Raw genomic sequence first — 57,671 nt, forward strand, 5'->3', positions numbered from 1 at the left:
GGTCGGCTGGCCGTCACGACCTCGATGCTCCTGGTCGCGAGCGTCGCCGGTGCCGCGATGGCCTTCGGTGGGCCCGCGACCCAGCCCGAGCAGGTCACCGTCCGGTCGGGGCAGACCCTCGGTCAGATCGCCGCCGCAGAGCTGCCCGAGCTGCCGGTCCAGCAGGGCGTCGCCCGCCTCCAGGTGGCCAACGGGCTGTCGACCTCGTACGTGCACGCGGGGCAGACGCTGACCATCCCGACCCCCTGAGTCGCACCTGATCTCCCGGACCCATCGACCCGGGTCCGGGCCGGCCGAGGGCCACCTCCGCAGCACGTGGAGGTGGCCCTCGTGCCGTTCGTCGACGGGTGTGGATCAGGACTTGCGTCACGCGCTCCGGGGGCGTCTAATGGTCACTACATCTAGTGGTTACACCGTTGTCATTCGTCCACATCTAGTGCACAGGATGAGGTCGGTTCTCCACAGAAATCCGGGGTTCGTCCCCACGCCATCCACCGCACCATCCACAGACCAGCCGTTCTTTCGGCCACGACGAAGGGAGTCCGACGTGCACTGCCCGTTCTGCCGCCACACCGACTCCCGCGTCATCGACAGCCGCACCACGGACGACGGCAGCGCCATCCGGCGTCGCCGCCAGTGCCCGGAGTGCAGCCGCCGCTTCACCACCCTCGAGAGCGCGAGCCTCACGGTGACCAAGCGGTCTGGTGCGGCCGAGCCCTTCAGCCGGGCCAAGGTCCTGGCCGGTGTCCGCAAGGCCTGCCAGGGCCGACCGGTCACCGAGGACCAGCTCGCCCTCCTCGCCCAGCGCGTCGAGGAGAGCATCCGGGCGCAGGGCAGCGCCGAGATCGACGCGCACGAGGTGGGCATGGCGATCCTCCCGCCGCTGCGCGAGCTCGACGAGGTCGCCTACCTACGTTTTGCGTCCGTCTACCAGTCCTTCGACTCCCTGGACGACTTCGAGGCGGCCATCACCGCCCTTCGCCGCGAGCACACCGCGGCCACCTGACCCAGCACGAACCCACTCGCACCACCCGAGCAGCACAGCCGTCACCACACGGACCAGGAGAGAGAGCATGACCGAGACCGCCGGCAAGCCCAGCGCCCGTCGCGGGTCCCGCACCAAGGGCCTGACGATCAACCGCATCCACACGACCGAGGGCGTCCACCCCTATGACGAGGTCACGTGGGAGAAGCGCGACGTCGTCCAGCAGAACTGGAAGACCGGCGAGACGATCTTCGAGCAGCGCGGGGTCGAGTTCCCCGACTTCTGGTCGGTGAACGCCTCCACGATCGTCACGACGAAGTACTTCCGCGGCGCCGTCGGCTCGCCCGAGCGTGAGGCCGGGCTCAAGCAGCTCATCGACCGGGTCGTGCTCACCTACGTCAAGGCGGGCAAGGACCACGGTTACTTCGCGACCGACGCCGACGCGGAGGTCTTCGAGCACGAGCTGACCTACGCGCTCCTGCACCAGATCTTCAGCTTCAACTCGCCCGTGTGGTTCAACGTCGGCACCAAGAGCCCGCAGCAGGTCAGTGCCTGCTTCATTCTCTCGGTCGACGACTCGATGGACTCGATCCTCAACTGGTACAAGGAGGAGGGCTTCATCTTCAAGGGCGGCTCCGGTGCCGGCCTGAACCTCTCCCGCATCCGCTCCTCCAAGGAGCTGCTCTCCTCCGGCGGCACCGCCTCCGGCCCGGTCTCCTTCATGCGCGGGGCCGACGCCTCCGCGGGCACCATCAAGTCCGGTGGCGCCACCCGTCGCGCGGCGAAGATGGTCGTGCTGGACGTCGACCACCCGGACATCGAGGAGTTCGTCGAGACCAAGGCGCGCGAGGAGCACAAGATCCGCGCGCTGCGCGACGCCGGCTTCGACATGGACCTCGGCGGTGCCGACATCACCTCCGTGCAGTACCAGAACGCCAACAACTCGGTGCGCGTCACCGACGAGTTCATGCGCGCCGTCGAGGAGGGCACGGACTTCGGTCTGACCTCCCGCATGGACGGCTCGGTCATCGAGACCGTCGACGCCCGCGAGCTCATGGGCAAGATCGCCCAGGCCGCGTGGGAGTGCGCCGACCCGGGCATCCAGTACGACGGCACGATCAACGACTGGCACACCAACCCCGAGACCGGTCGCATCACCGCCTCCAACCCGTGCAGCGAGTACATGTCGCTCGACAACTCCTCGTGCAACCTCGCCTCGCTCAACCTGCTGAAGTTCCTCAAGGACGACGACACCTTTGACGCGGCCCGCTTCCAGGCGGTCGCCGAGCTCGTCATCACCGCGATGGACATCTCCATCTGCTTCGCGGACTTCCCGACCGAGTCGATCGGCGAGACGACCCGTGACTACCGCCAGCTGGGCATCGGCTACGCCAACCTCGGCGCGCTGCTCATGGCGACCGGCCACGGCTACGACTCCGACGGTGGCCGTGCGCTCGCCGGCGCGATCACCTCGCTGCTCACCGGTGCGTCCTACAAGCGCTCGGCGGAGCTCGCCGGGATCGTCGGCCCGTACAACGGCTACGCCCGTAACGCGGACGCCCACAAGCGCGTCATGCGCAAGCACCAGGCGGCCAACGACCAGATCCGCACGCTGCACACGATGGACAAGGACATCCACGCCTACGCCACCAAGGCGTGGGACGCGGTCGTCAAGGTCGGCGAGAAGAACGGCTACCGCAACGCCCAGGCGTCGGTGCTCGCCCCGACCGGGACCATCGGCTTCATGATGGACTGCGACACCACCGGCATCGAGCCCGACTTCTCGCTCGTGAAGTTCAAGAAGCTCGTCGGCGGCGGCTCGATGCAGATCGTCAACCTGACGATCCCGCGCGCGCTGAAGAAGCTCGGCTACACCGAGGAGACCATCGAGGCGATCGTCGAGTTCATCGCCGACAAGGGTCACGTCATCGACGCCCCCGGCCTCAAGCTCGAGCACTACGAGATCTTCGACACCGCCATGGGTGCGCGCGCCATCGCCCCGATGGGTCACGTGCGGATGATGGCTGCGGTCCAGCCCTTCCTCTCGGGTGCCATCTCCAAGACGGTCAACCTGCCGGAGACGGCCACGGTCGAGGAGATCGAGGACGTCTACATGCAGGGCTGGAAGCTCGGCCTCAAGGCGCTCGCGGTCTACCGCGACAACTGCAAGGTCGGTCAGCCGCTCTCCGACGGTGGCTCCACCGCCAAGGACGCGAAGGCCTCGGCCGACGCCGCTGCGGCCGCGCCGGTGGAGAAGGTCGTCGAGTACCGCCCGCTGCGTCGCCGCCTGCCCAAGCGCCGCACCTCGCAGACGACGAGCTTCGCCGTCGGTGGGGCCGAGGGCTACCTGACCTCCGGCACGTACGACGACGGTGAGCTCGGCGAGATCTTCCTGAAGTTCGGCAAGCAGGGCTCGACCCTGGCCGGTCTCATGGACGCCTTCTCGATCGCGATCTCCATCGCGCTGCAGCACGGTGTGCCGCTCGAGACCTACGTCGAGAAGTTCACCAACCTGCGCTTCGAGCCGGCCGGCATGACGGACGACCCGGACGTGCGGATGGCGCAGTCGATCATGGACTACGTCTTCCGTCGCCTCGCGCTGGACTACCTGGACTTCGACACGCGGTCCTTCATGGGGATCCACACCGCTGAGGAGCGTGCCCGCCAGCTCGAGACCGGCTCGTACGAGGCCCCGTCCTCGGACGACGAGAGCTACGACGACGACAGCTACTCCCAGGGCGTCCCCACCACCGAGGCCAAGGAGGCCAAGCCGGCCGCCAAGGAAGAGGTGGAGGTCACCGACCAGTCCGGTGCCGGTGCCGCCTCGGCCCGCCAGGTCGACGCGACGATCCACTCCTCGGCCGAGCTCCTGGAGAAGTTCCAGGGCAAGACCGCGGACGCACCGATGTGCATGACCTGTGGGACCAAGATGCGCCCCGCCGGCTCGTGCTACGTCTGCGAAGGGTGTGGCTCGACCAGCGGGTGCAGCTGATCCGCTGAGTAGTTGACGAAGGGGGCCCCGCCGGCTTTGCCGGTGGGGCCCCCTTCGTTAACTGGAGGGCCTTTCGTCTCCATCCGCATCCGAAACTGGCAAGCTCAGCTCATGGCGTGGGACCTGGAGTACGAGAAGGCATTCCGCGGGGCCGCGATGGAGTGGCTGGCCGAATCGACGACTCCTGAGCGCGACTGGCTCCGAAGCAAGATGCTTCAGGAGTTCGAGTTCGACGGGATACGCATCCCACTGATCGATGCGCAGCGAGGAATTCGAAAGCCAGCGGCCGCGAGGGCTGCCCTCTCTGTCCGGACCGTATACCGTCCTGAAGGGATCGAACGGCCCTACGAGGATGCGATCGGCGCGGATGAGCTTCTTCGCTACAAGTGGCGAGGCCATGATCCGAAGCACCCAGAGAATCGCGCTCTGAGAGCGGCTATGCGCGACGCGCTCCCTCTCATCTGGTTCTTTGGGATTGGACCAGGCGAGTACAAGCCGATCTACCCCGTCTACATCGTCGGTGAAGAGCCTGAGAATCATCAGTTCGTGATCGCGGTCGACGAGGTGCAGCGTCAGTCACTTGCGGAAGGCGCCGAAGAGCACGTAAAGCGTTACCTCCGGGTGGAGACGAACCATCGCGTTCACCAGAAGCTCTTCCGGGCCACCGTGATGCGGGCCTACGAGACCCGATGCGCGGTCTGCGCTTTGCGACACGGCGACCTCCTCGATGCCGCCCACATTGTTGATGACAGTGACGAGCGGGGAGTTGCCGCAATAAGGAACGGGATGGCTCTGTGCAAGATCCACCATGTGGCCTTCGACGCCAACATCTTGGGCATCCGACCAGATCTTGTGGTTCAGATCCGACGTGACCTGCTTCTAGAGGTGGACGGTCCCATGCTCAGGTACGGACTGAAGGAGCGGCACGGCGAACGCCTGATGGTGTTGCCTGCGCGGCGTAAGGAGCATCCCGACAGGGAACTGCTCGAGGTTGCCTATGAGCAATTTCGATCCGCGTCCTAGCTGACCGGCCGAGCGGTGACGCCTATGGTGACGGTGAGGGAGGGTCATGGTCCGCAATTCTGACTGGTCTGACGACGAGAACAGCGTGCTGGTGCACGCATACCTTGGGATGCTGCGGCACGAACTCGCGGGCGAGAAGTACGTCAAGGCCGAGGAGAATCGACGTCTGCAGGACGTGCTAGGGCGGGGACGCGGCTCGATCGAGTTCAAGTTGTCGAATGTCAGTGCCGCTCTGCGCGAGATGAGTTTCCCGTTCGTCAACGGGTACAAACCGTACCCGAACATCCAGGCTTCTCTCCGTGACCGGGTACGTGAAGAGATCCTTCGCCAACAGGACTTGACGGACTTGGCCTTCGAACGAATGACCCGGTCGATGCCCGAGGTGGACGATTTGGTCAGGTGGGTGGATGCGGTCCCGCCTGATGTTGGGCTCGGAGGCAACGTCACGCGGCCGGGACAGCACGTCGGGCGATGGAACTTTGTCCTGTTGGAGGCGATGAACCGAGATTTAGGCGCCGCCGGCGAGCGTGCGGTCCTCGCTCGTGAGAAGGCTCGTCTTGTTGCTGCTGGCGAGCACGACCTCGCTGGGCGTGTTGATCACGTCAGTCAGACTGTGGGCGATGGCCTGGGCTTTGACATTCGGTCTTTTGAGACGGACGGCACCGAGAAGTTGATCGAGGTGAAGACGACGAGGCTGGGCGCGCACTGGCCGATGGTCGTGACCCGCAACGAGGTCGAAGTGAGCACGGCGGAGGGCGATAGTTTCCACCTCTATCGCCTGCATGACTTCAAACCGGAGTCGGTCCGTGTCTACGTGCTTCGCGGTGACTTGCGGCAATCGTGCGACTTGGCCCCGGAGACGTACCAGGCCCTCCCAGCCAAGGTCCCGGAGGCTGTTAAGGAACACACCCCAAACCCATGAACGTTGTCACACCTCCCTGAAACCATGGACACATGTTCGACGACGAGCTGGCCATGCTGGGGGAGTCCTTCACGAGACTGGGACATGTGCGGACGGGGGTGACCATGCGAGGCGGCCGTGCCGACGAGCCCACGCTCACAGCGGTGCTCACCGCGACCGAACGACTCAGACGCGCGGCCGACGCGCTCGAGCTCGCGGTCATCGGGCATGCCGTGCGCTGGGGGGAGGAGCGAGGGCCGGACGGCATCTTCAGACCCGTCCACCTCCCGTCCGGCCATGTCGCGGAGTTCGCCGCGGAAGCGGTCGCGCTGGTGACGCGCGACAGCCTCCACGAGACGGACCGCCGGTGCGACCTCGGCGCCCGGGCCCTGACCGATCTGCGCCCCATCGCCGACCTCGTCGCGGCGGGCGAGATCACGACGAACGCGATGGCCATCGTCGCGAAGGAGACGCGCGACGCGTGCCCCGAGGCTGTCGCGGCGGTCATCGAGCACCTGCTCAGCCCCCTTCGCGGCAAGCCCGGCACGCGACGCATCATCGAGTTCGACCACCGTGAGCTGCGCAAGGCCACCCGCCGGATCCTCGAGCGCGTCGAGCCCGAGCTCCTGGACGAGCGCGCCGCCCGCAACCGCCGCGAAAGGCTCGACGTCCGCTTCAGCCCCGGCCCCGTCGGGTGCGCCGACATGTACGCGACCCTCCCCACCGAGTTGGCCGTCGTGCTCAAGGAAGCGATCGAGCAGGCCGCCGCCCGTCGGCGTGAGCTCGACCCCGGGATGACCGTCGGCGCCTCCCGCGCCCACGGTCTCGCCGACCTCGCCCTGCGCGGCGTCGACGTCGTCGCCAACGTCCGCCTGGGTATCCCGATCATCACGTCCGCAGCGTCCCGGCTGACCTTCGCCCCCTTCGGAGGGGGCGAAGGCGGCAGCACCGTCGGGCAGGACCTGCACGGTCCGACGTCCCGGGCCGGCCGCTTCGTCACCGGTGAGGGCGCGGACGCCGTCGACGTCATCCCCGAGGAATGGGCCGGCGATGCGGTCACCTCGCAGGTGCCCACGACCCTGGGCCCCGGTGGGCAGCAGTCGTGGATCAGCGGCTGCGAGATCCCGGGCGTCGGTTTCATCCCCGCGGACGCGGTGGCGGCGATCGTCAGCAACGTCGAGACGAGGGTCTCCCGTGCGCTGATCGACGCCCGCACCGGAGTGCTCGTCGAGACCAGCAACCCGCGGTACGTCGTCCCCGACTCCATGAGGGAGTTCGTCGGTGCCCGCGACGGCACCTGCCGCATGTGGGCATGCAACCGCCGGGTGCTGGGCGGGCGCCCCGAGGGCAACGCGGACCTCGACCACGCCCTCCCGTACCCCGAGGGCGCCTCGTCCCCGAGCAACCTCTCCGGCCTCTGTCGGCACCACCACCGCCTCAAGCACTCCGCCCGGTGGACGCACACCCTCCACCCGGACGGCCGCACCGAGTGGATCAGCCCGAGCGGGGTCTCCGCCGACACCTTCCCCACGATGTGGGTCCACGCCGAGGACGAAGGGGAGGAGAGCTCGCCCCCCGCAGAGGGGGCGAAGAGTCATGACCTCGCAGAAGACCTGGTCATGGCGCCACCGTTCTGATCCCTCTGGCCCCCAGAGGCGCTGCGACCCGCTACCTTGACGGCAAGCAGCCACGTGCGAGGGGAGTCGCAGGAGATGCAGATGGATGGCACACCGGTGCCCAAGACGACAGGGGTGCCCGAGCCCACCTCCCGCGCCGGTGCCTCCGCGCGCCGCGAGTACGAGCGGCGCAGGGCCCGGGACGAGCAGCGTCTGCGGCAGAAGTGGGGACGTCTCGGCCATGTCGCCGTCGCCCTGTCGGACGAGAAGCAGAGCACCAGGGCGTGGGCCACCGGAGCCGTCGGCGAGGAGCGGCTCGGCGCCCGCCTCGACCGGTTGGCGTCACCGTCGCTCGCGGTGCTCCACGACCGTCGCATCCCCGGCAGACGGGCCAACATCGACCACCTCGCCATCACGCCCGGTGGCATCTGGGTGATCGACGCCAAGCGCTACGCCCGCAGCCGCCCCTACCTCAAGATCGAAGGGGGGATCCTGCGCCCCCGCGTCGACACCCTCCTCGTCGGGCGGCGCAACTGCACCAGGCTCGTCGACGGACTCCTCAGGCAGATCGACGTCGTGCGAGGCATCACCGACCAGATCCCCGTGACCGGGGCGATGTGCTTCGTCGACGCCGACTGGCCGCTCGTCGGGGGCTCCTTCACCACCCGCGGCGTCCACGTCCTGTGGCCGCGGCGATTGACCAAGCTGCTCCAACGCGACGGGCCGGCCGCCCTCGACGTCGAGGCGACGCGGGCGGTCCTCGCCGCGCGCCTGCCGCCTGCGTGAGATGGATACGGTGAGCCCATGCCACGCCTGATCCCGGGGGACCCGCGGTTCGTCAACGACTCCGAACGTGCCGTGTGGGAGCGGCTGCGCGACTCCCTTCGTCCGCAGGACACCGTCATCGCCAACTACCGCCTGACCGACACCCGCAAGGACCACGAGGCCGACATCGTCCTCGTCATGCCCGACGTGGGCGTGGTCGTCGTCGAGGTCAAGGGCAGCGGGGTGCGGATCGACGACGGGCAGTGGACGATCAAGCGGCACGGCAAGCGGGTGCCGATCGACCCCGTCGCGCAGGTGCGGGACGCGCGGTACGCGATCCGGCAGTACGTCGAGTCCGACCGGCGGTGGGCCGACTCCTCCCGCGGCAAGGTGCGTTTCGCGCACGCGGTCGTGACTCCCTTCGTCGGTCTCGGCCTGGACTTCGACCTGCCCGACTGCCCGCGCTGGATGGTCCACGACCGTGAGGACATGGCCGACCTCGCCCGGCGCATCGCCGACATCCCGCTCGGCTTCGACACCCACCGCCGGATCCCGACCGAGGACGACTGCGACGTCATCGTCGACATCCTCACCGCGCGCGGCACCGACGCCGTCCCGAGCGTCGTCGACGAGGCCGACGAGCGGCAGGCCCGCGCCGACCGGCTCACCCAGGAGCAGGGTCTCGTCCTCGGCGTCACCCGGCTGCTGCGCCGCGTCGAGATCCGCGGTGGCGCGGGCAGCGGCAAGACCGTCCTCGCCCTCACCCAGGCGCGCCAGCTCTCCGCCGGACGCAGCGGCCAGGCGCCCGAGCGGGTCGCGCTGCTGTGTTACTCGATCGGCCTCGCCACGCACCTCAAGCGGGAGACCGCGACGTGGCCGCACCGGCACCGTCCCGCCTTCGTCGGGACCTTCGAGGAGCTCGGCAACCGCTGGGGCGTGCCCTCGGGCACCCGCGACGACCCGCGCTTCTGGGAGGAGGAGATGCCGCTGCTCATGGCCGAGCGCGCCGCCGAGCTGCCGCCGGGGGAGCGCTACGACAGCTTCGTCGTCGACGAGGCGCAGGACTTCGCCGAGTCGTGGTGGCGACCGCTCCTCGGGGCGCTCACCGACGAGCAGGAGGGCGGCCTGTTCATCTACTCCGACGAGAACCAGCGCCTCTTCAAGCGCTTCGGCCGGCCACCGGTCCCGCTCGTGCCCCTCGTCCTCGACCACAACCTGCGCAACACCAAGCAGATCGCCGAGGTCTTCCGCACGCTCACCCCGATGAAGATGCGGCTGGAGGGCGGCGACGGCCCGGACGTCGCCTTCGTCGCGACGTCGCCCCACGAGGCGCTCGACGTCGCCGACGACCAGGTCGACCTCCTCCTGGACGAAGGGTGGACGCCGGGCCACGTCGCGCTGCTCACCACCGGCCGACGCCACCCCGTGCAGGTCGAACGCCAGGACGAGCTCGGGCAGCCGGGCTACTGGCGGACCTTCTGGGAGGCCGATGACGTGTTCTACGGGCACGTCCTCGGGGCGAAGGGGATGGAACGTCGCGCCGTCGTGCTCTGCGTCAACGAGGACGGGAGCACGCAGCGGTTCCGCGAGCGGCTGTACGTCGGGCTCTCCCGCGCCACCGACCGGCTGGTCGTGGTCGGCGACCCGGGGGCCATCGCGCACGCCGGTGAGGAGGTCGTCCGGGCGCTGTCCCCGGGCTGAGCGACACGCGCAGGCATGGGGAGTCCTCCCCATGCCGGAGGCGACGAATCCGCAGGTAGTCTGACCCGCGACACCGTGCACACGTGCACCACCAGACACCACAAGAGATACGGGGAGGCCTGTCATGAGCAACTGGGCTGCCGGTTGGTACCAGGACCCTGACAACCAGGGACAGATCCGCTACTGGGACGGCAACGGATGGACCGAGCACCGGCAGGGGACCCCGGAGGGCTTTGGCGTGGGCCAGCCCGGCCCGGACTCCTCGGGCACCGGGACGCGACAGGACCACGCGGGCACCACGAGTGAGGTCGACGACGCGACGCGCGTGCGCCCCAGCTCCGACCGCGCCCCGGAGACGGAGGCCATCTCCACCGACAGCACCGGCTACGGCGCCTCGTCGTACGACCAGTCGAGCGCGTACGGCCAGCAGGGTGGCTACGACCAGTCGGGTGCCTACGGGCAGCAGGGGTACGGCCAGCAGGGCTACGGGCAGCAGGGCTACGGGCAGCAGGGCGGCTACGACCAGTCCAACCCGTACGGGCAGCAGGGCTACGGCCAGCAGCCGCAGCAGGGCTACGGCCAGGCGCCCTACGCCACCGGTCAGCCCGGCGGCTCGGGCAAGAGCAAGCTCCCGCTGATCATCGGTCTCGGTGTCGTCGGCCTGCTGCTCATCGGAGCCCTCGGCTTCCTCGGCATCAAGCTCGTCAGCGGTGGCGACGACGAGCCCGTCGCCACCCCGACGACGCCGACCTCCACGCAGCCGACGGACCCTTCGACGAGCACCGACAGCCCGACCACGACGGACACCACCACGTCCGACCCGACCACCTCGTCGCCGACCACGGACGACGGCCCGGGCAAGGACGTCATCGGCCAGAAGGGCAAGGCCGCCGAGTGGGAGCAGAAGTACAAGGGCAGCGGCAAGGGCTACATCGCCGTCCCCCCGGGTGACGGCGCCGGCCTCGTCGAGTTCACCTACACCGGTGACAAGTACCAGACGCTGACGGTCAAGGGTGTCGACGGCCAGGGCAAGAGCGCCGAGTACCTCGTGACCGCGAGCGACGCCAAGAAGGGCATCTTCGCCTACAACCTCACCAACTACAGCTCCTCGACCTCGAAGCTCGAGTTCGACACCGAGGGCGACTGGACCGTGAAGTTCTCGCGCATCAGCAAGGCGCCGGCCTTCGGCACCTCGCAGAAGGGCAACGGCTCGGCCATCTTCACGTGGGACGGCAAGAAGGCCGACCTCGGCGCGAAGTACACCGAGGACAAGGACTCCTTCCTCGGCACCTTCCGCGTCCAGGCCGTCGGCGCCGAGGACTACCCGGACCGCCTGATCTCCGAGTACGACGCGTACGAGGGCACCACGACGGTCCAGGAGGGCACGAAGTACCTCGTCGTCGAGGCCCGTGGCGACTGGGAACTCACCAAGAAGTGACGTCCCGGACGTCGCACTGACGAAGGGGGTCGGACCACGGGTCCGACCCCCTTCGTCATGCCGTGGTGGGGGCGGTCAGCACTCGATGACGTTGACGGCGAGGCCGCCGCGGGCGGTCTCCTTGTACTTGACCTTCATGTCCCGCCCGGTCTCGCGCATCGTCTTGACGACCTTGTCGAGGGAGACGACGTGCGAGCCGTCGCCGCGCAGCGCGGTGCGCGCGGCCGTGATCGCCTTGACCGAGGCGACCGCATTGCGCTCGATGCACGGGATCTGCACGAGCCCCCCGACGGGGTCGCAGGTGAGGCCGAGGTTGTGTTCCATGCCGATCTCGGCGGCGTTCTCGACCTGGGCCGGGCTGCCGCCCATGACCGCGGCCATCGCGCCGGCCGCCATCGAGCAGGCCGAGCCGACCTCGCCCTGGCAGCCGACCTCGGCGCCGGAGATCGAGGCGTTCTCCTTGTAGATCACCCCGATCGCGGCGGCGGTGAGCAGGAACCGGCAGATGCCGTCGTCGTCCGCGCCCGGCACGAAGTCGACGTAGTAGCGCAGGACCGCGGGGATGATGCCGGCGGCGCCGTTGGTCGGCGCGGTGACGACGCGACCACCGGCGGCGTTCTCCTCGTTGACGGCCAGCGCGTAGAGCGTCAGCCAGTCCATGCCGCGAAGGGGGTCGGTGCTCGCCCCCTCGGAGCGCAGCCGCTGGTGCAGCTGCGGGGCGCGACGGCGCACCTTGAGCCCGCCGGGCAGGACGCCCTCGGTGCGCACGCCGTTGTCGATGCACTCGCGCATGACCGACCAGATGTGCAGCAGCTCGCTGCGCACCTCGTCCTCGGAGCGCCACGAGGTCTCGTTGTCGAGCATGACCTGGGAGATCGACAGGCCGGTCTCGGCGCAGATCGCGAGCAGCTGGTCGCCGGTGGTGAAGGGGTGCGCCACGGGGGTGGTGTCGGCGACGATGCGGGTCGAGCCGGACGCGTCCTCCCCGACGACGAAGCCGCCGCCGACGGAGTAGTAGGTGTGCGTGCTGAGCGGCGCCTCGCCCTCGCCCGCTCCCTCGCCCCAGGCGGTGAAGGTCATGCCGTTGGGGTGCAGGGGGAGGGACTTGCGTCGGTGGAGCACGAGGTCCTCGTCCTCGTGGAAGTCGATCTCGTGCTCGCCGAGCAGGTTCACCCGGTGCGCCGCGCGGATCTGCTCGAGGCGACTGCTGACCGACCTCGGGTCGCACAGCTCGGGCCGCTCGCCGGAGAGCCCGAGGAGCACCGCGGTGTTGGACCCGTGGCCGTGCCCGGTCGCGCCGAGCGAGCCGAAGAGCTCGGCCTTGACCCGGCGCACCTGCGGCAGCAGGCCGTCGTCGCGCAGCCCCTCGGCGAACATCACCGCCGCTCGCATGGGGCCGACGGTGTGCGAGCTCGAGGGGCCGATGCCGATCGAGAAGAGGTCGAAGACGCTCAGTGCCACGGGGGGGGCGCTCCTGGGTGCTCGGGGTGGGGGCACGGTGACCGGTCGCGCGTGGGTGGCACGACCCGCCGTGGGTCCCAGTATCCACCCCGCGGCCGGAGGCGGCTTGTGGAAAAGTCCGCGGCGCGTCGGGTCGATCCCTGCAGGATGACGGGCATGAGCTTCGACGACCTGCCCCAGGGGTGGCACACCCGACCCCTCACCGACAGCACGCTCGCCGCCGACGTCGTCGACCTCGTCGTGCGGGACTCCGAGCGGGAGCTGGGTTGCATCAGCCTGCTCCTCTGCGACACCGGCGGCCGCATGGTCCAGCCGGTGACGATCACCGAGATGGACCTCCACCCCGGCGCGGAGGAGGACGCCGTCTTCGACACGATCATCGGCGGCCTCGCCGACAGCATCGGTGGTTTCGTCGCCGCCATCGGGCGCCCGCGCGGCCTCGCCCCGGACGACCGTGCGCGCGACCTGCACGAGGAGGCGCTCGCCGCGAGCCGTCGGCACGGCGTGCCGCTCCTCGGCACCTACCTCGCGACCCCGCAGGGCGTCGTCGAGATGCCGGTGTGGGAGGAGCTGCGTGCGACGGGGTGAGCGTGCCCTCTGGCCCGAGCCGGGCGTGTCGTACTGCAGTTCAGCTGCCCGGTCCCCGTGAGGTCCCGGAAAGCCAGGCCCTGTTGTCGCACCTGATGACGAACTGCAGTACGACACGCCCAGACTTCAGGTCGCCCACCCACCGTCACAGCTGCGCCTCGACCTGCGCAGCGACCGCCGCGCCGATCGCGCGGGCGAACGCCTGCGGGTCGACGTGCGCCGCCGGTTCCTCGGGGACGAGGACATCGACGAGCCCGTCCTGGTGCATCTGCGGCGCGCCGACGCGTTGGCGGGCGGCGAGGAGGGGGGCGTGCTCGGTGTCCTTGAAGACGATGGCGCTCGCGCCCTCGGGTGGCAGCGGGGAGAGCCAGGCATTGCCCGCGGCGACGACCCGTCGCGCGGGCAGCAGCGCGAGCGCGCCGCCGCCGGTGCCCTCGCCGAGCAGCACCGACACGCTCGGCACGGTGAGGGCCGTCATGTCGGAGATGCACCGGGCGATCTCGCCGGCCAGGGCCCCCTCCTCGGCACGCGGGGAGAGGTCGGCGCCGGGGGTGTCGATGACGGTGACGAGGGGCAGACCGAGCTCGGTCGCCATCCGCATGCCGCGGCGCGCCTCGCGCAGGGCGGCCGGACCCATCGACTCCGAGACCTGGTAGCGGCGGTCCTGGCCGACGAGGACGCACGACCGCCCGCCGAAGCTCGCCAGCGCGAGCATCACGCCCTTGTCCGACTCGCCGTAGCCGGTGCCGTTGAGCGGGATGACGTCGTCCGCGGCGTACCGCAGCAGCTCTCGGACGCCGGGGCGGTCCCCCCTTCGCGTCGTCTCGATGGCGGTCCACAGCCGCGCGATCTCCTCCTCGCTCGGCTCCGGCCGGGAGACGAAGGGGGCGATCCGCCGGACCGGCGCGCCGTCCTCCGCCGCGGGTGAGCGGGCGTGGCCCCCGGTCGTGGCGGAGAGCAGCGTCAGCGCGCGGGCGGCGATGTCGGCGAGCCCGGCGGTCGGCACGACCGCGTCGACGATGCCCTTGTCGACGAGGTTCTCGGCGACCTGCACGCCGGAGGGGAAGGGGACGCCGTTCAGCGTCTCGTAGACGACCGGGCCGAGGAAGCCGATGAGCGCGCCCGGCTCGGCGATGGTCATGTGGCCGAGCGAGCCCCACGACGCGAAGACCCCGCCGGTCGTCGGGTGCCGCAGGTAGACGAGGTAGGGCAGGCCGGCGGCCTTGTGCGCGACGACGGCCGCCGAGATGTCGACCATCGTCATGAAGGCGGGCGTGCCCTCCTGCATCCGGGTGCCGCCGCTCGCCGTCGCCGCGACGAGGGGGAGGCGCTCGGTCGTCGCCCGGCGCACCGCCGCGACGAGGCGCCCGGCGGCCGCGCGCCCGATCGAGCCGCCGAGGAACCGGAACTCGCCGACGACGAGCGCGACCTCGTGCCCGCGGATGCTCGCCCGGCCGGTGACCACCGACTCGTCGGTGCCGGACCGAGCGGCTGCCGCCTCCAGGGTCGCGAGGTAGCCGTCGCTCAGGCCGGAGCGGTCGATCGGCTCGTCCCAGGAGACGAAGCTGCCGGCATCGACGACGGCGGCGAGCAGGTCGTGGGCTCCGGGGCGTGGCGCGCTCATGCCGTGATCGTGCCAGCAGCGGGGCCGCGTACGCTTGCCGCCGTGCTTGTGCCGCTGACCACTCTCGTGCTCGTCGCGGTCGGCGTGCTCGGCGTCCTGGCCCTGGCCTACCTGATCATCGACCGGCTCGTCGACGACCTCATGCTGCTCACGACCGCCGTCGTCGAGCTGCTCCTGCTCGCTCTCGTCGTCGGGTCCGCGATCGCGATGGGGCAGGTCGAGGGGGAGGGGGAGGGGGCGACGATGCTCGCCTACGCCCTCACCCTGCCGATACTGCCCCCGATCGTCGTCTTCATCGCCCTGAAGGAGAAGACCCGGTGGGCCATGGGGGTCGTCCTCGCCGGTGCCTTCACCGTCGGTGTCATGACCTACCGCATCCTGCAGATCTGGCAGACCCATGGCTCCGCCTGAGCTGCGCACGGGCACCGGGCCGGGTCGGGTCGTCGTCGCCGTCTACGCCGTGCTCGCGCTCGCCGCGACCGGCCGCTCGGTCCTGCAGGTCACCCAGTACCTCGACCGGGCGCCGCTGGCGTACGCGCTCTCGGCGCTCGCGGCCGTGGTCTACGTCGTCGCGACCGTGGCCCTGGCGAAGGGGGGAACCACCGGCGCGCGGGTCGCGACCGGGGCGATCCTCGTCGAGGCCGTCGGCGTGCTCACCGTGGGCACGCTGTCGTACGTCCTGCCGGACCTCTTCCCGGACAAGACCGTCTGGTCGCACTTCGGGTCCGGGTACGGGTTCCTGCCGCTCGTCCTCCCCTTCGTCGGCCTGTGGTGGGTCCACCGCGTGAGACGGGCCTGACCAGATGCTGGTCACCCTCCTAGTCTCCGGGTAGGTCTTGAGTGCCAGCGCCAGGCCCCGGCTCGCTGGCCGGCAACCCTCCATCCGCGGTGGGGTGCCCCGGGAGACGACCTGGTCCGTGGCGACCGCCACGGTCAAGCGCGCACGATCAGGAGCAAAACTCATGAGCGACCCGTCCACGTGGAACTTCGAGACGAAGCAGATCCACGCCGGCCAGGCGCCCGACCCGACCACGGGTTCGCGGGCACTGCCGATCCACCTGACGACCTCCTACCAGTTCAAGGACACCGAGCACGCGGCGAACCTGTTCGCGCTCAAGGAGCTCGGCAACATCTACACGCGGATCATGAACCCCACGCAGGACGCGGTGGAGCAGAAGATCGCGGCCCTCGAGGGCGGCGTGGGCGCGCTCCTCACCGCCTCCGGCATGTCCGCGACGCACCTGGCCCTGGTCAACCTCGCCGAGGCCGGTGACCACATCGTCGCCAGCACCGCCCTCTACGGCGGCACGATCAACCTGCTGAAGTTCACCCTGCCGAAGTTCGGCATCGAGGTGAGCTTCGTCGATGACCCGAGCGACCTCGAGCAGTGGCGCGCGGCGGTCAAGCCCAACACCAAGGCCTTCTTCGGCGAGACCATCGGCAACCCCAAGGACATCGTCCTGGACATCGCCGGCATCTCCGAGGTCGCGCACGCGGCCGGCGTGCCGCTCGTCGTGGACAACACGATCGCGACGCCCTACGTGCTCCGTCCGATCGAGCACGGTGCGGACGTCGTCGTGCACTCCGCGACGAAGTACCTCGGCGGCCACGGCACCGCGATCGCCGGCGTGATCGTCGACGCCGGCCGGTTCGACTACGCGGCGGACCCGGAGAAGTTCCCCAACTACAACCAGCCCGACCCGAGCTACCACGGGCTGCGCTTCGGCCCGGACCTCGGCGTGGACGGTGCCATGGGTGCCAACCTCTCCTTCATCCTCAAGGCCCGGGTGCAGCTGCTGCGCGACATCGGCCCGGCGATCTCCCCCTTCAACGCCTTCCTCATCGGGCAGGGCATCGAGACGCTCAGCCTGCGCATGGAGCGGCACCTGGCCAACACGGCCAAGGTCGCCGAGTTCCTCGGTCAGCACGCGCAGGTCGACAAGGTCACGTGGGCCTCGCTGCCGAGCAGCCCCAGCCACGAGCTCGCGCAGCGGTACACGCCCCAGGGTGCCGGCGCCGTCATCTCCTTCGAGATCTCCGGCGGCCTCGAGGCGGGCAAGAAGTTCGTCGAGGGCCTGAGCCTGCACAGCCACCTGGCCAACATCGGTGACGTGCGCTCGCTCGTCATCCACCCCGCGTCGACGACCCACTCGCAGGGCCCCGACGAGGACCGGCTCGCCGCTGGCGTCACCCCCGGCCTCGTGCGCCTCGCAGTGGGCCTCGAGGCGATCGAGGACATCGTCGCCGACCTCGAGCAGGGCTTCGCCGCCGCGAAGGCCTGACGACCACCCCGAGGGGCCTGTGGAGAACTCCACGGGCCCCTCGGCGTTCTTCCCTAGCGTGGGTGCATGGGCGGACAGGAACGCATCTCCATCGACAGCGAGGGCATCGAGGGCCTCGGTCGCCAGCTCAAGGCCATCGCCGACTTCCTCGAGGAGAAGGCGGCCAAGGCCAACAACGAGGCCGTCGAGACCTTCGGGTTCCCGAGCTGGTACGGCACCGACGCGTACGAGGCGGCGATCGGGGACTTCGAGCGGGAGCGGATCAGGGTGGGCAAGCAGCTGCGCGAGCTGGCGCGGCTGGCCCGGGACGCGGGGTCCTGGTACGTGCTCACCGAGGACCTCGTCGACCGGCGCAACCAAGGGATCCTCTGATGGCGCTCCACGACCCCGGGACCATCGAGGAGGGCGACCCCAGCACGATCCGGGCCGAGGCGGACGAGCTGCGGACGGTCGCCGCCAACATCCACACCGTGGCCGAGATGCTGCGCATGGTCTCGACGAAGGGGGTGTGGGAATCGTGCTCGGGGACGATCTTCGAGGACGAGGTGGGCAGCACCCCGGATGACCTCTTCGCGATCGCCAACCGCCTCGCGGACACCGAGCGGATCATCCGTCCCTACGCGGACCGGCTCGAGGAGAGCCAGGCCACCCTCGAGCGACTCCGTGGACGGTACGAGGAGAACGTCCGCATCTCGGAGGAGCGCAAGGCGAAGCTCGCGACGCTGACCCCGCAGGACCCCGAGTACGCCATCGTCGATCGGGAGTACCGGGCCGCCGCCAACTCGCGGGAGATGAACAAGAGGGGCTTCGAGCGCGAGGCGGAGGAGGCGAGCGCCGACGAGCGGACCATGGCGACGAGCCTGGCCGCGGTGGGGTCCGAGCTCTCCGACGAGAAGGGGTACAACGGTTTCGAGATGGCGAGCCGCACGGGCCGGAGCCGCCTGTTCAACAACGACGTCGTCGACCTCACGCCCTGGGGCAAGCCTGCGGCCGTCGTCACGGCAGCCGACCCGCTGGGCAGGCTGGGGCGCCGCGCCGTGTACGGGGAGGGCAGCTACCGGGACGTCGGCCTGACGACGGTGCTCACGGCGGCCGACATCCTCGTGCCCGGCAGTCGGCGCATCGAGGCCAGGGACGCGACCCGGGCCAGCCGCCGGGCCGACGAGCTCAAGGGCATCAGGGCCGCCGACAGGTCGACCAACCCCATCGCCCATCGACGGCTCGCGACCAACACGAGGATCTGGGCGCAGCACCAGGTCGCCACGGGCAAGGTCCGGGCGAAGCACAAGGTGACGGACACCCTCGCCGACAAGACCGGCATCCGGCTCGTGGACGACATGGTCACCGACTGGTCGGCCGTGGCCGGCGCCGGGCGCGTGCGAAGGAGCGGGTATGCGCTCAAGTACTCGGTCAAGGTCACCAACAAGACCACGGCGCAGGTGAGCTCGGTCCAGTCGGCCGCGGACAAGGTCGGCGCCGCGACCGAGTCCGACGAGGCCCGGCGCGAGCGCCGGGCGCGGGAGGAGGCCGAGGAGCGACGGCAGGAGACCGAGCGCCGGCGGCGAGAGTCCCGCGTGGAGGGCATCACGTCGCGACCGATCACCTCACCGGTGCCGTAGCCGAGAAAAGTGCGTTGCACCCCCTTCGCCGGGGTGCGAGCGTGGCGGCATGGCCTCCGACATCCACGTCACCCGGATCGACCCCGACGACGACGCAGCCGCTGCGCTCGTCCTCGACGGGCCGGCTTCGTCGCCACCCGCGACGGGGAGGTCGTCGGCATCGCCGGGTCCTGGGACGTCGAGCTCTCGGTCCCGGCGAAGGGGGGCGCCTCCCTTCGTCCTGCCGAGGGCCTGACGCAGGAGACGATCTACGGCCGCTTCGGGTACGGCGTCGCGAGCTCGGCGCTGCGCTCGCGCTTCGCGGCCGGCACGACCTTCACCGCGCCCGCTGCCGTGCGCGCGCAGGCGGACGCGACGGCGAGCAGGCGCCGGGGCAGGTCGTGCGCAGCCTCGAGGACTGCGAGCGGATCCTGCGCGACGTCCCGGAGAGCCGCGGCGACCGGGAGCCGGCCCGGCTGCTGTGGGCGACCCGCGAGGGCCGCGACGTCGGGTGCGCGTACTTCCACCGCAGCCCCACGTGGTCCGACGGGCAGCCGCGGGGCGAGGTCGGGGTCTTCTTCCTCATCTCCGTCGACCCCGGTGCGCGGCTGGCGCTCGCCGAGCGGCTGACGACGATCGACCTCATGGGCAGCACGGAGTACTGGGTCACCCCGACGACGCCCTGGCGCTGTGGCTGCCCTCGCACCGCTCCATCGGTGGCGGTGGTCTGAGCGACAGCCTGTGGTTGCGCCTCGTCGACCTGCCGACCGCGGTCGCCGAGCGTGGTCACGCCGCGGACCTCGACGTCGTCGTGCTGGTGCACGACGACGTCCTCGAGGACACGGCCGGCACCTGGCGCTGGACCGCCCGCGACGGCGTCGGCGCACTCACCCGGACCGACGAGCCGGCCGAGGTCACCCTGGGCATCGGCGACCTCGGGGCCGTCTGGCTCGGCGGCCAGACGCTCGGCGCACGACACGCGGCCGGCTACGTCACGCAGCAGCGTCCCGGCGCGGTGGCCGAGCTCGACGCCGCGCTGCGCACACCGGTCGGGCCGACCACGACGATCGACTTCTGAGGGCGCGGATATCCTGAACCCCATGCCCACCACCCTTCGCGACGCCGTCCCCGCGGAGGAGCTGCACTACAACGAGGACCTGCCGGTCGTCGCCCGCAAGGACGACATCGCCGAGGCGATGCGCGAGCACCAGGTCGTCATCGTCGCGGGGGAGACCGGCTCCGGCAAGACGACCCAGCTGCCCAAGATCGCCCTGGAGATCGGGCGCGGCACGACCGGGCAGATCGGGCACACCCAGCCCCGGCGGATCGCCGCGCGCTCCGTCGCCGAGCGGATCGCCGAGGAGATGCAGGTCGAGCTCGGCGGGCTCGTCGGCTACCAGGTGCGCTTCGCCGACCACAGCAGCGACCAGACCGCGGTCAAGGTCATGACCGACGGCATCCTGCTCAACGAGATGCAGCGCGACCGGGACCTGCGCCGCTACGACACGATCATCATCGACGAGGCCCACGAGCGTTCGCTCAACATCGACTTCATCCTCGGCTACCTCAAGCAGCTGCTGCCCCGGCGTCCCGACCTCAAGGTCATCATCACCTCCGCGACGATCGACCCGGAGCGCTTCGCCCAGCACTTCGGTGACGCCGCGGGCGAGCCCGCCCCGATCATCGAGGTCTCCGGCCGCACCTACCCCGTCGAGGTCCGCTACCGCCCGCTGGGCGACGACGAGGCAGACGACGGGGACGGGGACCAGGTCACCGGCATCTGCCGCGCGGTCGAGGAGCTGTGGACCGAGTCGACGAGCACGGCGCCCGATGTCCGGGACGTCCTGGTCTTCCTCTCCGGTGAGCGCGAGATCCGCGACGCGCAGGACGCGCTGACGTCGATGGACCTCCCGGACACCGAGGTCATCCCGCTCTACGCGCGCCTGTCCGCGGCCGAGCAGCACCGCGTCTTCGCACCGCACCGCGGCCGCCGGGTCGTGCTGTCCACCAACGTCGCCGAGACCTCGCTGACCGTCCCCGGCATCCGCTACGTCATCGACACCGGCACCGCGCGCATCTCCCGCTACAGCCAGCGGACCAAGGTGCAGCGCCTGCCCATCGAGCGCGTCTCGCAGGCCTCGGCCAACCAGCGCGCCGGCCGCTGCGGTCGCGTCGCCGAGGGCGTGTGCATCCGCCTGTACTCGGAGGAGGACTTCGAGTCGCGGCCCGAGTTCACCGACCCCGAGATCCTGCGGACCAACCTCGCCAGCGTCATCCTCGAGATGACCTCGCTCGGCCTCGGCGACGTCGCGCGCTTCCCCTTCATCGAGCCGCCGGACTCCCGCCAGATCACCGACGGCGTCCGGCTGCTGCAGGAGCTGCAGGCCTTCGACACGGAGACCGCGGCCGCGCGCGAGGCCCAGCAGGCGAAGGGGGGACGACGCGGCGGTGGTCGTCGCCTCACCCCCGAGGGCAGGACCCTCGCCCGGCTGCCCGTCGACCCGAGGCTCGGCCGCATGCTCATCGAGGCCGACCGGCTCGGCTGCACGACCGAGGTCCTCGTCATCGTCGCCGCGATGTCGATCCAGGACCCGCGCGAGCGGCCGACGGAGCAGCGCGCGCAGGCGGACCAGCAGCACGCGCGGTTCCGCAGGGAGGGCTCGGACTTCGCCAGCTGGTGGAACCTGTGGGTCTACCTCAAGGAGCAGCAGAAGTCCTTGTCCGGCAGCGCCTTCCGCAGGATGTGCAAGCGCGAGTACCTGCACTTCCTGCGGATCCGGGAGTGGCAGGACCTGCACTCCCAGCTCGTGCGCGCCGCCAAGCAGCAGCGCCTCGACACCCGGCAGCGCACGGCAGCAGAGGACGCCGAGCCGGACTGGGACCGCATCCACCAGGCCCTGCTCACCGGCCTGCTCAGCCACATCGGGCTGCGCGACGAGGAGAAGCGCGACTACCTGGGTGCCCGCGGTGCCCGGTTCTCCATCCAGCCCGGCACGACGAACTTCAAGCGGCAACCCCCCTTCGTCATGGCCGGCGAGCTCGTCGAGACGAGTCGGCTGTGGGCTCGCTCGTCCGCCCGCATCGACCCGGTGTGGGCAGAGCGCGCGGGCGCGCACCTGGTCAAGCGCACCTACTCCGAGCCGCGCTGGTCCAAGAAGGCCGCGAGCGTCATGGCGACGGAGCGGGTCACCCTCTTCGGCGTGCCGCTCGTCGTCGGGCGGCCGGTCTCCTACGGCAGGATCGACCCGGTCGTGAGCCGCGAGCTGTTCATCCGGCACGCGCTCGTCGAGGGGGAGTGGGACGCGCGGCACGAGTTCCTCGCCGCCAACCGCAAGCTCACCCGTCGGCTCGAGCAGCTCGAGGAGCGCGCCCGACGCCGGGACCTGCTCGTCGACGACGAGGACGTCCTCGCCTTCTACGACGAGCGCATCCCCGCGGACGTCGTCTCGGGCGCGCACTTCGATGCCTGGTGGAAGACGGCGCGCCGCGAGCAGCCCGACCTGCTGACCCTCACCGAGGAGCTGCTGACCCGCGAGGACGCTGAAGCGGTGAGCGGGCGCGACTACCCGCGCCGCTGGCGCACCGACGGGCTCGAGCTCGCCGTGAGCTACCAGTTCGAGCCCGGCACCGAGGACGACGGCGTCACCGTCCACGTGCCCGTCGCCGTGCTCAACCGGCTCACCGCCGGTGGCTTCGACTGGCAGGTCCCCGGCCTGCGCGCCGACCTCGTCACCGCGCTCATCAAGTCCCTGCCCAAGGCCACCCGGCGTCACCTCGTGCCCGCCCCCGACCACGCCCGCGCGGCCCTCGCCGAGCTGGACCCCGACGCCGGCACGTCGATCACCTCGCAGCTGTCGACCGTCCTCGGGCGCCGCGGCGGGATCCGCATCGAGGAGGGGGAGTGGGACTGGGCCAAGGTCCCCGACCACCTGCGGGTCACCTTCGCCGTCGAGGACGGCCGGCGCCGCCGGCTCGGTCGCGGCAAGGACCTCGAGGCCCTGCGGGGGAGCCTCGCCGGGCACGTCCAGCAGGGCATGTCGCGTGCCGGGGCCTCCATCGAGCGGACCGGCCTGACGACGTGGGACCTGGACGAGCTCCCGGGCACCTTCACGACCAGGACCGGCAAGCACACCGTCATCGGGTACCCGGCGCTCGTGGACGAAGGGAGCACCGTCGCCATCCGGGTGCTCCCGGACGAGCAGCAGGCCGTCGCCGCCCACCGCGCGGGCGTGCGTCGCCTGCTCCTGCTCGGCACGACCCCGCCGTGGAAGCGCGTGCTCGCACGCCTCACCAACGCGCAGAAGCTCGCGCTCGCCGACAACCCGCACGGGTCGGTCCCGAAGCTCCTCGACGACGCCCTGGCCGCGGCCGTCGACGACATCGTCGCCCAGCACGTGCGCGGACCGGTGCGCTCGCGCGCCGCCTTCGAGGAGGCGCTCGCCGCCACCCGCACCCACGTCGCGCAGCGCGTGCTCACGGCCGTCTCCGAGGTCGAGCCCGTCCTCGCCCAGCGCAGCGAGATCACGGCCCTGCTCGCTCGCCTGACCGCTCCGGTCCTCGCGAGCACCGTCGCCGACGTGCGCGCCCAGCTCGACGGCCTCGTCCGTCCGGGGTTCATCGCCGACACCGGCCTGGAGCGCCTGCCGGACCTGCGGCGCTACCTGCGCGGGATCTCCCTCCGCCTGGAGCGCGCCGCGGAGAACCCCCGCCGCGACGCCACCCACCAGGAGAGCATCGACGCGGTCGAGGCCGCCTACGCCGACCTGCTCGACGCGCTCCCGCCGCTGCGCCGTCGCTCCCGCGACGTCGTGGACATCGGGTGGATGATCGAGGAGCTGCGCATCTCCCTCTTCGCGCAGTCGATCGGCACCGCACGCTCGGTCTCGGCCAAGCGGGTCCGCTCGGCCATCGCCGCGATCGAGGTCTGATCGAGGGGGGAATGGTGGGCGCGCCACGACCGTTGCCACAATGAGTGCTTCACCGCCTGGGTGATCCGTGATGATCGAGAGGATCTGACGTGACCGAGCGCCTCTACCGCTACGAGGTCGACGCCGACCCCGCGCTGCTCCAGCCGGGGCCGATGATCGTGGCCTTCGACGGCTTCTTCGACGCCGGCATGGCCCAGCGCCTGCTCGTGGACCACCTGCTCGAGGCGAGCAGCCCGACCGTCGTGGCCTCCTTCGACGTGGACTCGCTCATCGACTACCGCAGCCGGCGTCCCGTCATCACCTTCGACGCCAACCGGTACACCGACTACGCCGACCCGACGCTCCTGCTCTACCACCTCACCGACCGGGACGGGCAGACCTACTACCTCCTCACCGGGCCCGAGCCGGACTACCGCTGGGAGGCCGTCGTCGAGGCGGTCACCTCGCTCATGGACGAGATCGGCATCTCGCTCGTCGTCCACGCGCACGGCATCCCGATGGCCGTGCCGCACAGCCGCCCGGTCGGCATGACCGTCCACGGCTCCGACGAGCGGCTCATCGGTGACCACAAGCCGGTCTTCGGCACCGTGCAGGTCCCCGCGTCCCTCGCGGCGCTCCTCGAGATGAGGCTGGGGGAGTCCTCGCGCGACGCTGTCGGCTTCAGCATCCACGTGCCGCACTACCTCGCCCAGTCGACCTTCCACGACGGCGCGCTCACCGCGCTCAACGCGATCGTCGACTGCACCAGGCTCAACCTGCCCAACGACGCCCTCGCCGAGGCCGCCCGCGAGGGCCTGATGCAGATCGAGCGCGAGATCGACGAGAACGACGAGGTCAAGGAGGCCGTGCAGGCGCTGGAGCGCCAGTACGACGTCCACCTGCGCGGTCTCGAGCGGCCGAGCCTGCTCGCGGGCGAGGGGCAGGACCTGCCCTCCGCGGACGAGCTGGGCGCGGAGTTCGAGGACTTCCTGCGCACCGTCGACGACGCCGACTAGCCCTTCGCGTCGGACCAGCGCCGCACCACGGAGGTGTCGGCGACGAAGCGCACCTGCTCACCGCCCAGCCATCGCCGGGCGGCGTCGGTGAGGGCGGCGTCGACCGCGGCCGCGGCGGCGTCCGCGTGCTCCTGCGGCACGTGCACGAGCAGCTCGTCGTGCAGGCAGAGCACGATCCGGCCGCCGAGGGGGCGCGCGGCCACGCGCACCGTGGCCGCCCACGCCTTGAACAGCTCGGCTGCCGAGCCCTGGATCACCGCGTTGCGGGCGAACCGGCCACGGGCGCCGGTGAGGCCCTCGACGTCGTCGCCGCCCCCGCCGAGGTCCGTGCGCACGAGGCGCCCCCCGTACGTGCGCACCGGCTCACCCCGCCGCCCCCGCTCCTGGGCACGCTGCAGGTGCGCCATCGCGACGGGGTACTCGCGCTCGAGCCCCTTGAGCGCCTCGGCGGCCGGCCCGGACCGCTGCCCGTACATCGCGGCCAGCACGGCGACCTTGGCGACCGGGCGCTCCACCCCGAGCCGCTCGGCGACGGGGGCGTAGAGGTCCGCGGCGCGCGTCGCCGCAGCGAAGGCCTCGTCCCGCGAGACCGCCGCGAGGACGCGCGGCTCGACCTGTCCGAGGTCCGCGCGGACGAAGACGTGACCCGGTGCCGCGACCACCGCCGGGCGCAGCTCGGCGGGCAGGTTGTGCAGGCCGGCCTGGGCGGTCATCCGCCCGGCCGCGCCGTCGCACGCCGCCCACGCGCCCCGCAGCCGGTCGTCCGGACCGACGTGCTCGCGCAGCCACCGCCACCCGTAGGTCGTCGCGATGCGCTCACGCCTGCGCCACTCGAGCAGCGCGGGCACGACCGGGTGGGTGGCCGCGTGTGCCTCGAGGACCCACTTGCGGGTCGAGGGGACGTCGATCCCTGCGCGGGCGAGCAGCGCCTTGACCTGGGCCGGGTTGCGCAGGTCGACCGACCCGGTGCCCGGGACGGCCGCGAGGACCGGCGCGTCGCGTCTCGTGCGGGCGGCGAGCTCCTCCTCGAGGGTCTGCGGCTCCGGGCCGGCAGCGTCCGTCACGAGCCGTCGGGCCGTCTCCCGGTCGATCGGCAGGCCGTCGAGCTCGAGCTCGACGCACAGCACCGCCGCGGCCGACTCGGCGTGCGCGGTGGCGAGGGCACGAGGGCCACGGGAGGCCATCCCTTCGCGCTGGATCGCGGCGACCCGCCGGGCCGCCTCGGCGAAGGCCGCGCAGCGCTCCGGCGTCGTGAGCCAGGCGCCCGTGACCGCGTCGGCGCGCAGGTACCCGTCGTCGAGGACGAGCTGCTCCGCAGGCACCTCGTCGGCGAGGAGGTCGAAGAGGTCTCCCGTCGGCGCGCTCGGTGCCGCCTGCGGGTCCAACCCGTGCGCCGCGGCCCACACCCGCTCGGGCCCGGCAGCCCACCCGCCGTGCGCGAGGCGGTGGACCTCGGCGAGGTCCCACGTGCGGTCCAGCTCGGCACCGGCGGCGACGAGCGGGGCGACCGACCTGGCCGACCACGTGACCCAGCGCGTGCCGGGGGAGAGCGCCGCCACGAGCGAAGGGAGGTCCCTCGCGAGCACCGCCGGGCCGTCCGGGGGCAGCACGGCGCCCACGCCGTCGACCCCGACGACGAGCGCTCCCGGCTGCTCCGCTCCCACGAGGCGTGAGGCTACCCGCGGCATGACAGGATCGGCCCAGGACAGACCACCGCTGCACCCGCAGAGAGGACGTCACATGGGATTCATCTCCGACCGCCTGGGCCTCGGCCGCACCAAGGTCAAGGACACCCGCACCGCGATCGAGCAGGCGCACGACCCCGCGAGCCAGGACGCGCTGGGCGGCTCGACCCTCAAGCTCGTCGAGAACCTGCTCGACACCGGCATCGACGGACGCGGGCCCTTCGACTCCGCCGCCACGGTCGCCGACCGGGCCCTGGCCGAGCACGGCGGTGACGCCGACAAGGCCGTCGACGAGATCGTCGGCGACACGCTCAAGCTGGCTGCCGCCAGCGGCTTCCTCACCAACCTCGGCGGGTTCGCGACGATGTGGGTCGCCCTGCCGGCCAACATCTTCGGCTTCTACGTCCTCGCCACCCGCATGTCCGCGGCCGTGGCCAGGGTGCGCGGCTACGACCTGACCCAGCCCGAGATCCGCTCGGCCGTCCTGCTCAGCCTGGTCGGTGCCGACGCGCAGGACCTGCTCGCCAAGGCCGGCATGGTCGCGCCGACCGGGCGCCTCGCCGGCCTGGCCGCGCAGCGACTGCCCGGACCGGCGCTCATGGTCGTCAACAAGGCCGTCGGCTTCCGCATCCTCTCGCGGGCCGGCAAGGGCGTCTTCTCGCGCTTCGGCAAGATGGTCCCCCTCGTCGGCGGTGGCGTCGGCGCCGGCATGGACGTGTGGCTGATGCGTCAGCTGGCCCAGCACGTGCGCACGGAGTTCCCGCCGCGCGGCTGACCGACCTCGAGGTGCGCGCGCAGGGGGCCCGGCGGTATCGTCCGCCGGGCCCCTGACCCGCTCAACGGAGAGTTGCCCCCATGTCCTTCGCCGAACTCGTGGACGGCGCCAACGGCTTCATCTGGTCGATCCCGCTCGTCGGGCTCTGCCTCGTGGCCGGCCTGTACTTCACCATCCGCACCCGCCTCGTCCAGGTCCTCGGGATCCCGGACATGGTCAAGCAGCTGCGGGAGGGAGAGGACTCGGTTGACGGGACCTCGTCCTTCCAGTCGCTGATGATGTCCCTCGCCAACCGCGTCGGCATGGGCAACATCGGTGGCGTCGCCACCGCCATCGCCTTCGGCGGCCCGGGTGCCGTCTTCTGGATGTGGACGGTCGCCTTCCTCGGTGCGGCGACCTCCTTCATCGAGTGCACCCTCGGCCAGATCTACAAGGAGAAGGACCCCGACACCGGTGAGTACCGGGGTGGTCCGGCGTACTACTTCGAGAAGGCCTACGCCCACCGGTGGCGCACGCTCTCGCTCGTCTACGCGGTCACCTTCGCCGTCGTCACCGTCTTCGCCATGAGCTTCTTCCTGCCCGGCGTGCAGGCCAACGGCATGTCCTCGGCGCTCGATGCAGCGTGGGGCGTCCCGACGTGGGTGACGGCCATCGGCATCGTCATCGCGCTGGCCTTCATCGTCATCGGCGGCGTCAAGCGCATCGCGACCTTCGCCGCCTTCGTCGTGCCGCCGATGGCGATCCTCTACATCCTCTTCGCCCTCGTCGTCTTCTTCGTCAACGCCGACCAGATCGGTCACGTCTTCAGCGAGATCTTCTCGGGTGCCTTCGGCGGCCACGCGGTCTACGGCGCGATCATCGGCCAGGCGGTCAAGTGGGGCGTCCAGCGCGGCATCTACTCCAACGAGGCGGGCCAGGGCACCGGCCCGCACCACGCCGCCGCCGCCGAGGTCTCGCACCCGGCGAAGCAGGGCTTCGTCCAGGCCTTCGCCGTCTACATCGACACCCTCTTCGTGTGCACCGCGACGGCCTTCATCATCATCTCGACCGACATGTACTCGGTCTTCAGGGGCGAGAGCTACCCCGGACCGACGCTCTACGAGGGAGCGATCGGGACCGACGTCGAGCCCGGCCCGGGCTTCGTGCAGGCGGGCCTGGACAGCTTCGCGCCCGGTATCGGCTCGAGCTTCGTGGCCCTGGCGCTCGTCTTCTTCGCCTTCACGACGATGGTCGCGTACTACTACATGGCCGAGGTCAACCTCGCCTACCTCACCCGCAAGATCCGCAGCGCCACCGTGCGCCGCGGGATGATCCGGGCGCTGCAGGGGTTGATCCTCGTCTCTGCCGCCTACGGGGCGACGACGACGGCCGGCTCCGCGTGGGGCCTCGGCGACATCGGTGTCGGCACGATGGCCTGGCTCAACATCCTGGGCATCCTGCTGCTCCAGGTCCCGGCCCTGAAGGCCCTCAAGGACTACCGCGCGCAGAAGGCCCGGGGCATCGACCCGCAGTTCGACCCGCGTGAGCTCGGGATCGAGGGTGCGCAGTTCTGGGAGCTGCGTGCCGACGGCCAGCTCACCCAGGGCGCTCCCCGGGAGTCGGTCGGCGCACGGGAGTGACGCCGAGCTCCTGAGGGAATCCGGACCGGGCGCGCTACGTTGGATCCAGCGGAGCGCGCCCGGACCGGGCACGCCTGAGCGTCAGGAGACCGACATGGCCACGACCAGCCGCGTCCGCAACGCCACCCACCTCGCCTCCGCCGTCCGCAGCGCGGCGCGACCAGGCGGGCCCAGCCTCTGGACCCGCCTGCGCGCCGTCCCCCGGATGATCCGCGCGGTCCGCGCGGGGCAGTACACCGGTCTGTCGTCCAGCCGCCTGATGCTCCTGCTCGCCGGTGTCGGCTACGTCGTCTCGCCGATCGACGTGGTCCCGGAGGGCCTCCTCCTCGCCCTCGGCCTGCTCGACGACGTCATGGTCATCGGCTGGGTCGCCACGACCCTGGTGCGGGAGACCGAGGACTTCATCGCCTGGGAGCAGGCGGTGGCCGCAGGCGCGTCCGGGCGCCAGCAGTGGACCCCGCCGCAGCAGCAGTGGGAGCCCGGCCCGACGGTCCGCTCGCACGTCGTGCGCGACTGACCGTCCGCAGACCACCTGCCTGACGTCCGGGTTTCCACAGGATCCGCCCGGTCGCTGCCGGCGCCCTCTGCAAGCGCCAGATTCGTCGGCATGGACCACATCGCCAGACCTCGCGACGCCGCCGAGCTCGCCGTCATCCTCCCGTACCAGCTCGGGTACCACCCGGGCCCCTCCCTCTGCCTGACCGTGATGCGCGGCCGCCGGCTCGGCCTGCTGCAGCGGCACGACCTCGTGCCCGAGCCCGCGGCCTGCCGGGCCGTCGCGGAGCACGCCATCGCCATCGCGGTGCGGGAGGGGGCCACCGCAGTCCTGCTCATGGCCTTCGAGGAGGACGAAGGGGAGTCCCGCCACCTCCGCGCGGCGATGACCGCCGCCGCCGGCGAGGCCGGGCTGCGGGTGCAGGAGCACTTCGTGGTCCGCGACGGGCGCTGCTACCCCGCAGGCGGGCCCCGGGCCAGGCGTCGCCTCGGCATCCCGCTGCCCCGACCCGAGGACGTGCCCGCCGTCGCCACCTTCGTCGAGGCAGGGGTCTGCCCGCTGCCGAGCCGTGCGCACCTGGTCGACGCCGTGCTGCCGGAGCGCGACGAGGCCAGGGCCCGTCGGGTCGCGCTCGCCGTGAACCCGCTCGAGGAGGAGTTCGCGCACCAGCAGGTGGCCCGGACCTGGGCGCGGCTGCTCGACCCCTCCGCCGACGCGACCCCGGTCGCCGAGCTCAGCGACGCAGAGCTCCTCGTCCTCTCCGCGTCGCTGCAGGACGTCGACTGGCGTGACGCGCTCCTCGGCGGGCTCTGCCCCGGAGCCGTGCCCTTCGCCACCTTCGGCGACCCCCTCGTCGAGCACGCCCGCACGGCGCTGGCGCGCTGCCCGTGGGCCCTCGTGGACCCGGACGCCGGGTCCGTGCCCGATGCTGCCGTCGACGTCGGTCGCCACCAGGAGGACGTCCTCGCGGTCCGCGCCCGCGTCGCCGAGCTCGGGCGGCTCGTGCCCGAGGAGCTCACGCCCCCGCTGCTCACCTGCACGGCGCACATCGCGTGGTGGATGGGGGACGGCACGATCGCCGGCAGCTGCCTCGAGCGCGCGCTGCAGATCGAGCCCGGCTACCGGCTCGCCGGTCTCATGCTCGACCTGCTGTCCGCCGGGCTGCGGCCCTGGGACCTCGGGCCCGACGCGCGCGCCGGGCGCCACCCCGCGGCCTAGTCCGGACAACGGACCGGACTCGATCCCGTGGGGCCGCTGTGGTTAGAGTTGTCGCCAGGTCATGAGTGCCAGCGTCAAGCCCCGGCTTGCTGGCCGGCAACCCTCCTCGCGACGGGGTGCCCCGGGTGATGACCGGGCCGCATCGCAGTGGTGCGGCAAGGCGAGACCCCGGGAGCACCGTCGATGAGCGTCACCACCACACCCCCCAGCAACACCGCGCTGTGGCGCGACGGCGACGAGCCGGGGGACCGGCACTTCCTGCGCATCGGGGACCTCACGCTCGAGTCCGGCGAACGCCTGCCTGACGTGGTGCTCGCCTACGAGACCTGGGGCGAGCTCGACCCGGCCCGGGACAACGCGGTCCTCGTCGAGCACGCCCTCACCGGCGACAGCCACGTCGTGGGCCAGGCCGGTCCGGGACACCCGACCGACGGGTGGTGGCCGGGCCTGATCGGGTCCGGCGCCCCCCTGGACAGCGACGAGTACTTCGTCGTCGCGATCAACGTCCTCGGCGGCTGCCAGGGCAGCACCGGTCCCGGGACGCTCGCAGCGGACGGTCGGCCGTGGGGTGGGCGCTTCCCCCGGCTGACGATCCGCGACCAGGTCGCGGCAGAGGCGGCGCTCGCCGACGCGCTGGGCATCGGGCGCTGGCACACGGTCATCGGCGGCTCCATGGGCGGCATGCGCACCCTCGAGTGGGCGGCTGGTCACCCCGACCGGGTCGGTACCGCCATCGCTCTGGCCACGAGCGGCTACGCGACTGCGGAGCAGATCGGCTGGAGCCAGGCCCAGATCCTCGCGATCCGCAACGACCCCTGGTTCGCCGACGGCGACTACTACGACCACCCGCAGGGTCCTGAGGTCGGTCTCGGCATCGCCCGCCGCATCGCCCACGTGACCTACCGCAGCGAGATCGAGCTGCACGAGCGCTTCGGTCGCCGGGAGCAGGACGAGCCGGCGGGGGAGTGCGGTCGTCCGCGCTATGCCGTGGAGAGCTACCTCGACCACCACGGCGGCAAGCTCGCGCGTCGCTTCGACGCCAACTCGTACGCGGTGCTCTCCGAGGCGATGAACTCGCACGACCTGGGTCGCGGGCGCGGCGGGGTCGAGGCGGCGCTCGCCCCCTTCGCCGGTCGCCTGGTCCTCGCGCCGGTGGACTCCGACCGTCTCTACCCGCCCCGCCTCTCGGAGGAGCTCGCGCGACTGCACCCACGGGCGCAGCTGACGACGATCTCCTCCCGGGTGGGCCACGACGGGTTCCTCACCGAGGTCGACCAGGTCGCCGGGCTGCTCCGCCGCGTGCTCGCCGGGGACACGGCCGCGTGTGAGTGAGACACGTCACGCGCCGCCGGTGTAGCGTCTGGCACAGGTCATTCAGGAACCGAGTATCTGTTGAGGAGCATCGATGACGATCGTCGTGGGGTATGTGTCCACCAAGGAGGGCGAGGCCGCTCTCGAGCGGGCCTTCGAGGAGTGCCACCTGCGCAAGGAGCCGCTCGTCGTCATCCACTCCGACCGGGGGGGCGTGGGGATGAGCGGCGACATCGCACGCAAGAACGAGCAGGACCTCAAACAGGTCCGGACCCGTCTCGAGGAGGCCGGCGTCGAGGGTGAGGTCCGCGGGCTCGTCCGTGGCAAGGAGCCGGCCGAGGACCTCATCGTCGTCGCCGAGGAGACCGACGCCAGCCTGATCATCATCGGCCTGCGCAAGCGCACGCCGGTCGGCAAGCTGATCCTCGGCTCCAACGCCCAGCGGGTGCTGCTCGACGCGCCGTGCGACGTGCTCGCCGTCAAGGCGCGCTGAGCCGCCACGCACGGCACCAACCGACCCAGCGGGCGTCCTTCGGGGCGCCCGCTGCGGCATTTCGGCGCACCGCGTTTTATAATGGTGACGAGCCCAGCGCGCAGCGACCGGGCGAGTCGGAGCCCGAGGGACGAACGCCACCCCTTGGAGGTCCCGGCGGATTCTTCCGTGACGAAAGGTTGTTGGTGACTGCTGTGTCCCCACGGTCCGACGGGGCGCAGGGCTCCCTCCCCAAGGAGTTCTCGCACCCATCGCTCCAGGAGCTGGTCCGCAAGGGCCACACGACCGGATCCATCACCAGTGACGAGCTGCAGGCCGCCTTCGGCGACGCGCAGATCAGCCCCAGCCGGGGGCGGGTCGTCCTGCGGGCGCTCGACGACCAAGGAATCGAGGTTCAGGTGCCACAGTCCACGTCCGCCAAGAAGACGACGGCGAAGAAGGCCCCCGCGAAGCAGGCGGTGACCAAGAAGGCCGCTACGCCAGTGAAGAAGACCGCGGCGCCCGTGAAGAAGACCGCGGCGAAGAAGGCGACCACCAAGACCGCCGCCCCCAAGGCGGCTGCGGCCGCCGCGGCGGCCCCGGTGAAGAAGGCCGCCGCCAAGAAGACCGCTGCGAAGAAGACCGCCGCCAACAAGGCCGCCAACCCGACGACGACCACGGCCGAGGAGCCGGATCCCGACGAGGACGAGGTCATCGGCGAGGACCCGGCGCAGGCGAAGGCCAAGCCCGAGACCGAGCAGGACGAGAAGTCCGGTTTCACGATCAGCAACGACGACGAGGACGACGCTCCCGCGCAGCAGGTCGTGACGGCCGGTGCCACCGCAGACCCGGTCAAGGACTACCTCAAGCAGATCGGCAAGGTCGCCCTCCTCAACGCCGAGCAGGAGGTCGAGCTCGCCAAGCGCATCGAGGCCGGCCTGTTCGCGGAGGAGAAGCTCGCCTCGGGCGAGAAGATCGACATGAAGTTCAAGCGCGAGCTGTGGTGGATCGCTCAGGACGGCAAGAACGCCAAGAACCACCTGCTCGAGGCCAACCTGCGACTCGTCGTCTCGCTCGCCAAGCGCTACACCGGTCGCGGCATGCTCTTCCTCGACCTCATCCAGGAGGGCAACCTCGGCCTGATCCGTGCGGTCGAGAAGTTCGACTACACCAAGGGCTACAAGTTCTCGACGTACGCGACGTGGTGGATCCGCCAGGCCATCACGCGCGCCATGGCCGACCAGGCCCGCACCATCCGCATCCCGGTGCACATGGTCGAGGTCATCAACAAGCTCGCCCGTGTGCAGCGCCAGATGCTCCAGGACCTGGGCCGTGAGCCCACCCCGGAGGAGCTGGCCAAGGAGCTGGACATGACGCCGGAGAAGGTCGTCGAGGTCCAGAAGTACGGTCGCGAGCCCATCTCGCTGCACACCCCGCTCGGCGAGGACGGTGACTCCGAGTTCGGTGACCTCATCGAGGACTCCGAGGCGGTCGTACCGGCCGACGCCGTGAGCTTCACGCTCCTGCAGGAGCAGCTGCACTCGGTCCTGGACACGCTCAGCGAGCGGGAGGCCGGCGTCGTCTCCATGCGCTTCGGCCTGACCGACGGCCAGCCCAAGACGCTCGACGAGATCGGCAAGGTCTACGGCGTGACGCGTGAGCGCATCCGCCAGATCGAGTCCAAGACCATGAGCAAGCTGCGTCACCCGAGCCGCTCGCAGGTCCTGCGCGACTACCTCGACTGACCGCCCCCCCTCAGCGGCGCCGGGTCAGGCGCCGCGAGAGGGCGCGGCCGAGCGCGCGCCAGGTGTCGACGCCGTCCTGGGGCCACAGCAGCGAGCGCACCTGGGCCGAGCGCTGACGGCTGGAGCGGACCCGTCCGACGACCGCGTCGACCTCGTGGGACACATCGGGCAGCTGGCTGCCGGCCGGGGCGTAGCGCGCGGTCTCCAGGGTCCTCACGACGAGGTCCAGCTGGTCCTGCACGTGTGGCTCGAGGGCCATGCGGTGGCCGAGCCAGGCACCGGCCTGCCGCGGGGTGGACCCCACGGGTGCCCGGATGCCGAGGTCGTCGAGCTGGCTGACCAGCTCCTGCCACTCCCGCTCGACCCGGGCGGCGTCGTCCTCGGCGCGCGAGCGCCCGCGACGTCGGGAGAGCCGCGCCGTGACCGGCACGATCGCGAGCAGCAGCGCGAGTCCGGCGAGACCGAGCAGCCACCACACCCACCGGGGGGTGCCCTCGTCCGCGACCGCCGTGGGGTCGACGGACGTCGCCTCCTCGCCGGGCTGGGCCGCGGCGGACGAGCTGCTCGTCGTCGACGAGCTGGACGTCGCGCTGTCCGTCGAGTCGCCTGTCTCGGAGGTCTGGATCGTGTAGCCGGGGACGGAGGCCGCGCGCGCCCCGGGCGTCGGCTCGAACCGCACCCAGCCCACGCCCTCGAAGTACAGCTCCGGCCACGCGTGGGCGTCGCTGGCGCGCACGACCCGCTGCCGGCCGTCGGGGGAGGAGCCGGGGAGGAAGCCGACGACGACGCGCGCGGGGATGCCGCGGGCGCGGGCGAGCAGGGTCATCGTCGTGGCGAACTGCTGGCAGTAGCCCACCTTGGTCCGCAGGAAGTGCACGACCGGGTCCCGGCCCGGGGGCGAAGGGGGGAGCTCCAGGTCGTAGTCGAAATCGGGCCCGCGCAGGTACTCCTGGATCGCCCGGGCGGCCTGGATCTCGCTCTCGCCCGGCGTCGTCAACGAGTCGGCGACCTCGGTGATCTCGACGGAGGACCCGGGGTCGAGGGTGAGGTACTCGTCCCGGTAGGCCGTCGGGTCGACGGGGTCGGCGAGCTGGGTGCTGCCCGCGGGGAAGTCCTCGTCCTGGGGGTCGAGCTCGGTGAAGGACGCGGAGTAGGTGCCGGGGGTGCGCTGCACGCGTGCGGTGCCGTCGCGCCCCAGCGACCACGCGATGCCGCCGAGGTCGGCGGAGTCGACGAGCGCGGGCAGGGGCAGCTGCGGCGCGGACACGCTGTTGTCCTCGACGATGACATTGCGACGGTCGCGGGCGACGCCCTCGGGCAGGTCGGCCAGGGGATCGCGCGGGACGAAGCCCTCCTGCGGCTGGCGGGTGCGCGAGGTCATCCGCCCGAACCCGTCGGTGAAGTCCTCCACGACCGCCACCCGCAGCGGCTGCGGGGTCGGGTCGTCGGTCGTGTAGCGCAGGACCGGGACCTGGCTGGGCGACTCGAGGCTGCGCTTGAGGTCGAGCTGGGTGGACAGGCGGATGCCGGTGCCGTCGCCGACGCCCGTCCCGCGCCGACCGAGCCCGTCGAGCACGAAGCGCGTGGGCATGTGCGGCACGACCGTGGTGACGGCGACGGCGCCGGCGATGGCGATCGCGCCGAGGCGGACCGCCTGCCAGCGGTGGGCGCGGGTCGCGGACTGCTGGCCGTCGCCCTGAGCGAGGAGCGGGATCGAGGTGGCCCAGCCCCGCAGGTCGAGGTCGGACTGGTGCACGACCATCGCGAGCCAGAGGCCGGCGCCCCCGAGGAACCAGCCCCAGTGCAGCGACCCGCCGGAGTTCGCGGCGGAGACGAGGAAGAGGGACAGGAGCGGGAGCCCCGCGACCGTCGGCGACCCGGCGGTGGCGCTCGACATGTCGACCGCCAGGGTCACGACCACGACGATGACGACGAGCATGACGACGATGCCCGGGGTGGACGGGGCCGGCGCGGCGTAGGTCGTGACCGTCCGTTGCGCGTCGGCGACGTGGTCGGTCAGGGCGGCGAGCGTCTCGGGGGTGGGCAGGAGCCCGGCGTAGAGGGTGTCGCGCAGCTGGGTCAGCAGGACGTAGAGCGTCGCGGCGAGCGTCTGGCCGACGATGACCAGACCCGCGTTGGGGGTGAGGGCGCGCAGCAGCATCCCGCTGCCCGCGACGGCCAGTACCCCGGCGACGGCCGACGGCATCCACGGGGCCTCCTCGAAGAGCGCGCCGAGCGGGAGCGTGACCGCGACGACGGCCGCCGCGCCGAGGAGGCCGGCGACGACGCGCGGGTCGCCCCTCATGCCCGGACCCCCAGCCCGACGGTCACGCGGGCCCACTGGTCCTGGAGGCCGTCGCCGGGGCGGACGACCTCGGCGTGCCAGCCCCCGCCGGCGAGGATGCGCGCCGTCGAGACCGCAGCTCCCTCAGCGCGAGCACCGGAGTGGAACCCACCGCGGTCGATGACGAGCGCGAGCCCGTGGCGCGAGCGGGCCGTGCACAGATCGGCGATGTCGTCGCCGAGGTCGCCGACGACCCCGATGACGAGCCCGCCCCCGTGCTGCATGAAGTCGTCGAGGGACTCGACGAGCCCCCGTGGGCTGGTCGTCGCCCGCGGCTCCACGGCGGCGAGCTCGTCGAGCGCGTGGTCGAGGCCCTCGAGGGGGCGCACCGCGCCGGCCTCGTCGGAGGCCAGGCACAGGTGGACCTCGAAGCGCTCGGACAGCAGGAGCGTGACGATGGACGCGACCGCGGTGACCGACCACTCGAAGGACCCGCCGTTGCCCGTACCGGCGTGCGCGACCGCCCGGTCGTCGAGCAGGACGAGCGCCCTCCGCCGCGAGGGCTGCTCGTCCTGGCGGACCATCGTCTCCCCGGTCCGGGCCGTCGAGCGCCAGTGGATGCGCCGCAGGTCGTCACCGATGCGGTACTCCCGCACGCCCACGTCGTCCTCGCCCTGGAGAGAGACCCGTGAGGCGGCGGAGGTCTCGCCGCCGCCGCCCGCGCGCACCCCGCGCACGGGCGTGAGCGGCAGCACCCGGGGGAGCACGACGAGCGAGGTCGTGCCCGGCACCGTCACGGCCCGGGTCACGAGGCCGAAGGGGTCGGCGAGCCGGAAGGTGAGCGGCCCGATCTGGTGGCGTCCGCGCACGTGCGAGCGGACGCGGTAGCCCACCCGGCGGGAGCCACCCCCTTCGAGCGGGGCGATGAGCAGGCGGGGACGGTCGCCGAGCGCGTAGGCCAGGTGCTCCTCGCCGCGCAGGAGGGGGGTCGGGAGCCGGCCGGCGTTGCGCACCTCCACCGTGACGTCGGCGTGGCCGTCGGTGGTGATCCGGGTCGGCTCGACGGTGCGGGTCACCTCGAGCTCATGGTCACGTCGGGCAAGGAGCAGCGCGAGCGCGGGGAGCAGGGCCAGCAGGACGCCGATCTTGGTCAGGTCGTGCAGCCCGAGCACGAGCCCGCACAGTCCGACGACCACGCCGGCCCCGAGGAAGCCCTTGCCCCGCGCGGTCACCGGTGCCCACTCACCGAGAGGCGGGCACGCGGGTGCGTTGCACGAGCTCGGTGACGATGTCGGCGGGCTCCCGTCGGGCGAGCTGCGCCTCGCTGCTCAGCAGCAGCCGGTGCGCGAGGACGACCGGCGCCAGGGCCTGGATGTCGTCGGGCAGCACGTGGTGGCGCCCGCTGAGCGCCGCGCGCGCCCGGCCGGCGCGCAGGAGGTGGAGGGTGGCGCGCGGGGAGGCGCCGAGGCGCACGAGCGAGCTGGTGCGCGTGGCCGTCGCGATGTCGACGACGTACTGGCGCACCGCGCTCGAGGCGTGGACCGTGCGCACCGCGGCGACGAGGCGGCTGATGGTCGCGGCATCGGTCACCGGACGCAGGTCCTGCAGCGGCGAGCGCGCGCCGTGGTGGTCGAGCATCGCGACCTCGGAGCCGGCGGTGGGGTAGCCCATCGACAGCCGGGCCATGAACCGGTCGCGCTGCGCCTCCGGGAGGGGGTAGGTGCCCTCCATCTCCACGGGGTTCTGCGTCGCCATGATGATGAAGGGGTGGGGCAGCGCGTAGGTGTGCCCGTCGACGGTCACCTGCGCCTCCTCCATGCACTCCAGGAGGGCCGACTGCGCCTTGGGTGAGGCGCGGTTGATCTCGTCACCGACGACCACGTTGGCGAAGACCGCGCCGGGACGGAACTCGAACTCGCGCTGGTCCTGGTTGAAGATGCTCACGCCGGTGATGTCGCTCGGCAGCAGGTCCGGCGTGAACTGCACCCGGCGCACCGACGCGTCGATGCTGCGGGCCAGGGTCTTCGCCAGCATCGTCTTGCCGACCCCGGGCACGTCCTCGATGAGCAGGTGGCCCTCGGCCAGCAGCACGGTGACGGCGGTGTCGACGACCTCCGGCTTGCCCTCGATGACGGCGTTCATCGCCTCGGCGAGCTCGCGGCCGACCGCGCGGACCTGGTCGAGTGCGCTCGGGGGCGCAGGCGCCGAGGGGACGCCTTCCCTGCTGAGTGTCACCACGACTCCGATCCGGGACGACGTCCGCCGCCCCACGCCACTCCGATGTGCTCCCGACCCTACGTCGCGCGGTGCCCCCGACTCCACGATCCGGCGGCACGACGCTCCTCGAGGACGAAGGGGGGCCGGGAGGGACGCCCTTCGCCGGTACCTGGCGTGAAAATCGCCCCACTTTGCACCACCCCCTATTTCTCAGGCGAAACCCAGGGTCCAGCTCGCGATCCACGGCCCGTGGAGGGTGTGTTTTCGGTCCCAGTGGAGTAAAGTGGTGGAACAAGGAAGGGCAGGGAGCCATGAGGGTCGACACGAAGGGGAGGTGGCCGCGTTGTTTCTCGGTACCCACACCCCGAAGCTCGACGACAAGGGCCGGCTCTTCCTCCCGGCGAAGTTCCGCGACAAGCTCGCCGGCGGTCTCGTCATGACCCGTGGCCAGGAGCGGTGCCTCTACGTCTTCCCGATGGACGAGTTCACGAAGATCACGCAGAAGTTCCAAGAGGCGCCCACCTCCAGCAAGGCCGCGCGGGACTACATGCGCGTCTTCCTCTCCGGCGCCAGCGACGAGATCCCCGACAAGCAGGGCCGCGTCACCGTGCCGGCCGCGCTGCGCCAGTACGCCGGCCTCGACCGCGACTGCACGGTCATCGGCACCGGGTCCCGCGTCGAGGTCTGGGACACCGCCGCGTGGAACGACTACCTCGCCAGCACCGAGCAGGCCTTCGCCGACCAGTCCGAGGAAGTGATCCCCGGACTCATGTGACGCAGCTGCCACCCGGCCTCCAGCCGTGACGGCGCCGACCCGACTTCCCCCGGGCCGGAACGTCCCGGATGGGGACCAGGTGGCAGCAGCACACCGGACCGGGGACCACCCACCACCCACCACCAGCACGAAGGGAGCACCGTGGAGCACCCCGGCACCGAGCCCGACCGCGACGCGGCCTCCCGCCACGTCCCCGTCATGCTCGACGAGGTCCTCGAGCTCCTCGCGCCCGCGCTCTCGCAGCCGGGCGCGATCCACGTCGACGGCACCCTCGGCATGGGCGGCCACGCGGAGGCGGTCCTGCAGGCCGACCCGCAGGTGCGCCTCATCGGCATCGACCGCGACCCGCAGGCGCTGCGCCTCGCGGGGGAGCGGCTCGCGCGGTTCGGTGAGCGGGCCACGCTCGTGCACGCGGTCAACGACGAGATCGGCGAGGTGCTCGACGACCTCGGGATCGGAGGCGTCACCTCGGCCTTCTTCGACCTCGGGGTCTCCTCGCTCCAGCTGGACGAGACCGAGCGCGGCTTCGCATACGCGCACGACGCACCGCTCGACATGCGGATGGACCCGACGACCGGCATCACCGCGGCCGAGGTGCTCAACACGTACGACGCGCGGGAGCTGTCGCGGGTGCTCTCCGAGTTCGGCGAGGAGCGCTTCGCCCGCAAGATCGCCGGGGCGATCGTCCGGGAGCGGGAGGCCGCTCCCTTCGACCGGTCCGGACGGCTCGTCGAGCTGCTCCGCGCGACGATCCCCATGGCCTCGCAGCGCGGCGGCGGGCACCCGGCCAAGCGGACCTTCCAGGCGCTGCGCATCGAGGTCAACCAGGAGCTCGCCGGCTGGGCCGCGGCGCTGCCGGTCGCCCTCGAGCGGCTCGCGGTCGGCGGTCGCCTCGTCGTCCTGTCCTTCCACTCCCTCGAGGACCGGATCACCAAGCGCGGGCTCGCGGCCGGAGCCACCTCGAGCGCACCCGCCGACCTGCCGATCGAGCCGCCCGAGCACGCGCCCGAGCTGCGCCTGCTGACGCGCGGCGCGCTCACCCCCGGCGAGCAGGAGCTCGCCACCAACCCCCGCTCCGCCTCGGTCCGCCTGCGCGGCGCCGAGCGCATCAGACCTCCACGCCGACCGAAAGGCACCCACAGATGAGCCAGTCGTCCGTCGCCACGACCGTCGCGCGCCGCGCGCCCGCCCGCCGCGAGCGCGCCTCCCTCCACGTCGTCACCCCGGCCGACCGGGCCGGGTCGCCGTGGTTCCCCGTCGCCTGCGTCGCCCTGCTCCTCGCCGGGCTCGGCGCGGTCCTCGGCCTCAACACGCTCATGGCGCAGGACTCCTTCGAGGTGTCCGCCATGGAGGCCCGCTCCGCCGCGCTCGCCGACACCGAGGACTCCCTCGCGCAGACGGTCAACGACCGCTCGGCGCCCCAGCGCCTCGCGACCCGCGCCGGTGAGCTCGGGATGGTGCCGGCCGGCAGCGCCGCCTTCATCGACCCCGACAAGGGGCAGATCCTCGGCGTGGCGTCGGTCGCCAAGAAGCCCGACGGTTTTACCGTGGACGCAGCGGCGACGGTGACCGCGGACGAGCGCTCGAAGGAGACGGTCTCCGCACCGACCAGTCGCTGACCGGGTCGTCGCTGACCGCACGACCGCACGCACGACCGCACGACGAGGAGAGGGGCCAGAGGTGAGCCGACGCCGACCCCCGGCCCAGCGTCCCCCCGCGAAGAAGACGGTCGCGAAGAAGACCGCCGCCAAGCAGACGGCTGCCAAGAAGACGGCGACGAGGCGACCGGCGAGCTCCCCGGCCCGGCGCCCCGGTTCCACCCCGCCCCCGCGTCCACCCCGCCCCCCGCGCGCTCCACGCCCTTCGTCCGCGGCAGCGGTCCCGCCCGGCGGCAACCCGCGCGCCCGCATGCGCGCTCTCACCCTCGGCACCCTCGTCGTACTCAGCCTCTTCGCGGCCCAGCTGCTGCGCATCCAGGGCTTCGACTCCGATGCCGTCGCGGCCGACGCCCTGCGTCAGCGCACCCAGACCGAGGCGATCCCCGCGCACCGCGGCACGATCTACGACGCCAACGACACCGTCCTCGCGCAGAGCCAGGAGCGACGCACGGTCATCGTCGACCAGACGGCCGTGCCCGAGTACGAGAAGAGGGTCGACGGCTCGCTCACCACCGTCGGCGTCCAGGGTGCGGCCGAGGACCTCGCCGGGCCCCTCGGCAGCGACGTCGCCGAGCTCACGCCCAAGCTCACCGGTGACCTGCGCTACCGGGTGCTCGCCAAGAACATCTCGCCGCTCGCCTGGCGCAAGATCAACGCCCTGGGCATCCCCGGCATCTACTCCGAGCGCTCCTCGCAGCGGACCTACCCGCAGTCGACGACGGTCGCCTCGCTCGTCGGGTTCGTCCAGCCGCAGGACCAGACGGCCGGCGGCGGCCTCGAGCTGCAGCTCGACGACCTGCTCAGGGGCACGCCCGGCCAGTCGACCTACGAGATCGCCCAGGACGGCTCCCGCCTGCCCAACGCCTCCGACGAGGTCAGCTCGGCCACGTCCGGCAAGGACGTGCGGCTGACGATCGACAACGACGTGCAGTGGTACGCGCAGAACGCGCTGGCGGACAAGGTCAAGGAGACCAACGCCCTCTCCGGCACCGTCGTCGTGCAGCGCGTCGACTCCGGCGAGCTCGTCGCGCTGGCGTCGTACCCGACCTTCGACCCCAACAACATCGGTGACGGCAAGGGCGTCTACTCCAACCTCGCCTTCAGCGACGTCTTCGAGCCCGGGTCGACCTCCAAGATCATCACCGTCGCGGCGGGGCTCGAGGAGGGCGAGATCACCCCGGAGACGCCGATGATCCTGCCGTACTCGCTCGAGCGCGGTAACCGGACGCTGAGCGACAGCCATCCCCACCCCGACGAGTACCGCACGGTCGCCGGCGCCCTCGCCGAGTCGAGCAACACCGGGACGATGCTCATCGGCGAGACGATGTCGCCGAGGACGCTCGAGGAGTACCTGCGCAAGTTCGGGTACGGGCGCACGAGCGGCTCCGGGTTCCCCGGGGAGTCCGCCGGCCTCCTGCCCAAGGCCGAGACGTGGAACGGCTCGCAGCGCTACACGATCACCTACGGCCAGGGCGTCTCGACGACCGCCGTGCAGGTGACCAACGTCTTCCAGGCCATCGCCAACGACGGCGTGCGGATCAACCCCACCTTCGTCAAGGAGGTCGGTGACGGGCAGGGCGGCTGGGACCCCGCCCCCGCCGGCAAGCGCACCCGCGCGGTCTCGGAGAAGACCGCTGACCAGGTCTCGCGGATGCTCGAGGGCGTGGTCTCCGACCAGGGCACCGCCCCCCAGGCGAAGATCAAGGGCTACCGCGTCGCGGGCAAGACCGGCACCGCCGACCGCTACGACTCCCAGGTCGGCGGGTACTCGGGCAAGACCGCGAGCTTCATCGGGTTCGCGCCCGCCGACGACCCCCAGCTCGTCGTCTCGGTGATCCTCCAGCGCCCGATCAAGGGGTACTACGGCGGCGTCGTGGCCGCCCCGGTCTTCAAGGACGTCATGACCTACGCCCTGCAGAAGGAGCAGGTCCCCCCGACGCCCCAGGACGCCAAGGCACCCAAGGTGCGCACCACGCTGGCCAAGAAGCCGAGCGCCGACACCCCGGGCCTGCTGCGCGACCGTGGTGCACCGAGCGGCGGGTAGGGTCGCAGACCGTGTCTTTCCCTCGCCCCGCGCGGGTCACCCCGCTGAGCCTGCACGCAGTCGCCGACGTCATCGGTGACCGCGTGGCCCGCCCTGCCCACGGGGACATGGGCACTCTCGTCACCGGGGTCTCCCTCGACACCGCCACCGTGCGGCCGGGCGACCTGTGGGCGGCCCTGCCGGGGGCCCGCGCGCACGGCGCCGACTTCGTCGACCGGGCGGTCGCGGCGGGGGCGGTCGCCGTCCTCACCGACCCCGACGGCGTGGCGCGCATCCAGGCGAAGGGGGTCGACATGCCCGTCCTCGAGACGGCCCGGCCCCGCGAGGTCCTCGGCCGGGTCGCCGCGGCGGTCTACGAGAGCGCGCAGCGTCGACCCACGATGTACGGCATCACCGGCACCAACGGCAAGACGACGACGGCCTACCTCGCGGTCTCCGCGCTCGAGGTCCTCGGCCGCACGACCGGGCTCATCGGGACCATCGAGACCCGCGTGGGCCAGGAGCGGATCACGTCCGTGCGCACCACGCCGGAGACGACGGACCTGCACGCGCTGCTCGCGGTCATGGGGGAGCGGGGCGTCGACGACTGCGTCATGGAGGTCTCGAGCCACGCGCTGACCCTCCGCCGCGTCGACGAGGTCGTCTACGATGTCGCGGTCTTCACCAACCTCAGCCAGGACCACCTCGACTTCCACGGGACGATGGAGGAGTACTTCCTGGCCAAGGCCGGCCTCTTCACGCCCGCCCGCTCACGGCACGGGGTCATCTGCATCGACGACGAGTGGGGGCAGCGCCTGGCCGGCATCGCCGCGGTCCCCGTCACGACCGTCACCTCCCGCCTGGACGTCGAGGCCGACTGGGTCGTCGGTGGGGACCCACGCCAGCCGCAGATGACGCTCACGGGGCCCGTCGGTGAGCTGCACCTGGAGTCCGCGCTGCCGGGGGACTTCAACCGCGTCAACACCGCCATGGCGGCGATCGCGATGATCACCGCCGGGCTCGAGCCCCACGACGTCGCCCGCGCCGTCCTCACCCGTCCCGAGGTGCCCGGCCGGATGGAGATCGTCGTCCCCGCCACGGAGCGCGAGGACCTGCCGCTCGCGGTCGTCGACTTCGCGCACACCCCCGACGCCGTGGGGGCCGCCCTGGCCGCCCTGCGTCCGCAGACCAACGGCCAGCTCGTCGTCGTCCTCGGCGCCGGCGGCAGCCGTGACCCGGGCAAGCGTCCCGGCATGGGGGCGGCCGCGGCCGCGCACGCCGACGTCGTCATCGTCACCGACGACAACCCCCGGGACGAGGACCCCGCCCTCATCCGGGAGGCCGTCGCCGCCGGCGTGTGGCCGCGCGCCCGCGCCCGCCTCGAGGTCATCGAGGGGCGGGTCGCCGCGATCCGGCGGGCCGTCGAGATCGCCCACGAGTCGGGTCCCGGCGCCACCGTCGCCGTCCTCGGCAAGGGGCACGAGCAGGGCCAGGAGGTCCGCGGCGAGGTCCGCGACCACGACGACCGGTCGGTCCTGCGGGCCGCCCTCGAGAGCCGGAGCGCCACCGGATGATCCCCATGACCCTGGGCGCCGTCGCCGACACCACCGGCGGGCGCCTCCACGGATGCGCGCCCGAGGCGGCCCGCACCCTCATCGTCGACGGCCCCGTCGTCACCGACTCGCGCGAGGCCGGTCCCGGCAGCCTCTACGTCGCGCGGGTGGGCGAGAGCGCCGACGGGCACGACTTCGTGGCCGGTGCCGCCGAGCGCGGCGCGGTCGCGGCGCTCACGACCCGGGAGGTGGCCGGCCTGCCGTGCGTCGTCGTGCAGGACGAGCAGGCGGCCTTCGTCGCCCTCGCCCGGCACATCGTCGACTCCCGCCCCGACCTCACGGTCATCGGGATCACCGGCTCCTCGGGCAAGACGAGCACCAAGGACCTCCTCGGGAGCGTCCTGGCCGCCGACGGCGAGACCATCGCGCCGGTCGGCTCCTACAACTCCGAGGTCGGCGTGCCCCTCACGGTCTGCCGGATCACCCCGAGCACCCGCCACCTCGTCGTCGAGATGGGCGCCCGGGGGATCGGTCACGTGGAGTACCTCACCCGCATCGCTCCGCCGCGCATCGGCATCGTCCTCAACGTCGGCCACGCGCACGTCGGCGAGTTCGGCTCCGTCGAGGCGATCGCGCAGGCGAAGGGAGAGCTGCCCGCCTCCCTTCCCGACGACGGCGTCGCGGTGCTCAACGCCGACGACCCCCTCGTCGCGGCGATGGCCTCGCGGACCTCGGCCCGGGTCGTCCTCGTCGGCGAGTCCGAGCAGGCCGAGGTCCGGGCCACCGACGTCACCGTCGACGACACCGGAGCGGCCTCGTTCACCGTCACCGCCCCCTTCGGCACCGCCCGCGTGGAGCTCGCGCTCGTCGGGCGCCACCACGTCGGCAACGCGCTGGCCGTCATCGCCGCCGCGCACGCCGCCGGGATGACGCTCGAGCAGATCGTGCCCGCGCTGGCGGCCGCCCGGCCGCTGAGCCGCTGGCGCATGGAGGTGACCCGTCGCGAGGACGGGGTCGTCGTCGTCAACGACGCCTACAACGCCAACCCCGACTCGATGGCCGCCGCGCTCGGCAGCCTGGCCACCATGGCGACGACCGGGCGCCGGTGGGCCGTGCTCGGCGCGATGCTCGAGCTCGGCGAGGCCTCCGACGAGCTGCACGCGCGCGTCGGTCGTGAGGCCGCCGCCCTCGGCATCGACGAGATCCTCGTCGTCGGCGCATCCGCTGCTGCGATCGCGACCGGCGCGGAGGACAATGCTGACCGGGACATCCGCGTGCGGGTCGTGCCCGACGCCGGCGCCGCGGAGGCGGTGCTGGCCGAGGAGCTCGTCGCGCCCGACGTCGTCCTCTTCAAATCGAGTCGAGATGCCGGGCTACGGTGGCTCGGAGACCGGATCGTCCAGAGGGAGGCCCGCACGTGAAGGCGGTGGTGATCGCTTCTGTCGTGTCACTCGTCGTCGCCCTCCTGGGGACGCCGATGTTCATCAAGTACCTCGTCAAGCAGGGGTACGGCCAGTTCATCCGGGACGACGGTCCGACGTCGCACCACACCAAGCGCGGCACGCCGACGATGGGTGGCGCCATCATCATCCTGGCGACCGTCGCGGCGTACGCCGTCGCGCACCTCGCCGTGTGGGAGTCCCCGACGGCCAGCGGCGTCCTCGTGCTCTACCTCATGGTGGGCCTGGGCGCCGTCGGCTTCGCCGACGACTACATCAAGATCAGCAAGCAGCGCAGCCTCGGGCTGAAGTCGCGGGAGAAGCTGCTCGGCCAGACCTTCGTCGGCGTCTCCTTCGCCGTGCTCGCCATGCAGTTCCCCAACGAGGCCAAGCGGTACCCGGCGTCCGAGCACATCTCCTTCGTGCGCGACACCAACCTCGACCTGTACTTCGCCGGACCGATCATCGGGCTGATCCTGTTCATCCTGTGGAGCAACCTGATGATCGCCGGTACCTCCAACGGCGTGAACCTCACCGACGGGCTCGACGGCCTCGCGACCGGCTCCTCCGTCATGGTCTTCGCGGCCTACGTCGTCATCTCCATCTGGCAGTTCAACCAGAACTGCCAGGTCGACCCCGTGAGCAAGTGCTACGACGTGCGCGACCCGCTCGACCTCGCGGTCGTCGCCGCCGCCGCGACGGGAGCCTGCTTCGGCTTCCTGTGGTGGAACGCCTCGCCGGCCAAGATCTTCATGGGGGACACCGGCTCGCTCGCCCTCGGCGGCGCCCTCGCCGGGCTGGCGATCCTCTCGCGCACCCAGCTGCTCATCATCATCCTCGGCGGTCTCTTCGTCACGATCACCCTCTCGGTGATCATCCAGGTCGCCTCCTTCAAGTCCACCGGCAAGCGTGTCTTCCGGATGGCGCCGCTGCAGCACCACTTCGAGCTGCTCGGCTGGCAGGAGGTCACGATCGTCATCCGCTTCTGGATCATCGCGGGCCTCTTCGTGGCCATCGGCCTGGCGATCTTCTACGCCGAGTGGGTCGTGGGGGCACCGTGACCGCTGGTCGTGCCGAGCGGCTGGCGACGCTGACCTGCGCCGAGGTCGACTGGGCCGGGCTGCGCGTGCTCGTCACCGGGCTCGGCGTCTCCGGGTTCGCCGCCGCCGACGCGTTGCTCCAGCACGGCGCGCACGTGCGGGTCGTCGACGGCACGGCGCCCGTCGAGGGCACGCCCATGGGGCAGCGCGCGCAGATCCTCGAGGTCCTGGACGCCGAGCTGCACCTCGGCGAGGGCGCCGAGCAGTCCTTGCCCGTCCCTGCGGACGAGATCGACCTCGTCGTCACCTCACCGGGGTGGCCGCCGCACCAGCCGCTCCTCGCGGCGGCGGCGGCAGCCGGCATCCCGATCTGGGGCGACGTCGAGCTGGCGTGGCGCATGCGTCCGCGCGAAGGGGGAGCCCCCTGGCTGCTCGTCACCGGCACCAACGGCAAGACGACGACCGTGCAGATGCTCACCTCGATGCTGCGGGCTGCCGGCCTGCGCGCCGCGAGCGCCGGCAACGTCGGTACGCCCGTCCTCGACCTCGTGCAGGACCCGCAGCCCTACGACGTCATCGCCGTCGAGCTGTCGAGCTTCCAGCTGCACTGGAGCGACTCCCTGCGTCCGCAGGCCGCGGCGTGCCTCAACATCGCGCCGGACCACCTCGACTGGCACGGGTCGCTCGAGGAGTACACGCGGGCCAAGGGCAAGGTCTACGCCAACGCCGAGGTCGCCTGCGTCTACAACGAGCAGGACCCGGTCACCCGACGGCTCGTCGAGGAGGCCGACGTCGTCGAAGGCTGCCGGGCCATCGGGTTCACCCTCGGCACCCCCGGCCCGTCGATGCTCGGGCTCGTCGAGGACGTCCTCGCCGACCGGGCCTTCGTCGAGGACCGGGCCACCTCCGCCGCCGAGCTCGGCAGCCTCGCCGACGTGCAGGGGGACGCCCCGAGCGTCGCGCCGCACCTCGTCGCCAACGCCCTGGCCGCCGCCGCGCTGGCCCGCGCCCACGGCGTCCCGGCCGTCGCCGTGCGCGACGGGCTGCGCCGGTGGCGACCCGAGCCGCACCGCATCGCGCACGTGGCGACGGCCGGCGGGGTCCACTGGGTCGACGACTCCAAGGCGACCAACCCGCACGCCGCCCGGGCCAGCCTGACCTCGTACGAGCGGGTGGTCTGGGTCGCCGGCGGACTGCTCAAGGGGGCCGACGTCGACGAGCTCGTCGCCGCCGCGGCCGATCGGCTGCGGGCCGTCGTGCTCATCGGTCGCGACCGCGACCAGATCGCCGAGGCGCTCGCCCGACACGCGCCGGATGTCCCGGTGATCGACATCGCCGCGGCCGACACTGGGGCGATGGACCTCGTGGTCCGGCACGCGGGAGAGCTCGCGCAGCCCGGCGACGTGGTGCTGCTGGCTCCGGCGGCCGCGTCCATGGACATGTTCGACAACTACGGAGCACGCGGCGACGCCTTCGCCGCGGCGGTGGACCGGTACCTGCAGGGAGAGTGAGCGCGTGAGCAGCAGTGCAGCGACCGGACGCGGTCGCGCCGGCACGCGCGCGACCCGCACCACCTGGCTCGACCAGTGGGCCGCGCGCTTCGAGTCGCCCATGACGACCTACTACCTCGTGCTCGGGGTCGTCGGCGTCCTCGTCGGCATCGGCCTGGTCATGGTCCTGTCGGCCTCCATGATCATCTCGCTGAAGGAGAACGACTCCTCCTTCACGATCTTCCTCAAGCAGTTCGTCTTCGCGGTGATCGGCGGCGCGGCCCTGTGGTGGGCCTCGCGCCGCAGCGTCCTCTTCTGGAAGCGAACCGCGCTGCCCGCCGCGCTCGTGTCGGTCGTGCTCCTCGGCCTCGTGCTCACCCCGCTCGGCTTCGGCTTCCAGGGCAACCGCAACTGGATCGGTGTCGGCTCGCTGTCGATCCAGCCGAGCGAGGTCGCCAAGATCGGTCTCGTCCTCGCCGGCGCGCTGGTCCTGGAACGCAAGCGCGCGCTGCTCGGCTCGATCAAGCACGCGCTCGTCCCCTTCGTCCTGCCGGGCGCACTGGTGGTCGTCGGGCTCGTCATGGCGGGGCACGACATGGGCACCGCGATGGTGATCTGCGCGATCGTCATCGGCATGCTCTTCACCGCGGGCGTGCGCAAGCGCTGGTTCGCGGCCGGTCTGGGCGTCGCGCTCGGTCTCGGCGCGCTGGCCGCCCAGATCGGCAACAACCGGATGGAGCGCATCCAGATCTGGCTCGACCCCTCGCAGTGCGCGCCCGGGACCGATCTCTTCTACGGCATCTGCCGGCAGTCGGTCCACGGCCGCTACGCCCTCGCCGACGGTGGCTGGCTGGGCGTGAGCCTCGGCGCCAGCCGCGAGAAGTGGGGCTGGCTCTCCGAGCCGTACAACGACTTCATCTTCGCGATCATCGGCGAGGAGCTCGGGCTGCTCGGCACCCTGACGGTGCTCGCCCTGTTCGCGGCCTTCGCCCTGGCCGCGCTGCGGCTCGTGACCCGCACCGACGACTTCTTCGTCCGCATCGCCACGGCCGGCATCTGCACGTGGGTGCTCACCCAGGCGATCATCAACATCGGCGCCGTCACCGGGATGCTCCCGGTCATCGGTGTCCCGCTGCCCTTCGTCTCCTCCGGTGGCTCGTCGCTCGTCACGACGATGCTCGCCGTCGGCATCCTGCTCAGCTTCGCGCGGAGCGAGCCCGGATGCTCTGAGATGATCGCGGCGAAGCCGTCCCGGGCGCGCGCCCTGCTCGCCCGGATCCCGAGCAGGAGGACCTCGCAGCGATGACTCCCACCCGCCCCTCACGCATCCTGCTGGCGGGAGGTGGCACGGCGGGTCACGTCTCCCCGCTGCTCGCCCTCGCCGACTGCCTGCGCCGCCGCGACCCCGGGGTGCAGATCCTCGCCCTCGGGACGAGCGAGGGCCTGGAGGCGCGGCTCGTGCCCGAGCGCGGGTACGAGTTCACGACGATCCCCAAGGTGCCGCTGCCCCGCAGGCCCTCCGGCGACCTCGTCCGCCTGCCGGTCAACCTGCGGCGCGCCGTCGCCGCCGCCGGCAAGGCCATCGAGCGGGTCGACGCCCAGGTCGTCGTCGGCTTCGGCGGGTACGTCTCGACACCCGCCTACCTGGCCGCGCGCAAGGCCGGCATCCCGATCGTCATCCACGAGCAGAACGCCCGCGCCGGTGTCGCCAACAAGGTCGGCGCCCGGTTCACCGACCACATCGCCATGACCTTCCCCGGGACGAAGCTCCCGGGTGGCCGGGTCATCGGCATGCCGCTGCGGCCGGAGATCGTCACCCTCGACCGGGCCGCGGTCCGCCCCGAGGCACGCGCGGGACTCGGGCTGCGCGACGACCTGCCCGTCCTCCTCGTCACCGGCGGCTCGCTCGGCGCGAAGCGGCTCAACGACGCCTTCGGGGCGAGCGTGGCCACGCTGCGCGACGCCGGGGTGCAGGTCCTCCATGCGACGGGTGCCGGCAAGGACTTCGTCGCCATGGGCGGGGACGAGACGGTGCCGTACGTCGTGCTGCCCTACGTCGACCGGATGGACCTCGCCTACGCCGCGGCCGACGCCGTCGTGTGCCGCGCCGGGGCCAACACCGTCTGCGAGCTGACCGCCGTCGGCCTGCCGGCCGTCTACGTGCCCCTGCCGATCGGCAACGGCGAGCAGCGGCTCAACGCCGCCGGCGTCGTCGCCGCCGGCGGTGGCCTGCTCGTCGAGGACGCCGACGTCGACCCCGCCTGGATCGAGCGTGAGGTCGTGCCGCTGCTGCGTGACGCCGACCGGCTCACGGCGATGTCCGCCGCGGCGGCGTCCGTGGGGCACCGCGACGCCGACGAGACCCTGGCCGACATGGTCACCGCGGCGTGGGAGCAGGGCGGCAGCCGTGGCTGAGCTGCCCATGGTCCCGCGCAACGCACGCTTCGACGTCCTGGCCCCGACCGTCCCGCTCGCCGACCTCGGCGTCGTCCACGTGCTGGCCGCCGGCGGCGCCGGCATGTCCGCTATCGTGCGCCTGCTGCTCGATGCGGACGTCGAGGTCCGGGGGAGCGATGCCCACGACTCGCCGCTGCTGGAGCGGCTGCGCGAGCGCGGCGCGAGGATCTGGGTGGGCCACGACCCCGCCCACCTCGACGGCGCCGACACCGTCGTCGTGTCCTCGGCGATCCGTGAGGACAACCCCGAGCTCGCGGCCGCGCGGGAGCGCGGGCTGCGGGTGCTGCACCGCAGCCAGGCCCTCGCCTCCGCGATGGGTGAGCAGATCCGGGTGGCCGTCGCCGGCGCCAACGGAAAGACGACGACGAGCTCGATGCTCACCGTCGCGCTGCTCGAGGCCGGGCAGCAACCCTCGTTCGCGCTCGGCGGCGAGCTGTCCACGCAGGGCGTCAACGCCGCGCTCGGCGAGGGGCGGTCCTTCGTGGCCGAGGCCGACGAGTCGGACGGCTCCTTCCTCGCCTACCGGCCCGACGTCGCCGTCGTGACCAATGTCCAGCCCGACCACCTCGACTTCTACGGGGACTACGCCACGGTCGAGGCGGCCTACCTCGAGTTCGCCGGCACCGTGACCACGGGTGGGCTGCTCGTCGCGTGCGCGGACGACCCCGGGTCGCAGCGCCTCGCCGAGCGTGCCGAGGTCGCCGGTGTGCGCGTCCTGCGGTACGGCTTCTCCGAGGGGGCGCAGGTGCGCCTCGTCGACCCCGTGCTCGACGGGACGAGCGCCACGGTGACCCTCGAGGACGGCGCCGAAAGGCATCGGCTGGCGATCACGGTCCCCGGTCGCCACAACCTGCTCAACGCCGCCGCCGCGTACACCGCGGCCGTCCACGGCCTGCTCGTGCACCCGGCCGCCGTGCTCGAGGGGCTCGCGGCCTACGGGGGCACCCGACGTCGCTTCGAGACGAAGGGGGAGGCCCGCGGCGTCACCGTCGTCGACGACTACGCGCACAACCCCGGCAAGGTCGAGGCCGTGGTGCGCACCGCCAAGGAGATCGCCGGCGGGCACCGGCTCTTCGTAGTCTTCCAGCCCCACCTGTACTCGCGCACGCGCGACTTCGCGCAGGGCTTCGCCGACGGGCTCGCCCCTGCCGACGAGGTGCTGCTCCTCGACGTCTACGGGGCGCGCGAGGACCCGCTCGAGGGCGTCGGCTCGCACCTCATCGCCGACCCGCTCGTCGCGGCCGGTCGCTCGGCCCGGGTCGTGAGCGAGGCGGACGCGGTCGGGTCGATCGCCTCGAGCGCCGAGCCCGGCGACCTCGTGCTCACGGTCGGGGCCGGTGACGTCACGCACGTGGGTCCGAGGATCCTGCGGGCCCTCGCCGCCTCGGTCGGTGACGGGACCTGATGACCCGGGGGAGCGGGACGCGGGAGGCGACCGAGCAGCGCTTCGCCGAGCGGGCGGCCCAGGCCCGGGGGCAGCGGCTGCGCCGCTGGCTCGTCGTCATGCTGTGCATCGCGGTCGTGCTGGGCCTGGGGTGGCTCTTCGGCTTCTCGGCGTTGCTCGGGACTAAGCGGGTCGAGGTGACTGGCGCCGACCCGGCCGACCGTCCGCGCATCGAGGCGATCGCCGAGACCGAGATCGGGACCCCGCTGGCCCGCGTGGACGCCGACGCCCTGTCCAGCACGATCACCGACGACGTCGCCGGTGCCGCGCACGCCGACGTGGAGCGGGGCTGGCCGCACACCCTGAAGGTCAACGTGACGTCGAGGGTTCCGGCGCTGGCGGTCCGTCGGAACGGCGGCTACCGGCTCCTCGATCTCGAGGGCGTGGAGATCCGCACCGTCTCGTCCCCGCCAAAGGGGGTGCCCGCGGTGACCGCCGAGGGCCAGGAGGGCGTCTCCGGCCACGGGGTGCGGGCCGCCCAGGGGATGCTGGCCGCGCTGCCGCAGGCACTGCGCTCCAGGGTCAAGGACGTCACCGTGGACTCGGCCGACCAGATCACCTTCCGGCTCGGGGGCACGGAGGTCGTCTGGGGTGACGGGAGCGACCCCGAGCTCAAGGTCAAGGTGATCCCGATACTCCTGCAGAAGAAGCCCGACGTCATCGACGTGTCCGCCCCCGAGACGCCGGTCACGAGGGGATAGTCTTGCGACACGCTGGCGCGAGCGTTTGCCCCGGCGGCCCGCGGGACATACCGTCATCCGCACACCGAGCGTGACCAAACTGTAACCCTGAAGTTCACCTTGAGCCTTCAGGCGGTGAGGCACCACCGAGCAGCAGCAACAGGAGTCCCCCGTGGCATCAGCCCAGAACTATCTGGCCGTTATCAAGGTCGTCGGCATCGGCGGCGGTGGCGTCAACGCCATCAACCGGATGATCGAGGTCGGCCTCAAGGGTGTCGAGTTCATCGCGATCAACACCGACGCCCAGGCGCTGCTGATGTCCGACGCGGACGTCAAGCTCGACGTGGGCCGCGAGCTCACCCGCGGCCTCGGTGCCGGCGCGGACCCCGAGGTCGGCAAGCGGGCCGCCGAGGACCACGCGGAGGAGATCGAGGAGGTCCTCAAGGGGGCCGACATGGTCTTCGTCACCGCGGGCGAGGGTGGCGGCACGGGCACCGGCGGTGCCCCCGTCGTCGCCAAGATCGCCAAGGGCCTGGGTGCGCTCACCATCGGTGTCGTGACGCGTCCGTTCACCTTCGAGGGGCGTCGGCGCGCCAACCAGGCCGAGTCCGGCATCGGTGCGCTGCGCGACGAGGTCGACACCCTCATCGTCATCCCCAACGACCGGCTGCTCTCGATCAGTGACCGCGCGGTCAGCATGCTCGACGCCTTCCGCAGCGCGGACCAGGTGCTCCTCTCCGGTGTCCAGGGCATCACGGACCTCATCACCACGCCGGGCCTGATCAACCTCGACTTCGCCGACGTCAAGTCGGTCATGCAGGGTGCCGGCTCGGCACTCATGGGCATCGGCTCCGCCCGCGGCGAGGACCGCGCCGTCCAGGCCGCGGAGCTGGCGATCTCCTCGCCCCTGCTCGAGGCGAGCATCGACGGTGCGCACGGTGTGCTCCTGTCGATCCAGGGTGGCAGCGACCTCGGTCTCTTCGAGATCAACGAGGCCGCCCGCCTCGTCCAGGAGGCCGCGCACCCCGAGGCCAACATCATCTTCGGTGCGGTCATCGACGACGCCCTCGGCGACGAGGTGCGAGTGACGGTCATCGCGGCCGGCTTCGACGGTGGGTCCCCGACGCAGCGCCCGGACGACCGGGCCCTCGGCCAGGTCCAGTCCGGCGGACAGGGGCGACCGGCCCCGGCTCAGCAGGCCCCCGCGCAGCAGCAGCGCCCGGCCCAGCCGCAGCAGGGTCGTCCCCAGCAGGTCCCGGCCCAGCAGGTTCCGGCGCAGGCCCAGCCGCAGCAGGTCCCGGCCCAGCAGCAGGCGCCCGCCCAGCAGCAGGCGCCCGCCCCGGCGCAGCCCCAGCCGGTCCCCGCGCAGGCCCCGGCTCAGGCCGCGCCGGCGACGCCTCCGCGGCAGGTGACCTTCGACGACGGTGACGACCTGGACGTCCCCGACTTCCTGAAGTGACCTGACCGGACCCAGTGTTTGCCTGGAGAGACGACACCGCCGGACTCGTGCGGGCGTTCACCGATCGGCACGGGGGGCGCAGTGTCGCCCCCTTCGCCGGTCTCAACCTCGGCGCCCACGTCGGCGACGACGCCGCAGCGGTCGCGGGCAACAGGGCCCTCGTCGAGGAGGCCACCGGTCTGCGGACCGTCTGGGCGGACCAGGTGCACGGCGCCGACGTCATCCACGTGACCCCGGAGCTGCTCGCGGCGGACCGCTCCGGGACCGGTGCGGTCGGGACCGGTGACGCGATGGTCAGCGCCGTGCCCGGCGTCGCCCTCGGCGTGCTCGTGGCCGACTGCACCCCCGTCCTCGTCCACGACGCCGCGGGTCCGCTCGTCGGGGTCGCCCACGCGGGCCGCCCGGGCATGGTGGCCGGGGTCGCGCTCCGCCTCGTCGAGGCGATGCGCGACCTCGGCGCCACCGACCTGCTCGCGACCGTCGGCCCGTCGGTCTGCGGTCGCTGCTACGAGGTCCCCGACGAGATGCGCGCGGACGCGGCACAGGTCGCGCCCGTCTCCGCCGCGATCACGTGGACCGGCACGCCCGCCATCGACGTCGCGAGCGGCGTCGTCGACCAGCTGCGCCGAGCCGATGTGCCCGTCGAGTGGGTCCCCGGGTGCGCGCGCGAGGACCAGGCGCTCTACTCCTACCGGCGCGACGGACGGACCGGGCGCTTCGCCGGGATCATCGGGAGGACGGCATGAGCGGGCGAAGGGAGGAGCTCGCCGCCAACCTCGAGCGCGTCGAGGAGCGCATCGCCCGCGCGTGCGAGGCGGCCGGCCGGCCGCGCGAGGACGTCCGGCTCATCGTCGTGACGAAGTTCTTCCCCCGCAGCGACCTCGACCTGCTCGCCGACCTCGGCGTGACGGACATCGGCGAGAACCGGGAGCAGGAGGCCGCGGCCAAGCTCGCTGAGGGTGGCACTCCCGAGGGCGTGCGCACCCACTTCATCGGCCAGCTGCAGTCGAAGAAGGCCGGTGCCGTCGCCCGCTGGGCCGACGTCGTCCAGTCCGTCGACCGGGCGAAGCTCGTCGGCGCGCTCACCCGCGGCGCCGAGGCGGCCGGGCGCGAGCTGACCGTGCTCATCCAGGTCGACCTCGACGCGGAGCCCGACGGCCACCGCGGGGGAGCGGTCCCCGGCGACGTGCCGGCCCTCGCCGACGAGATCGCGGGGTCCCCCCTTCGTCTCGCGGGCCTCATGGCGGTCGCGCCGCTCGGCGAGGACCCCGACCCCGCCTTCGCCCGCCTCGCGGAGCTGTCCGCGCGCCTGCGGGTCGACCACCCGGACGCCGACTGGATCTCCGCCGGCATGAGCGGTGACCTGGAGTCCGCGGTCCGCCACGGTGCGACACACCTGCGTGTCGGGACGGCAATCCTCGGAGATCGGACGTCCCACCGGTAACTTCGGTGACACCGAAGGCAACAGGTGTGTGACGAAGGATGAGGACATGACGGCACTGCGCAACGCGATGGTCTACCTCGGGCTCGCGGAGGACGACAAGCGCTACGACGAGTACGACGACCAGTACGTCGACGAGTACGAGGCCGGTCACGACCTCGTCGAGGAGGAGCACGCCGCCGAGGTCACGCCGCTGCGCCGTGTCCCGAGCGCTCCTGCCGTCCGCGAGGTGGAGGTCACCGCGATGAACCGCATCACCACGATCCACCCGAGCACGTACAACGACGCCCGCGCCATCGGCGAGAGTTTCCGCAGCAACACGCCGGTGATCATGAACCTCACCGACATGGACGACTCCGACGCCAAGCGTCTCGTCGACTTCGCCGCCGGCCTGGTCTTCGGTCTGCACGGGTCCATCGAGCGGGTCACCAACAAGGTCTTCCTGCTCTCCCCGGAGCACATCGAGGTCGACGCAGAGGGTGGCGAGCCGGCGCAGCCGCGCGCGCTGTTCAACCAGAGCTGACCCTCCCAGCGGGGCCCCAGACCCCCGACCTAGGCTGGATCCATGTCGATCGTCCGCGGCGTGCTGAACCTCGTTCTGTACGTCTACCTCCTCGTCCTCTTCGGGCGCCTCGTCCTCGACTGGATCCAGGTCTTCGCCCGTGAGTGGCGACCCCGTGGCGTGATCCTCCTCGTGGCCGAGGCGATCTACTCGCTCACCGACCCGCCCCTGAGGGCTCTGCGCAAGGTCTTCAAGCCCCTGCGCATCGGCGGTGTCGCCATCGACATCGCCTTCCTCATCCTGATCCTCGCGGTCTACATCCTCCTGGGCATCGTCTAGGCTGAGCGGGATGCCCGTGCGCGCTCCGCGTGACATGGGCGTGCACACTGTCCGATCGCTTACGGAGGAACAATGGCGCTCACGCCCGAGGACGTCCTCAACAAGACCTTCACCCAGACCCAGTTCCGTCGTGGGTACGACGAGCGCGAGGTGGACGACTTCCTCGACGAGGTCGTGGCCGAGATGCGCCGCATGGTCAAGGACTCGGAGGACCTGCGGGCCCGGGCCCAGGACGGGAGCGCTCCCGCAGCCGCTGCCGCCCCGGTCGCCGAGGGGTCCGGCAAGGCCGACGAGGCACTGGCCCGCGAGAACCGCGACCTGCGCGCCCGGCTGGACGACCTGCGCAGCCGGTTCGAGAAGGAGACGGCCGCCCGCGCGGCGGCCGAGAAGCGTGCCACCGAGCTCGAGCGCGCCAAGGGCGACGAGAGCGAGCGGGCCAAGGGCGACGCCTCGGTGAGCCGTGCGCAGCAGGGCGCCGACGAGCGCATCGCGACCGTCACCGCCCGCGCCGAGGAGGCGGAGAAGCGCGCCCAGGAGCGCATCGCCGCCGCCAACGCGGCCGCCGACAAGGCCGAGGCCGAGGCGAAGTCCCGCCAGGACAAGGCTGCCGCCGCCCCGGTGGCCGCCGCTGCCGGGACCGACGGTGGCGCCG

At 71.8% G+C, this 57,671-nt stretch carries 50 protein-coding genes and 2 riboswitches (2 of these 52 only partly in view); of the genes, 44 read left to right on the forward strand and 6 right to left on the reverse strand.

The annotated features are described in order from the left end of the window. The 9 genes from ABC138_RS01345 to ABC138_RS01385 all read left to right on the forward strand — a co-directional run. Positions 1-249: the 3' portion of a LysM peptidoglycan-binding domain-containing protein gene (locus tag ABC138_RS01345; protein ID WP_068324992.1), read on the forward strand. The gene continues 132 nt to the left of window position 1, outside the view; only the last 249 of its 381 coding nucleotides appear in the window; its start codon lies beyond the left edge, outside the window; it ends in the stop codon at positions 247-249. A gap of 298 nt (positions 250-547) precedes the next feature. Continuing rightward, positions 548-1,006, forward strand: a complete 459-nt coding sequence (nrdR, locus tag ABC138_RS01350) for a transcriptional regulator NrdR (protein WP_068324991.1) — start codon at positions 548-550, stop codon at positions 1,004-1,006. Between the two features lie 67 nt (positions 1,007-1,073). Then, positions 1,074-3,977, forward strand: a complete 2,904-nt coding sequence (locus tag ABC138_RS01355; RefSeq protein WP_068324990.1) for a vitamin B12-dependent ribonucleotide reductase — start codon at positions 1,074-1,076, stop codon at positions 3,975-3,977. 111 nt (positions 3,978-4,088) lie between these two features. Then, the gene (locus ABC138_RS01360) at positions 4,089-5,000 is read left to right on the forward strand and encodes an HNH endonuclease (RefSeq protein ID WP_345912503.1); all 912 of its coding nucleotides are present in this window, start codon (positions 4,089-4,091) and stop codon (positions 4,998-5,000) included. Positions 5,001-5,046: 46 nt separating this feature from the next. After that, on the forward strand, positions 5,047-5,922 hold the full coding sequence (locus ABC138_RS01365; RefSeq protein WP_345912504.1) for a DUF3883 domain-containing protein: 876 nt from the start codon (positions 5,047-5,049) through the stop codon (positions 5,920-5,922). A 32-nt stretch (positions 5,923-5,954) separates the two neighbouring features. After that, a complete protein-coding gene (locus ABC138_RS01370) occupies positions 5,955-7,538 on the forward strand; it encodes an HNH endonuclease signature motif containing protein (RefSeq protein ID WP_345912505.1) in 1,584 nt (527 codons plus the stop codon). Positions 7,539-7,619: 81 nt separating this feature from the next. After that, entirely contained in the window at positions 7,620-8,303 is a 684-nt protein-coding gene (locus ABC138_RS01375) for a nuclease-related domain-containing protein (protein ID WP_345912506.1), read from the forward strand. Between the two features lie 18 nt (positions 8,304-8,321). Beyond that, positions 8,322-9,983, forward strand: a complete 1,662-nt coding sequence (locus ABC138_RS01380) for an NERD domain-containing protein (RefSeq protein WP_345912507.1) — start codon at positions 8,322-8,324, stop codon at positions 9,981-9,983. A gap of 124 nt (positions 9,984-10,107) precedes the next feature. After that, positions 10,108-11,421, forward strand: coding sequence for a DUF2510 domain-containing protein (locus ABC138_RS01385; RefSeq protein ID WP_345912508.1), 1,314 nt, complete (start codon positions 10,108-10,110; stop codon positions 11,419-11,421). A 75-nt stretch (positions 11,422-11,496) separates the two neighbouring features. On the opposite strand, the gene ABC138_RS01390 is transcribed toward ABC138_RS01385, so the two are convergent. Next, positions 11,497-12,882: an L-serine ammonia-lyase gene (locus tag ABC138_RS01390; protein WP_338538349.1), complete on the reverse strand. Its 1,386-nt coding sequence runs from the start codon at positions 12,880-12,882 to the stop codon at positions 11,497-11,499. Positions 12,883-13,038: 156 nt separating this feature from the next. On the opposite strand from ABC138_RS01390, the gene ABC138_RS01395 reads away from it, so the two are divergent. After that, positions 13,039-13,470, forward strand: coding sequence for a hypothetical protein (locus tag ABC138_RS01395; RefSeq protein ID WP_338538348.1), 432 nt, complete (start codon positions 13,039-13,041; stop codon positions 13,468-13,470). 145 nt (positions 13,471-13,615) lie between these two features. Here ABC138_RS01395 and ABC138_RS01400 read toward each other — a convergent pair whose 3' ends face one another. Beyond that, entirely contained in the window at positions 13,616-15,094 is a 1,479-nt protein-coding gene (locus ABC138_RS01400; protein ID WP_345912509.1) for a carboxyl transferase domain-containing protein, read from the reverse strand. Positions 15,095-15,136: 42 nt separating this feature from the next. Between ABC138_RS01400 and ABC138_RS01405 the strand changes: the two genes are divergently transcribed. The 9 genes from ABC138_RS01405 to ABC138_RS01445 all read left to right on the forward strand — a co-directional run bounded on the left by ABC138_RS01405 (position 15,137) and on the right by ABC138_RS01445 (position 24,897). Continuing rightward, positions 15,137-15,505, forward strand: coding sequence for a hypothetical protein (locus ABC138_RS01405; protein ID WP_338538346.1), 369 nt, complete (start codon positions 15,137-15,139; stop codon positions 15,503-15,505). Beyond that, on the forward strand, positions 15,492-15,893 hold the full coding sequence (locus tag ABC138_RS01410) for a hypothetical protein (RefSeq protein WP_068422179.1): 402 nt from the start codon (positions 15,492-15,494) through the stop codon (positions 15,891-15,893). Before ABC138_RS01405 ends, ABC138_RS01410 begins: the two co-directional genes overlap by 14 nt. 33 nt (positions 15,894-15,926) lie before the next feature. Then, a riboswitch (SAM riboswitch) is annotated at positions 15,927-16,040 on the forward strand. A 16-nt stretch (positions 16,041-16,056) separates the two neighbouring features. Beyond that, positions 16,057-17,376 (forward strand): bifunctional o-acetylhomoserine/o-acetylserine sulfhydrylase, encoded by a 1,320-nt coding sequence (locus tag ABC138_RS01415; protein ID WP_338538345.1) that lies wholly within the window; start codon positions 16,057-16,059, stop codon positions 17,374-17,376. A 66-nt stretch (positions 17,377-17,442) separates the two neighbouring features. Further along, positions 17,443-17,748: a hypothetical protein gene (locus tag ABC138_RS01420; protein ID WP_068324974.1), complete on the forward strand. Its 306-nt coding sequence runs from the start codon at positions 17,443-17,445 to the stop codon at positions 17,746-17,748. Next, on the forward strand, positions 17,748-18,995 hold the full coding sequence (locus ABC138_RS01425; protein ID WP_345912511.1) for a hypothetical protein: 1,248 nt from the start codon (positions 17,748-17,750) through the stop codon (positions 18,993-18,995). The genes ABC138_RS01420 and ABC138_RS01425 overlap by 1 nt, the downstream gene beginning before the upstream one ends. Before the next feature lie 380 nt (positions 18,996-19,375). Then, positions 19,376-19,705: a hypothetical protein gene (locus tag ABC138_RS01430; protein ID WP_068422170.1), complete on the forward strand. Its 330-nt coding sequence runs from the start codon at positions 19,376-19,378 to the stop codon at positions 19,703-19,705. Between the two features lie 14 nt (positions 19,706-19,719). Beyond that, on the forward strand, positions 19,720-20,052 hold the full coding sequence (locus tag ABC138_RS01435; protein WP_068422167.1) for a sterol carrier protein domain-containing protein: 333 nt from the start codon (positions 19,720-19,722) through the stop codon (positions 20,050-20,052). 22 nt (positions 20,053-20,074) lie between these two features. Beyond that, entirely contained in the window at positions 20,075-23,902 is a 3,828-nt protein-coding gene (gene hrpA / locus ABC138_RS01440; protein WP_345912512.1) for an ATP-dependent RNA helicase HrpA, read from the forward strand. Between the two features lie 89 nt (positions 23,903-23,991). Beyond that, positions 23,992-24,897 (forward strand): PAC2 family protein, encoded by a 906-nt coding sequence (locus tag ABC138_RS01445; protein ID WP_345912513.1) that lies wholly within the window; start codon positions 23,992-23,994, stop codon positions 24,895-24,897. Here the strand turns inward: ABC138_RS01445 and ABC138_RS01450 are convergent. Beyond that, entirely contained in the window at positions 24,894-26,561 is a 1,668-nt protein-coding gene (locus ABC138_RS01450; RefSeq protein WP_345912514.1) for a DNA polymerase, read from the reverse strand. The genes ABC138_RS01445 and ABC138_RS01450 overlap by 4 nt on opposite strands. A gap of 76 nt (positions 26,562-26,637) precedes the next feature. Between ABC138_RS01450 and ABC138_RS01455 the strand changes: the two genes are divergently transcribed. The 7 genes from ABC138_RS01455 to ABC138_RS01485 all read left to right on the forward strand — a co-directional run bounded on the left by ABC138_RS01455 (position 26,638) and on the right by ABC138_RS01485 (position 34,218). Further along, complete coding sequence (locus tag ABC138_RS01455) at positions 26,638-27,357, forward strand: hypothetical protein (protein ID WP_068324968.1); 720 nt, start codon at positions 26,638-26,640, stop codon at positions 27,355-27,357. Between the two features lie 80 nt (positions 27,358-27,437). After that, positions 27,438-28,976: an alanine/glycine:cation symporter family protein gene (locus ABC138_RS01460; RefSeq protein WP_345912515.1), complete on the forward strand. Its 1,539-nt coding sequence runs from the start codon at positions 27,438-27,440 to the stop codon at positions 28,974-28,976. Positions 28,977-29,070: 94 nt separating this feature from the next. After that, positions 29,071-29,493 (forward strand): DUF1232 domain-containing protein, encoded by a 423-nt coding sequence (locus ABC138_RS01465; RefSeq protein ID WP_068324966.1) that lies wholly within the window; start codon positions 29,071-29,073, stop codon positions 29,491-29,493. A gap of 90 nt (positions 29,494-29,583) precedes the next feature. Then, a complete protein-coding gene (locus ABC138_RS01470) occupies positions 29,584-30,690 on the forward strand; it encodes a DUF4192 domain-containing protein (protein ID WP_068324965.1) in 1,107 nt (368 codons plus the stop codon). Between the two features lie 57 nt (positions 30,691-30,747). Next, positions 30,748-30,858: riboswitch (SAM riboswitch) on the forward strand. 15 nt (positions 30,859-30,873) lie between these two features. Continuing rightward, positions 30,874-32,022: a homoserine O-acetyltransferase gene (locus tag ABC138_RS01475; protein ID WP_068324964.1), complete on the forward strand. Its 1,149-nt coding sequence runs from the start codon at positions 30,874-30,876 to the stop codon at positions 32,020-32,022. 73 nt (positions 32,023-32,095) lie between these two features. Beyond that, the gene (locus tag ABC138_RS01480; RefSeq protein ID WP_068324963.1) at positions 32,096-32,494 is read left to right on the forward strand and encodes a universal stress protein; all 399 of its coding nucleotides are present in this window, start codon (positions 32,096-32,098) and stop codon (positions 32,492-32,494) included. Positions 32,495-32,688: 194 nt separating this feature from the next. After that, positions 32,689-34,218: an RNA polymerase sigma factor gene (locus tag ABC138_RS01485; RefSeq protein ID WP_338538337.1), complete on the forward strand. Its 1,530-nt coding sequence runs from the start codon at positions 32,689-32,691 to the stop codon at positions 34,216-34,218. A gap of 10 nt (positions 34,219-34,228) precedes the next feature. On the opposite strand, the gene ABC138_RS01490 is transcribed toward ABC138_RS01485, so the two are convergent. From ABC138_RS01490 to ABC138_RS01500, 3 genes are read right to left on the reverse strand one after another with little or no spacing between them, the layout of a single operon-like run. Continuing rightward, positions 34,229-36,523, reverse strand: a complete 2,295-nt coding sequence (locus tag ABC138_RS01490) for a DUF3488 and transglutaminase-like domain-containing protein (RefSeq protein ID WP_345912517.1) — start codon at positions 36,521-36,523, stop codon at positions 34,229-34,231. Beyond that, positions 36,520-37,734 carry a DUF58 domain-containing protein gene (locus tag ABC138_RS01495; protein ID WP_345912518.1) on the reverse strand — a complete coding sequence of 405 codons (1,215 nt, stop codon included), beginning with the start codon at positions 37,732-37,734 and terminating at the stop codon, positions 36,520-36,522. The genes ABC138_RS01490 and ABC138_RS01495 overlap by 4 nt, the downstream gene beginning before the upstream one ends. Positions 37,735-37,744: 10 nt before the next feature. Further along, complete coding sequence (locus tag ABC138_RS01500; protein WP_068325478.1) at positions 37,745-38,737, reverse strand: AAA family ATPase; 993 nt, start codon at positions 38,735-38,737, stop codon at positions 37,745-37,747. Between the two features lie 325 nt (positions 38,738-39,062). On the opposite strand from ABC138_RS01500, the gene mraZ reads away from it, so the two are divergent. The 18 genes from mraZ to ABC138_RS01590 form a co-directional block, all read left to right on the forward strand. Beyond that, positions 39,063-39,494, forward strand: coding sequence for a division/cell wall cluster transcriptional repressor MraZ (gene mraZ / locus ABC138_RS01505; RefSeq protein ID WP_068324960.1), 432 nt, complete (start codon positions 39,063-39,065; stop codon positions 39,492-39,494). Positions 39,495-39,692: 198 nt separating this feature from the next. Next, positions 39,693-40,640: a 16S rRNA (cytosine(1402)-N(4))-methyltransferase RsmH gene (rsmH, locus tag ABC138_RS01510; RefSeq protein ID WP_068325476.1), complete on the forward strand. Its 948-nt coding sequence runs from the start codon at positions 39,693-39,695 to the stop codon at positions 40,638-40,640. Further along, positions 40,637-41,113, forward strand: coding sequence for a hypothetical protein (locus ABC138_RS01515; protein ID WP_068324959.1), 477 nt, complete (start codon positions 40,637-40,639; stop codon positions 41,111-41,113). Before rsmH ends, ABC138_RS01515 begins: the two co-directional genes overlap by 4 nt. 61 nt (positions 41,114-41,174) lie before the next feature. Continuing rightward, positions 41,175-43,196 (forward strand): penicillin-binding protein 2, encoded by a 2,022-nt coding sequence (locus ABC138_RS01520; protein ID WP_345912519.1) that lies wholly within the window; start codon positions 41,175-41,177, stop codon positions 43,194-43,196. Between the two features lie 11 nt (positions 43,197-43,207). Next, positions 43,208-44,749, forward strand: coding sequence for a UDP-N-acetylmuramoyl-L-alanyl-D-glutamate--2,6-diaminopimelate ligase (locus ABC138_RS01525; RefSeq protein WP_345912520.1), 1,542 nt, complete (start codon positions 43,208-43,210; stop codon positions 44,747-44,749). After that, positions 44,746-46,149: a UDP-N-acetylmuramoyl-tripeptide--D-alanyl-D-alanine ligase gene (gene murF, locus ABC138_RS01530; RefSeq protein ID WP_345912522.1), complete on the forward strand. Its 1,404-nt coding sequence runs from the start codon at positions 44,746-44,748 to the stop codon at positions 46,147-46,149. The genes ABC138_RS01525 and murF overlap by 4 nt, the downstream gene beginning before the upstream one ends. Then, the gene (gene mraY, locus ABC138_RS01535) at positions 46,146-47,228 is read left to right on the forward strand and encodes a phospho-N-acetylmuramoyl-pentapeptide-transferase (protein ID WP_345912523.1); all 1,083 of its coding nucleotides are present in this window, start codon (positions 46,146-46,148) and stop codon (positions 47,226-47,228) included. The genes murF and mraY overlap by 4 nt, the downstream gene beginning before the upstream one ends. Then, entirely contained in the window at positions 47,225-48,718 is a 1,494-nt protein-coding gene (gene murD / locus ABC138_RS01540; RefSeq protein ID WP_345912524.1) for a UDP-N-acetylmuramoyl-L-alanine--D-glutamate ligase, read from the forward strand. Before mraY ends, murD begins: the two co-directional genes overlap by 4 nt. 4 nt (positions 48,719-48,722) lie before the next feature. Beyond that, a complete protein-coding gene (gene ftsW / locus ABC138_RS01545; RefSeq protein WP_068324953.1) occupies positions 48,723-50,003 on the forward strand; it encodes a putative lipid II flippase FtsW in 1,281 nt (426 codons plus the stop codon). Next, positions 50,000-51,112, forward strand: a complete 1,113-nt coding sequence (gene murG, locus ABC138_RS01550) for an undecaprenyldiphospho-muramoylpentapeptide beta-N-acetylglucosaminyltransferase (protein ID WP_345912526.1) — start codon at positions 50,000-50,002, stop codon at positions 51,110-51,112. Before ftsW ends, murG begins: the two co-directional genes overlap by 4 nt. Before the next feature lie 7 nt (positions 51,113-51,119). After that, positions 51,120-52,559, forward strand: coding sequence for a UDP-N-acetylmuramate--L-alanine ligase (gene murC, locus ABC138_RS01555; RefSeq protein WP_345912585.1), 1,440 nt, complete (start codon positions 51,120-51,122; stop codon positions 52,557-52,559). Then, positions 52,559-53,299 carry a cell division protein FtsQ/DivIB gene (locus tag ABC138_RS01560; protein ID WP_345912527.1) on the forward strand — a complete coding sequence of 247 codons (741 nt, stop codon included), beginning with the start codon at positions 52,559-52,561 and terminating at the stop codon, positions 53,297-53,299. Before murC ends, ABC138_RS01560 begins: the two co-directional genes overlap by 1 nt. A 151-nt stretch (positions 53,300-53,450) precedes the next feature. After that, positions 53,451-54,737 carry a cell division protein FtsZ gene (gene ftsZ / locus ABC138_RS01565; RefSeq protein WP_068324950.1) on the forward strand — a complete coding sequence of 429 codons (1,287 nt, stop codon included), beginning with the start codon at positions 53,451-53,453 and terminating at the stop codon, positions 54,735-54,737. A gap of 14 nt (positions 54,738-54,751) precedes the next feature. After that, a complete protein-coding gene (locus ABC138_RS01570) occupies positions 54,752-55,483 on the forward strand; it encodes a polyphenol oxidase family protein (RefSeq protein ID WP_345912528.1) in 732 nt (243 codons plus the stop codon). Beyond that, positions 55,480-56,181, forward strand: coding sequence for a YggS family pyridoxal phosphate-dependent enzyme (locus ABC138_RS01575; RefSeq protein ID WP_345912529.1), 702 nt, complete (start codon positions 55,480-55,482; stop codon positions 56,179-56,181). The genes ABC138_RS01570 and ABC138_RS01575 overlap by 4 nt, the downstream gene beginning before the upstream one ends. A 46-nt stretch (positions 56,182-56,227) precedes the next feature. Then, on the forward strand, positions 56,228-56,701 hold the full coding sequence (sepF, locus tag ABC138_RS01580; protein ID WP_068324947.1) for a cell division protein SepF: 474 nt from the start codon (positions 56,228-56,230) through the stop codon (positions 56,699-56,701). A 42-nt stretch (positions 56,702-56,743) separates the two neighbouring features. After that, a complete protein-coding gene (locus ABC138_RS01585; protein ID WP_068324946.1) occupies positions 56,744-57,019 on the forward strand; it encodes a YggT family protein in 276 nt (91 codons plus the stop codon). 72 nt (positions 57,020-57,091) lie between these two features. After that, a protein-coding gene (locus ABC138_RS01590; protein WP_068422121.1) for a DivIVA domain-containing protein crosses the window boundary here: on the forward strand, positions 57,092-57,671 show its 5' portion. The gene runs 509 nt beyond the window's last position; the window shows 580 of its 1,089 coding nt (coding positions 1-580); it begins with the start codon at positions 57,092-57,094; its stop codon lies off the right edge, out of view.

It is taken from the genome of Janibacter sp. LM, assembly GCF_039631275.1.
GTDB classification, from domain to species: Bacteria; Actinomycetota; Actinomycetes; order Actinomycetales; family Dermatophilaceae; genus Janibacter; species Janibacter terrae.

Excerpts from the sequence above, each read along its gene's own strand:
- ABC138_RS01380 (WP_345912507.1), top strand. The coding sequence starts at position 8,322 with ATGCCACGCCTGATCCCGGGGGACCCGCGGTTCGTCAACGACTCCGAA.
- ABC138_RS01460 (WP_345912515.1), top strand. The coding sequence starts at position 27,438 with ATGTCCTTCGCCGAACTCGTGGACGGCGCCAACGGCTTCATCTGGTCG.
- ABC138_RS01365 (WP_345912504.1), top strand. The coding sequence starts at position 5,047 with ATGGTCCGCAATTCTGACTGGTCTGACGACGAGAACAGCGTGCTGGTG.
- ABC138_RS01420 (WP_068324974.1), top strand. The coding sequence starts at position 17,443 with ATGGGCGGACAGGAACGCATCTCCATCGACAGCGAGGGCATCGAGGGC.
- ABC138_RS01355 (WP_068324990.1), top strand. The coding sequence starts at position 1,074 with ATGACCGAGACCGCCGGCAAGCCCAGCGCCCGTCGCGGGTCCCGCACC.
- ABC138_RS01385 (WP_345912508.1), top strand. The coding sequence starts at position 10,108 with ATGAGCAACTGGGCTGCCGGTTGGTACCAGGACCCTGACAACCAGGGA.
- ABC138_RS01415 (WP_338538345.1), top strand. The coding sequence starts at position 16,057 with ATGAGCGACCCGTCCACGTGGAACTTCGAGACGAAGCAGATCCACGCC.
- ABC138_RS01410 (WP_068422179.1), top strand. The coding sequence starts at position 15,492 with ATGGCTCCGCCTGAGCTGCGCACGGGCACCGGGCCGGGTCGGGTCGTC.
- rsmH (WP_068325476.1), top strand. The coding sequence starts at position 39,693 with ATGCTCGACGAGGTCCTCGAGCTCCTCGCGCCCGCGCTCTCGCAGCCG.
- murC (WP_345912585.1), top strand. The coding sequence starts at position 51,120 with ATGGTCCCGCGCAACGCACGCTTCGACGTCCTGGCCCCGACCGTCCCG.
- murG (WP_345912526.1), top strand. The coding sequence starts at position 50,000 with ATGACTCCCACCCGCCCCTCACGCATCCTGCTGGCGGGAGGTGGCACG.
- murF (WP_345912522.1), top strand. The coding sequence starts at position 44,746 with ATGATCCCCATGACCCTGGGCGCCGTCGCCGACACCACCGGCGGGCGC.
- sepF (WP_068324947.1), top strand. The coding sequence starts at position 56,228 with ATGACGGCACTGCGCAACGCGATGGTCTACCTCGGGCTCGCGGAGGAC.
- hrpA (WP_345912512.1), top strand. The coding sequence starts at position 20,075 with ATGCCCACCACCCTTCGCGACGCCGTCCCCGCGGAGGAGCTGCACTAC.
- ABC138_RS01515 (WP_068324959.1), top strand. The coding sequence starts at position 40,637 with ATGAGCCAGTCGTCCGTCGCCACGACCGTCGCGCGCCGCGCGCCCGCC.
- ABC138_RS01490 (WP_345912517.1), bottom strand. The coding sequence starts at position 36,523 with ATGAGGGGCGACCCGCGCGTCGTCGCCGGCCTCCTCGGCGCGGCGGCC.
- ABC138_RS01375 (WP_345912506.1), top strand. The coding sequence starts at position 7,620 with ATGGATGGCACACCGGTGCCCAAGACGACAGGGGTGCCCGAGCCCACC.
- ABC138_RS01395 (WP_338538348.1), top strand. The coding sequence starts at position 13,039 with ATGAGCTTCGACGACCTGCCCCAGGGGTGGCACACCCGACCCCTCACC.
- ABC138_RS01455 (WP_068324968.1), top strand. The coding sequence starts at position 26,638 with ATGGGATTCATCTCCGACCGCCTGGGCCTCGGCCGCACCAAGGTCAAG.
- ABC138_RS01470 (WP_068324965.1), top strand. The coding sequence starts at position 29,584 with ATGGACCACATCGCCAGACCTCGCGACGCCGCCGAGCTCGCCGTCATC.
- ABC138_RS01475 (WP_068324964.1), top strand. The coding sequence starts at position 30,874 with ATGAGCGTCACCACCACACCCCCCAGCAACACCGCGCTGTGGCGCGAC.
- ABC138_RS01575 (WP_345912529.1), top strand. The coding sequence starts at position 55,480 with ATGAGCGGGCGAAGGGAGGAGCTCGCCGCCAACCTCGAGCGCGTCGAG.
- ABC138_RS01400 (WP_345912509.1), bottom strand. The coding sequence starts at position 15,094 with ATGAGCGCGCCACGCCCCGGAGCCCACGACCTGCTCGCCGCCGTCGTC.
- ABC138_RS01370 (WP_345912505.1), top strand. The coding sequence starts at position 5,955 with ATGTTCGACGACGAGCTGGCCATGCTGGGGGAGTCCTTCACGAGACTG.
- ABC138_RS01560 (WP_345912527.1), top strand. The coding sequence starts at position 52,559 with ATGACCCGGGGGAGCGGGACGCGGGAGGCGACCGAGCAGCGCTTCGCC.
- ABC138_RS01425 (WP_345912511.1), top strand. The coding sequence starts at position 17,748 with ATGGCGCTCCACGACCCCGGGACCATCGAGGAGGGCGACCCCAGCACG.
- ABC138_RS01585 (WP_068324946.1), top strand. The coding sequence starts at position 56,744 with ATGTCGATCGTCCGCGGCGTGCTGAACCTCGTTCTGTACGTCTACCTC.
- ABC138_RS01360 (WP_345912503.1), top strand. The coding sequence starts at position 4,089 with ATGGCGTGGGACCTGGAGTACGAGAAGGCATTCCGCGGGGCCGCGATG.
- ABC138_RS01465 (WP_068324966.1), top strand. The coding sequence starts at position 29,071 with ATGGCCACGACCAGCCGCGTCCGCAACGCCACCCACCTCGCCTCCGCC.
- ABC138_RS01480 (WP_068324963.1), top strand. The coding sequence starts at position 32,096 with ATGACGATCGTCGTGGGGTATGTGTCCACCAAGGAGGGCGAGGCCGCT.